At 42.0% G+C, this 56,468-nt stretch carries 32 protein-coding genes (1 of these 32 cut by a window edge); 29 read left to right on the top strand and 3 right to left on the bottom strand.

Translation table 11 applies throughout. The annotated features are described in order from the left end of the window. A partial coding sequence (locus AB5443_RS11715; RefSeq protein WP_368119607.1) for a phosphatase PAP2 family protein occupies positions 1 to 827 on the top strand: 827 nt, incomplete at its 5' end. Positions 828 to 951: 124 nt separating this feature from the next. Here the strand turns inward: AB5443_RS11715 and dusB are convergent. Beyond that, entirely contained in the window at positions 952 to 1,953 is a 1,002-nt protein-coding gene (gene dusB / locus AB5443_RS11710; RefSeq protein WP_368113386.1) for a tRNA dihydrouridine synthase DusB, read from the bottom strand. 124 nt (positions 1,954 to 2,077) lie between these two features. Here dusB and AB5443_RS11705 point away from each other — a divergent pair, with 124 nt between their 5' ends. Genes AB5443_RS11705 through dprA form a run of 3 tightly spaced genes read left to right on the top strand, consistent with a single transcriptional unit; the run spans position 2,078 to position 4,929 of the window. Further along, positions 2,078 to 3,367 carry a peptidase U32 family protein gene (locus AB5443_RS11705; protein ID WP_022138672.1) on the top strand — a complete coding sequence of 430 codons (1,290 nt, stop codon included), beginning with the start codon at positions 2,078 to 2,080 and terminating at the stop codon, positions 3,365 to 3,367. A 39-nt stretch (positions 3,368 to 3,406) separates the two neighbouring features. Next, positions 3,407 to 3,808, top strand: a complete 402-nt coding sequence (locus AB5443_RS11700; protein ID WP_022138673.1) for a thioesterase family protein — start codon at positions 3,407 to 3,409, stop codon at positions 3,806 to 3,808. Further along, on the top strand, positions 3,805 to 4,929 hold the full coding sequence (gene dprA, locus AB5443_RS11695) for a DNA-processing protein DprA (protein WP_073347133.1): 1,125 nt from the start codon (positions 3,805 to 3,807) through the stop codon (positions 4,927 to 4,929). The genes AB5443_RS11700 and dprA overlap by 4 nt, the downstream gene beginning before the upstream one ends. Before the next feature lie 450 nt (positions 4,930 to 5,379). On the opposite strand, the gene AB5443_RS11690 is transcribed toward dprA, so the two are convergent. Beyond that, positions 5,380 to 7,311: a rhamnogalacturonan lyase gene (locus tag AB5443_RS11690; RefSeq protein WP_368113387.1), complete on the bottom strand. Its 1,932-nt coding sequence runs from the start codon at positions 7,309 to 7,311 to the stop codon at positions 5,380 to 5,382. Positions 7,312 to 7,561: 250 nt separating this feature from the next. Between AB5443_RS11690 and AB5443_RS11685 the strand changes: the two genes are divergently transcribed. Together AB5443_RS11685 and AB5443_RS11680 are read left to right on the top strand one after the other, a co-directional pair. Then, positions 7,562 to 8,686 (top strand): glycoside hydrolase family 88 protein, encoded by a 1,125-nt coding sequence (locus tag AB5443_RS11685; protein WP_277130303.1) that lies wholly within the window; start codon positions 7,562 to 7,564, stop codon positions 8,684 to 8,686. 534 nt (positions 8,687 to 9,220) lie between these two features. Next, positions 9,221 to 10,852, top strand: a complete 1,632-nt coding sequence (locus AB5443_RS11680) for a GDSL-type esterase/lipase family protein (protein ID WP_368113388.1) — start codon at positions 9,221 to 9,223, stop codon at positions 10,850 to 10,852. Between the two features lie 131 nt (positions 10,853 to 10,983). On the opposite strand, the gene AB5443_RS11675 is transcribed toward AB5443_RS11680, so the two are convergent. Then, entirely contained in the window at positions 10,984 to 12,567 is a 1,584-nt protein-coding gene (locus tag AB5443_RS11675; RefSeq protein WP_368113463.1) for a glycoside hydrolase family 28 protein, read from the bottom strand. Positions 12,568 to 12,851: 284 nt separating this feature from the next. Between AB5443_RS11675 and AB5443_RS11670 the strand changes: the two genes are divergently transcribed. The 23 genes from AB5443_RS11670 to AB5443_RS11560 form a co-directional block, all read left to right on the top strand. Then, positions 12,852 to 14,069, top strand: coding sequence for a DUF2264 domain-containing protein (locus tag AB5443_RS11670; protein ID WP_368113389.1), 1,218 nt, complete (start codon positions 12,852 to 12,854; stop codon positions 14,067 to 14,069). A gap of 39 nt (positions 14,070 to 14,108) precedes the next feature. After that, complete coding sequence (locus AB5443_RS11665; RefSeq protein WP_368113390.1) at positions 14,109 to 15,332, top strand: glycoside hydrolase family 88 protein; 1,224 nt, start codon at positions 14,109 to 14,111, stop codon at positions 15,330 to 15,332. A 4-nt stretch (positions 15,333 to 15,336) separates the two neighbouring features. Further along, positions 15,337 to 17,397, top strand: a complete 2,061-nt coding sequence (locus tag AB5443_RS11660; RefSeq protein WP_277130311.1) for a glycoside hydrolase family 2 TIM barrel-domain containing protein — start codon at positions 15,337 to 15,339, stop codon at positions 17,395 to 17,397. A 300-nt stretch (positions 17,398 to 17,697) separates the two neighbouring features. Beyond that, complete coding sequence (locus AB5443_RS11655; protein WP_277130313.1) at positions 17,698 to 20,004, top strand: fasciclin domain-containing protein; 2,307 nt, start codon at positions 17,698 to 17,700, stop codon at positions 20,002 to 20,004. Positions 20,005 to 20,024: 20 nt separating this feature from the next. Beyond that, a complete protein-coding gene (locus AB5443_RS11650) occupies positions 20,025 to 23,315 on the top strand; it encodes a SusC/RagA family TonB-linked outer membrane protein (protein ID WP_277130315.1) in 3,291 nt (1,096 codons plus the stop codon). An 11-nt stretch (positions 23,316 to 23,326) separates the two neighbouring features. Next, the gene (locus tag AB5443_RS11645) at positions 23,327 to 24,838 is read left to right on the top strand and encodes a RagB/SusD family nutrient uptake outer membrane protein (RefSeq protein ID WP_307995176.1); all 1,512 of its coding nucleotides are present in this window, start codon (positions 23,327 to 23,329) and stop codon (positions 24,836 to 24,838) included. 7 nt (positions 24,839 to 24,845) lie between these two features. Further along, the gene (locus tag AB5443_RS11640; protein ID WP_368113391.1) at positions 24,846 to 26,573 is read left to right on the top strand and encodes a DUF5108 domain-containing protein; all 1,728 of its coding nucleotides are present in this window, start codon (positions 24,846 to 24,848) and stop codon (positions 26,571 to 26,573) included. A gap of 8 nt (positions 26,574 to 26,581) precedes the next feature. Beyond that, positions 26,582 to 28,279, top strand: a complete 1,698-nt coding sequence (locus AB5443_RS11635; protein ID WP_368113392.1) for a hypothetical protein — start codon at positions 26,582 to 26,584, stop codon at positions 28,277 to 28,279. A 16-nt stretch (positions 28,280 to 28,295) separates the two neighbouring features. Then, a complete protein-coding gene (locus tag AB5443_RS11630) occupies positions 28,296 to 31,448 on the top strand; it encodes a SusC/RagA family TonB-linked outer membrane protein (protein ID WP_368113393.1) in 3,153 nt (1,050 codons plus the stop codon). 5 nt (positions 31,449 to 31,453) lie between these two features. Further along, positions 31,454 to 33,175 (top strand): hypothetical protein, encoded by a 1,722-nt coding sequence (locus AB5443_RS11625; RefSeq protein ID WP_022138689.1) that lies wholly within the window; start codon positions 31,454 to 31,456, stop codon positions 33,173 to 33,175. 41 nt (positions 33,176 to 33,216) lie between these two features. After that, the gene (locus tag AB5443_RS11620; RefSeq protein ID WP_022138690.1) at positions 33,217 to 35,328 is read left to right on the top strand and encodes an FG-GAP repeat protein; all 2,112 of its coding nucleotides are present in this window, start codon (positions 33,217 to 33,219) and stop codon (positions 35,326 to 35,328) included. Between the two features lie 51 nt (positions 35,329 to 35,379). Then, positions 35,380 to 36,267 carry a fimbrillin family protein gene (locus tag AB5443_RS11615; protein ID WP_368113394.1) on the top strand — a complete coding sequence of 296 codons (888 nt, stop codon included), beginning with the start codon at positions 35,380 to 35,382 and terminating at the stop codon, positions 36,265 to 36,267. Between the two features lie 57 nt (positions 36,268 to 36,324). Continuing rightward, positions 36,325 to 37,986 (top strand): fimbrillin family protein, encoded by a 1,662-nt coding sequence (locus tag AB5443_RS11610; RefSeq protein WP_307995179.1) that lies wholly within the window; start codon positions 36,325 to 36,327, stop codon positions 37,984 to 37,986. A 52-nt stretch (positions 37,987 to 38,038) separates the two neighbouring features. Next, a complete protein-coding gene (locus tag AB5443_RS11605; RefSeq protein ID WP_368113464.1) occupies positions 38,039 to 41,290 on the top strand; it encodes a glycosyl hydrolase in 3,252 nt (1,083 codons plus the stop codon). Between the two features lie 131 nt (positions 41,291 to 41,421). Beyond that, positions 41,422 to 41,643: a DUF4248 domain-containing protein gene (locus AB5443_RS11600; RefSeq protein WP_004298513.1), complete on the top strand. Its 222-nt coding sequence runs from the start codon at positions 41,422 to 41,424 to the stop codon at positions 41,641 to 41,643. A gap of 413 nt (positions 41,644 to 42,056) precedes the next feature. After that, positions 42,057 to 43,346: an ATP-binding protein gene (locus AB5443_RS11595; RefSeq protein ID WP_277130333.1), complete on the top strand. Its 1,290-nt coding sequence runs from the start codon at positions 42,057 to 42,059 to the stop codon at positions 43,344 to 43,346. 141 nt (positions 43,347 to 43,487) lie between these two features. After that, positions 43,488 to 47,789 carry a two-component regulator propeller domain-containing protein gene (locus AB5443_RS11590; RefSeq protein WP_307995180.1) on the top strand — a complete coding sequence of 1,434 codons (4,302 nt, stop codon included), beginning with the start codon at positions 43,488 to 43,490 and terminating at the stop codon, positions 47,787 to 47,789. 167 nt (positions 47,790 to 47,956) lie between these two features. After that, the gene (locus AB5443_RS11585; protein ID WP_368113395.1) at positions 47,957 to 49,624 is read left to right on the top strand and encodes a rhamnogalacturonan acetylesterase; all 1,668 of its coding nucleotides are present in this window, start codon (positions 47,957 to 47,959) and stop codon (positions 49,622 to 49,624) included. 64 nt (positions 49,625 to 49,688) lie between these two features. Continuing rightward, a complete protein-coding gene (locus AB5443_RS11580; protein WP_277130339.1) occupies positions 49,689 to 52,574 on the top strand; it encodes a glycoside hydrolase family 2 TIM barrel-domain containing protein in 2,886 nt (961 codons plus the stop codon). A gap of 197 nt (positions 52,575 to 52,771) precedes the next feature. After that, positions 52,772 to 53,269, top strand: coding sequence for an HU family DNA-binding protein (locus tag AB5443_RS11575; RefSeq protein WP_368113396.1), 498 nt, complete (start codon positions 52,772 to 52,774; stop codon positions 53,267 to 53,269). A 251-nt stretch (positions 53,270 to 53,520) separates the two neighbouring features. Then, on the top strand, positions 53,521 to 54,069 hold the full coding sequence (locus AB5443_RS11570; protein ID WP_022138701.1) for a sigma-70 family RNA polymerase sigma factor: 549 nt from the start codon (positions 53,521 to 53,523) through the stop codon (positions 54,067 to 54,069). A gap of 114 nt (positions 54,070 to 54,183) precedes the next feature. Beyond that, complete coding sequence (locus AB5443_RS11565) at positions 54,184 to 55,293, top strand: FecR family protein (RefSeq protein ID WP_277130342.1); 1,110 nt, start codon at positions 54,184 to 54,186, stop codon at positions 55,291 to 55,293. Between the two features lie 2 nt (positions 55,294 to 55,295). Continuing rightward, positions 55,296 to 56,468, top strand: the beginning of a protein-coding gene (locus AB5443_RS11560) for a SusC/RagA family TonB-linked outer membrane protein (RefSeq protein WP_277130344.1). 2,409 nt of this gene lie beyond the right edge of the window; 1,173 of the gene's 3,582 nt are visible here — the first part of the coding sequence; it begins with the start codon at positions 55,296 to 55,298; its stop codon lies off the right edge, out of view.

Raw genomic sequence — 56,468 nt, 5'->3', positions numbered from 1 at the left:
TGCTGGATAGGGCTATGATTGCTGCGATGACTTTCCTGCTGATGTATCTTTATCGTCTCGCTCCTTGTAAGTTTTCGGCGTTTGTACGTATTGTCATTCAGATGAGTCTGCTTTCCTATTGGTATCCGGATACTTTTGAGTTCAACCGCTTCTTTCCCAATTTGGATCATATCTTTGCTACCGCCGAACAGTTTATTTTCAACGGGCAACCTGCCATCTGGTTCTGTCATACATTCCCGCATCTTTTGGTCAGTGAAGCATTTAATATGGGATATTTCTTCTATTATCCGATGATGTTGATTGTGGCGTTGTTCTATTTCATCTATAAGTTCGAGTGGTTTGAAAAGATGTCCTTTGTGCTTGTCACTTCTTTCTTTATATATTATCTGATTTATATCTTTGTTCCCGTTGCAGGCCCTCAATTCTACTTTCCTGCCATTGGATTTGATAATGTATCTAAAGGGATTTTCCCTGCTATCGGTGATTATTTCAATCACCATCAGGAATTGCTTCCCGGGCCGGGATATCAGCACGGGTTCTTTTATAACCTGGTGGAAGGTTCGCAGCAAGTAGGCGAGCGCCCTACAGCGGCATTCCCAAGTTCACATGTCGGCATTTCTACCATTCTGATGATTATGGCCTGGCGTGGAAGTAAGAGGTTATTTATCTGCTTGATTCCTTTCTATATGTTACTTTGTGGAGCTACCGTGTATATTCAGGCGCATTATGTCATTGATGCTATCGTAGGATTCTTCTCCGCATTTCTGTTGTATGTGGTGGCAACTTGGATGTTTAAGAAGTGGTTTGCGCAGCCGATGTTCAAATAGGTGCGGAAATGAATGAGAATTTGTTTTCAATTACTGATTCGCATAAGTAGAACATGAACTGTTGATAGCGGTGAAAACAGTGAACCCCCAAAATGCAACTTATCTGTGTGCATTTAATTATCTGCTAATTATCTGCTATGGTCGAAGAATTCATCCTTTCGGAAATCGTTTCAAATATCCGGAACAGTTCTTCCTTGGTTTCTGCACGGAGCATTGCAATGCGGGTATCCCGGAAGTTTGGTATCCCTTTGAATAAAGGACTTGCAGCCAAGTGGCGGCGCACGTGCAGGATACCTCTACGTTCATCGAGCAAATTTACACTGTCAATCACTTCCTGACGAAGAACATCCATGCACCAATCAAAGCTTAGTGGTGGCAGTTCCTCACCTGTCTCCAAATAATGTTTCATTTCTTTGAATATCCACGGACGACCAAAGCTGGCACGACCAATCATTACAGCATCTACTCCGTAACGGTCAAAACACTCCTTGCAGCGTTGGGGGGTAGTCACATCTCCGTTGCCAATGATGGGAATATGCATTCGCGGATTGTTTTTCACTTCGCCTATCAGTGTCCAGTCTGCTTCTCCGGTGTACATCTGTGCCCGTGTACGACCGTGTATGGTCAAGGCTGCAATACCACAGTCCTGCAACTGTTCCGCCAAATCCACGATAATCTTGTTATTTGCATCCCATCCCAAACGGGTTTTCACTGTCACAGGTATCTTCACAGCATCTGCCACGGCACGGGTAATCTCCAGCATTTTAGGAATATTCTGTAACATTCCTGCTCCTGCCCCTTTTCCGGCTACTCTTTTCACCGGGCATCCGAAATTAATATCTAAAATATCAGGCTGTGCCTCTTCCACGATTTTGGCAGCTTCTACCATTGTTTCCGTATCTTTTCCGTATATCTGGATGGCGACAGGGCGTTCTTCATTACTGATACTCAGTTTCTGCGCAGTCTTGCTGACGGCACGGATGAGCGCATCGCTCGATACGAATTCTGTATATACCATGTCTGCTCCGAACTTTTTACACATCAGGCGGAAAGCCGGATCTGTCACATCTTCCATGGGAGCGAGCAGGATGGGGTGTTCACCCAAGTCTATATGGTTAATCTTCATATATGATTTTGCTATTTACTGTTTATGATTGAAGTAACTTCTTGTTTTCGCTGCAAAAATACGGAAAAAAGCCTACCTTTGTACGCATTCATTTGCTTAACTGATACAAATAAGTATATATTCTATGAGTCTTAGTTTGAAAGATTTTGAAATAATGGCTCCTGTCGGTTCGCGCGAATCCCTTGCCGCGGCCATTCAGGCAGGCGCCGATTCTATCTATTTCGGTATAGAAAATTTGAATATGCGTGCCCGTTCGGCCAACACATTCACGATTGATGATTTGCGGGAAATCGCCCGTACGTGCGATGAACACGGGATGAAAAGTTATCTGACGGTCAACACCATTATCTATGATAAAGATATTCCTTTGATGCACACCATTGTTGATGCAGCTAAGGAAGCGGGGATTTCGGCTGTGATTGCGGCTGATGTAGCGGTGATGAACTATGCCCGTCAGATAGGGCAGGAAGTGCATCTTTCCACCCAGTTGAATATTTCCAATGCGGAAGCCTTGAAATTCTATGCGCAATTTGCCGATGTGGTGGTATTAGCCCGCGAGTTGAACTTGGAGCAGGTATCGGAGATTTACCGCCAGATACAGGAAGAGCATATCTGCGGGCCGAGTGGCGAACAGATTCGTATCGAGATGTTCTGCCACGGGGCATTGTGTATGGCAGTGTCCGGCAAGTGCTATCTTTCCCTGCATGAGATGAACCATTCCGCCAACCGGGGTGCTTGTATGCAGGTATGCCGTCGCTCTTATACTGTCCGTGATAAGGAGACAGACGTAGAACTCGATATTGATAATGAATATATCATGTCGCCGAAAGACCTGAAAACCATCCACTTTATGAACAAGATGCTGGATGCAGGCGTGCGTGTATTCAAGATTGAAGGTCGTGCCCGTGGCCCTGAATATGTGCGTACGGTGGTGGAATGTTATAAAGAAGCCATTAAAGCTTATCTGGAAGGTACATTTACCGATGAAAAGATTGCAGCTTGGGATGAACGTCTGAAAACTGTTTTCAATCGTGGTTTTTGGGATGGATATTATCTGGGGCAACGTTTGGGAGAATGGACCCGCAATTATGGCTCTGCCGCAACGGAACGCAAAATCTATGTGGGTAAAGGCATTAAATACTATTCCAACATCGGTGTCTCTGAATTCCTGGTAGAAGCTGCCGAAGTGAGTGTCGGTGATAAATTGCTGATTACAGGCCCGACTACCGGTGCGGTTTTCATGACTTTGGATGAAGCGCGTGTTGACTTGAAACCGGTGCAGACGGTAAAGAAAGGAGAACACTTCTCTATGAAGTCGGACAAGATACGTCCGAGTGATAAATTGTACAAACTGGTATCCACCGAAGAATTAAAGAGATTCAAAGGGCTTGATATCGAACAGAAAAGAGGATAACCGCTGTTTCTAAATTTCAATTTTTAATTCTCAATTTGAATGGACTATATTTATGAATTGGAAATGAAGGTACGCGATTATGAATGCGACCTTCAGGGCATCGTGAACAATGCCAATTATCAGCATTATCTGGAACATACACGCCATGAATTCCTGACTTCGGTAGGCGTGAGCTTTGCGGCACTTCACGAGCAGGGCGTAGACCCGGTAGTGGCGCGTATCAATATGGCTTTCAAAACTCCGCTGAAGAGTGGGGACGAATTTGTATCCAAGCTATATATGAAGAAAGAAGGTATCAAATACGTGTTCTATCAGGATATCTTCCGCAAAAGTGATAATAAAGTAGTAGTGAAATCCACTGTTGAAACGGTATGTGTAGTAAATGGACGTTTGAGTGACAGCGAATTGTTTGACAACGTCTTTGCTCCTTACTTGAAATGAACAGCTCCGAAGAAGAACAAATTTATAGCATCGCCCTGACAATGGTGCCCGGTATCGGGCATATTGGGGCGAAACACCTTATCGACGGAATGGATAATGCCGTTGATGTTTTCCGGTTGCGCAAAGAACTGCCGGAACGTATTCCTGAAATAAGTAGGCGGGTTGTGGAAGCATTGGACTGTCCACAGGCTATTGCACGTGCTGAACAGGAATACGAATTTGTCCGGAAGAACCGGATTTCATGTCTTACTTTTCATGATGAGGCTTACCCTTCCCGTTTGCGGGAGTGTGAGGACGCTCCTGTCGTTCTTTTCTTTAAAGGAAATACCGATTTAAATTCCCTTCATATCATTAATATGGTAGGAACCCGCAATGCTACGGATTATGGAACTCAACTCTGTGCTTCTTTCTTGCGGGATTTGAAAACGCTTTGTCCTGACGTATTGGTGGTCAGCGGGCTTGCTTATGGGATTGATATCCATGCACACCGTGAAGCATTGGCTAATGAACTCCCTACGGTAGGTGTCCTTGCACATGGCTTGGATCGTATCTATCCTTATGTTCATCGGAAAACGGCTGTCGATATGCTTGAAAGAGGCGGGCTGCTTACCGAGTTTATGTCCGGCACCAATCCCGACCGTCATAATTTTGTAAGCCGTAACCGTATTGTTGCCGGTATGTGTGATGCTACAATTGTCATTGAATCGGCAGAGAAAGGCGGTTCGCTGATTACAGCGGAACTTGCTGAAAGCTATCACCGTGATTGCTTTGCCTTTCCCGGTCGTGTGAATGATGAATATTCAAAAGGATGTAATCTGCTAATCAGGGACAACAGGGCCTCTTTGCTGTTATCTGCCGAAGATTTTGTGCAGGCAATAGGCTGGAATATGCCGGTAACCCCTTCCGAAAAAGTAAATGTACAACGTAGCCTTTTCCTCGAACTGTCTGATGAGGAACAGAAAATAGTTACTATCTTGGAAAAACAGGGAAACCTGCAAATCAACTCTCTCGTGGTAGAAGCGGATATTCCTGTACATAAGCTGAATGCTATTCTTTTTGAACTGGAAATGAAAGGAGTGGTTCGTGTACTGGCAGGGGGAATGTACCAATTACTGGCTTAGCGCGCGTATAGGCATAAAAAAAGGAGCAACGCCTTGCTCCAACCTTTGTTAACCTTAAATCTAATACTATGAAAAAAATCACATGACAAATGTATGTCTTCGTGAATTAATTTCCAAATAATTCTTTTGTATTTGTTTCTCTTTTGATTTCTTTCACTGATTTTCACTGTTATCGGACACGATATGTTTCTGTGGCACTTTTTGTTGATTCTATCCGTATAAATCCGGAAGTAATCTATTACTATCGGACAATAGGCTGTATCTTGGAAAAATATGCTTGAATAAGCACTGAAAAAGCACCACTTCATTGGTTTAAAAGGAACACTCCGTTGGTTTAAAACCAAGGCTGCCTTCCTTTAAAACCAACGAGGTGTTCCTTTTAAAGGAAAAAACGGTTCTGTATTATGTTGAATATTAATTGGTTATGGGTGGATTTTTGTGGGTATTTTTTTATTTCCCGAACCGGCCAGATTTCGGTGTATACATCTCCGGCCACGGAATATTCTCCAATCCGTCTCCGATATAGAACCCCAAATGTGGTGGTTGGTTATATCCGGTATTTTGCCAGGCAATTCCCAAACGATACACAGGGTCGTGCATCAATGTATACAGTCGGTGTTCTGTAGGAATAGTTGTGGTATATATACGTAGTTTACTTGGATCATTAGCATCATAGAAGACAACTTCTTCCCGCCAGTCACCGAATAGGTCGGCACTGACATTAGGAGTTCGTTTTGTACCGTTACAATGCATTGCACCGGGAAACGTATGGATAGTTACAGCTTTATTCCCGTTCCATTTGGAAAGGTTCGTACCGTTCAGTATTTCATCTTGTAAGTCACCGTCCCAATATACACGGAAACTGATGCCGGGTTTATTATCTGAAATCTTTTCCCCTTTGCAATTATATACTCCCGGCACACCGGAACTCCACATTTCAAATCCACGATGATTGGGGTCAATGTCTGCTGCCAAGCCGCGTCCGTTATCTCCTTTGGTTGGACCGCCCCAAAGGATTTCTCCGGTTCGTGCATCATGCATTTCATAACCATAAGTTTGGCAGGCCTCTTTTTCCTCATGTACTTCCCACACCTGATATCCCGGACGGTCAGGGTCAAGATTGGCTACATGCATGGCATCACCATGTCCTAGTCCGGTGCGGTAAAGTAATGTTCCGTCGTTGTTGATAGCACAGGAACCATAAATAATTTCGTCACAACCGTCGCCGTCTACATCGGCTACCGACAGATTATGATTTCCCTGTCCGTATGCTCCTTCACCTTTCATGTCAGAGATATGCTTCCAGCGTTTGACTAGTTTACCATTGATGAAATCATATGCCACTAATGTTGTTTTTGCGTAATAACCGCGACACATGACAACACTTGGGTGCATTCCGTCCAGATAAGCTACACAGGCGAGAAAACGGTCTACACGATTACCATAGCTGTCCCCCCACGAACTGACTTCTCCGCGTTCTACTTCATAAGGTATAGTGTGAAGTTCTTCCCCTGTCTCACCGCTGAAAATGGTAAGATATTCCGGTCCCTCAAGAATATAACCGCAAGTCTTATGGTTCATCTCGAGATTTCTCCAGTCTTTTTCCGGGTCATCCGTACCGAGGAATATTTTTTTTCCTTTTCCGTCCATTGTTCCCGGTGCTGTTTTACAAACCAATTCTGCTTTACCATCACCATCAAAGTCATATACCATAAATTGGGTGTAGTGGGAACCGGCACGGATATTTTTTCCTAAATCAATTCTCCATAATTGTTTTCCGTTTAGTTTATAAGCATCCAGATATACAGGCCCTGTCACACCGGAGAAGGAGTTGTCGGCTTGGTTGGAAGGGTTCCATTTTACAATGATTTCATATTCCCCGTCTCCGTCCAAATCACCTACGCTGCAATCACCCGGAACATACGTATATGCTTGCCCTTCCGGATACTCCTGTATCACAGGCGGGTGCTTGGCCCTGACATAAGTGACACCCGGAGGAGTTGTTCCGCCTTGCGGACGATTCATCCGGATGGTCAAGAATTCTTCTGCCCAAGGTGTCACTTCTTTGGAAGAAGAAGTCTCTTTACCATTCACAATGGTTCTCACCACATATTTATCACTCGGTTTTCCTGAACTGTCAGTTAGGCTGGTCGCTTCTCCGGCAGATAAGGATTTGAACAGTTTCCCGTTTTTGTAGACATTGAAAGCTGCATCTCTTTCATTGCCTGACAAGCGCCAGCTGATAAAGACACCGCCGTCCGTTTTTACTGCTACTAGTTCTCTGTCCAATGCTTCCATCTGGCGTTGCTTTCCCTGCGCGGAAATCATTCCTGAAGTGAGGAATCCTATGATAAGGATGGAATAAAATACTGCGTTTCTCATTTTCCTTTTTATTAATGTTTATGTATGTCCCGATTATAAAAGGACATACAAAGGACGGCATTTATAATTAGCATTAACTAGACAAATATACAAAAACATGGAAAATATTACTTCTTGGGCTGTCTATATTATTGTTTCCGGCATATTTGAATTGTAGTCAATGGATTAGTACTGCTCTCTATTTAGACATGGAAGCTTACCCCTACTTTTGTATCAAAGAATAAATTTATCAATAATTAAACTTATATCCATGAGAAAACAAATACTGGTTGTTTTGTTACTTTTGTCCGGATGGAGTTCACTTCCGGCCCAATCTCTTCCCGACCGGAAAGAGACGTTGAAAACCATTATCAAGGTAAATGATTATTTCATGAAGAAGTATGCGGATTATACCCGTCCCAGTTATGTCGGTAAATTCAGGCCCAGCAATATATGGACACGAGGTGTCTATTATGAGGGTTTGATGGCTCTGCATGCTATCTATCCTCGTTCGGATTATTACGACTATGCCTACGACTGGGCCGATTTTCATAAATGGGGGATGCGTGGTGGTAATATCACCCGTAATGCGGATGACCACTGTTGTGGACAGGCATATATCGAATTATACAAGATTTCTCCCGATCCTGCGAAAATAAAAAATATAAAGGCATCGATGGATATGTTAGTCAACACTCCGCAAGTGAATGATTGGACTTGGATCGATGCCATTCAGATGGGAATGCCTATTTTTGCACAGTTGGGGAAACTGACCGGTGAACAGAAATATTATGATAAGATGTGGCAGATGTATTCCTGTTCGCGGAATAATATCGGTGGTAATGGGTTATTTAATCAAAAAGAGGGATTATGGTGGAGAGATGCTAATTTTGTTCCCCCGTATAAAGAACCCAATGGAAAGAATTGCTTTTGGAGTAGAGGAAACGGATGGGTCTATGCAGCCCTGACAAGGGTATTGAATGAGATTCCTGCTGATGAGTCTCACCAGCAGAATTATTTAACCGATTTTCTGGCAATGAGCAAAGCTTTAAAAGCTTGTCAGCGTGAAGATGGTTTCTGGAATGTGAGCTTGCATGATGAGTCCAATTATGGTGGAAAAGAGACTTCGGGAACTTCCTTGTTTATATATGGTATGGCGTGGGGAATACGGAACGGCATTTTGAATAAACAGGAATATTTGCCTGTGGTCCTCAAAGCTTGGAATGCGATTGTCAAAGAGTGTATACATCCCGATGGCTTCTTGGGATATGTGCAGGGAAGTGGCAAAGAACCTAAAGACAGTCAGCCTGTGACTTATAAGAGCGTGCCCGATTTTGAAGATTATGGGGTAGGGTGCTTTTTGTTGGCGGGTACTGAAGTGTATAAATTAGATTGATAAGAAGCTGAAATCGCCCTAAGAGTTTGATTAGAAACTTTTAGGGCGATTTTATAATAGTATGTTTTCCACTTCTTCTATTTTCTATGTCCAATTTAATGGTATGCAAAAATGGGGCATTTGCCATTACTTTTTCTTCCGATAGCTACCACAATGGATATACGTATCCAACAACTCGAAAGTTAATGTGCTATGTGCCAATCATTAATAACTGCCGTGGCAACTATTAACATCTGTTGTGATAATTATTAATACCTGACAATTAATGGTGTTCATAATGAAAACTGTACTAACTTATTTTTTAAGTATTACTTATTATCAACAGTGATCTTGTGATTTCTATATTAAAATATTTTCGACTGTAAAGTAAGGGACTTATATAGGTTTAAACTTGTTGCCCGGTACAAATACATGTTGTATTGTGTATTTTTCGTTCTTGACGGTATATAATTCTATTCATTTGTATACTATTACATACTTAACCCCTCCAAATATCCTACTTTTACCACATAGAATTCAAAAAATAAAATAACCATGAGAAAGATTGTATTTATATTATTCTTATGCATCAGTTCCTTTGCCTCACTTTTTGCACAAACAGAACCGGCATGGGACAATACCTCGAAACGTCAATGGAATCCGGCATTTGAAAAGGTGGAGATTCCTTCCACAAAAGATGGAGAAGTGCAGAAGGCATTTATGTACAAGTCGACTAGCAAGACATCACAGCCTTTGATTGTAAGTCTGCATACCTGGAGCGGTTATTATAACCAGACAGATCCTTTGACTAAAGAGATACTGGCTCGCGACTGGAACTATATTCATCCTGATTTCAGAGGAGCTAACAGGACACCTTCGTCAATGGGGAGCCCATTGGCTTTGGCAGATATTGAAGATGCCATTCAGTATGCATTGAAGCATACTAATGCTAATCCTGAGGAGGTACATATAATAGGGGTATCAGGAGGTGGCTTTGCTACGTTGGCCGCCTTCATGAATATAGAATATCCTGTGAAATCATTCTCCGCATGGGTTCCAATTTCAGATATTGAAGCCTGGTATTGGGAATGTGTAGGAAGAGGGTCGAGATATGCGGAAGATATTCTAAGTGTTGTATCTTTTGATAAAAAGACTTTTAATAAAGAAACCGCTATCCTTCGCTCGCCTTTGAGACAAGATTTTCCGATAGAGAAGCGAAAGAACTCGAAGCTGTATATATACACAGGTATCCATGACGGTTATAAAGGTTCTGTTCCTATCACTCATTCTCTAAGTATGTATAATAGGCTGGTTGGAGAGTTGAAATATGGCAGTTCGGACATGAAAGAAATTATGAAGAAATCTTTGTCGGATTCCGATCTGATATCCCCTGAAGAAATGCTTGGACTTTTAGGAAAGCGCATGAATCCTGAATATGAGAAGAATCCGATGTTATACGACCGCAAAGTTCATTTACTCCGTAAATATGAAAATATACAATTGACGGTTTTTGAAGGAAGGCATGAGCAGATTCCTCAAGCATTAAGTTTGCTGCCTTATAATCATATTGTGGCAGATTTGAAATATAATATATTGGCTATTGGAGACTCGAATGGTTACAATAAAGGTGGATGGGTAGATCAATTGAAACAGATGATGCCCGAATCCTGTATTGTTAATCTCTCGGAGAGTGGTAGGACGATCGGGTTTGATAATAATGGAAGAGAGCGTCTTAATGCACTCAAAAATATAGACTCATACTTGGATAAGGCGCAGGTTGAGAAGAAGCATTATGATTATATTATCGTATGCTTGGGTACAAATGATTCTAAAAAAATGTTTGATTCAAGACAAGGGGAGGTTTCAGAAAATCTAAAAGTTCTTTTGGCTAAAATTAAGAAGCATAAGTTGTGTAGGAGTGGCAAGACCAAATTTATTTATGTGACTCCGCCACCTTTGAGAGATGAAAATGTTAGCCCCAAATATCAGGATTCAGGCAAGAGATTGGCACGTTTGGTACCGGAACTTGAGACTGTGGCTTTAAAGCAAGGTTTTGATGTTGTTGATATTCATCAGCCCCTGCTGGGAGTACTTGATTACTATGCCAAAGATGGTGTGCACATGGCGGAACCCGGACAGGAGATTGTAGCATCAAAAATACTTTCTAAGATCTTATATCAAAAATAGATATTAAAATTAATAGGTTTGGATTATCCGGGACTTTAATAAAATCATAAAAGATAAGGCTGTCTCAAAAAGACAGCCTTATCTTAAACTAACTAATCAAAACTTTTATATTGCTATTATACCTATTGAATCTATTTCTTGGATTTTGGCAAGACTTGGCTAAGTTTTTCCACTTTAATCGGTTTCTCCATAGAACATTCTGTCCGGGATTCTCCGTTTTGAATAATGATATTTTGTGATTTGTCTCCTTTGATGTTTGTGAGTATTTCCCCGTGTGGAACAGCAAAGGTTACGTCATCGAATAAAATATTCCGGCCGTCCAATATATTGATTTTATTATCTTCCGCGTAAATGTTCAGATTCCTGAAAGTAAATCCGTCTACATCGTTTAAAGCACCAATTAGTTTTTTACTATTAATTTTTCCGTTTTCTATAAGTACGTTGCTACATGGAATTTCAGGAATCCCGTTTACGCTTAGAATTTTCTCGGCTGATTCAACAATGAAGTTCTTGATGTGAATATCCTTAATAGTCGGAGTCAGTTTATTGATAGCTCTTGGCGGATAGCGTTCGGCAAGTTCTCCTACATAACGTTTGCTGCCCAGTAAATCCCATTTGAATGCTTCTCCTACATTAATCATGCGGATTTTCTCATATAAAGCATCATTAACTCCACCTGCGCGGTTACGGCGTGTTTTAAAGCGTATACCGATTTGAGTACCTTCAAAAACACAATCGTGGACATATACATTTTTAACACCACCGGCAGTCTCGCTTCCGCAAGTAACACCACCATGACCTTGTTGAGCCAAAGAGTAGCGGATTACGACATTTTCTGTAGGTTTCCCGACCCGTAATCCGTCCTCTGCACGTCCTGCTTTCAATGTGAAGCAATCGTCTCCGCAGTTCAACGTGCAATACTCTATAAGAACATTCTTGCAGGATTCAATGTCTATGCCGTCACCACTGGGGATTCCTATTGAATTTACAGTAATTCCCCGTATAATTACATTCTCACAATAAATCGGGCAAACATTCCAGAAAGTACTGCGTTCCATCGTGATTCCTTCGATCAAAACATTGGTGCAGTTAATCGGAGATATAGTTTTAGGCTTATAGAAGCCTCTTCCGTCCATACCATCGAATACTCTTTTTTCTACCGGAGCATTATCCAGAATATCTTTTTCTACCACTGTATTACCATTAGGGCGCTGTCTGATTTCGGCGTCCAGTGAGGGACCGTAAATAACTCCTTTTCCTGTAATGGCTATATTATCTTCACCGTTGGCATAGATGAATGAACCGGAGCCCATGATCTCGATTCCTTCGTGCCGGGTGAACACGGCAGGCAAATAATCTTCCGCATTCCCCGGAAATTCAATTTCCGAACCTTCTGCAAGATGCAGGTTGACATTACTTTTTAGAACGATGCGTCCGGATTTCCATTTTCCTTTAGGTATGATAACGGTTCCGCCACCTTTTTGGGAAACTTCTTCAATTGTTTGATTTACAATAGAAGTAATAGGAACATCTGTTTTTGCTCCTTTCTCTCCTATATTAATAGTAAAATCCGGGAAAATAGGTCTTTTCAGTTGTGGAATCTCAAAAGGTGCTCCTTCAATGGGTATGATCCTATCCGGTGTGGCTGCTGCTCCGACCTGTTCAACTGTGATTATAGTTTCTAATTCTGCATGTGATTTGCAAGATAGAAACATAAAGCTGAATATCAGAGTAGGAAGTAAATACGGTTTATACGAAATTCTCATGATATTAAAATTAAAAATATTTCTGGTTACAAAGAAAGAGGTTTATATAGACTCAAATTTGTAGCTCTGTACAAATACCTATTTTCTTGTACGCTTTTGCCGTATATAGAATTTAATTCCATTTATTTGTATTGTATTACAAGGTTTGAATGTCCGGGTTCGCTACTTTTGTCGATGTAAAAACGAGAAGATAAAGCTATAAGTTAACCAGGAAAATATTAATAGAAATGACCATGAATAGAACAGCTCTTTTTTTATGTTTACTATTGTTTCCGATTTTTGCTTTCTCCAAATCGGATGGAGATCGTGAATATTGGGTGAAAACAATGATTAAAATGGTGGAACCCATTTACACGAATTTAAGCCGGAATACATTAAGGAAAAATATGCCGGTAGAAACGCGCGATGGATTGAATACAGGTAATGACAGAAAAGAAGTAACCCACTTGGAAGCATTAGGACGTTCGTTTGCCGGAATTGCGCCGTGGCTGAATTTGCCGGTTGATGAAACGGAAGAAGGAAAGTTACGTGCTGAATATATAGATCTGGTGGTAAAGTCACTAACTAATGCCGTCGATCCGGAATCTCCCGATTATATGCCTTTCGACAGGCCTTACAATCAGAAACTTGTTGATGCTGCTTATGTGGCTGAAGGATTACTCCGGTCAAAAGATCAGATATGGCCCCGTCTGGATACTATAACCCAGCAAAGATTGGTTAAGGAATTCAAAGCTTCCCGACGTTTTAAGGCTCCCGACAAAAATTGGCTGATGTTTTCTGCTACGATTGAGGCTGCTTTGCTGGAATTTACAGGAGAATGTAATATGAAGCCCATCAATTATGCTTTGCAGAAACATAAAGAATGGTATAAGGGAGATGGCTGGTATGGTGACGGACGCCGTCTGCATATGGACTATTATAATAGTTTTGTTATTCAGCCAATGATAATGGATGTATTGGATGTCATGAGACGACGTGGAGTGGAAGGAGCTGATTTTTATGATGCCCAATTGAAACGTTTTGTCCGTTTTGCGGAACAATTGGAAAGGATGATCGGGCCGGATGGTACATACCCCCCTGTCGGACGTTCCATCGCCTATCGTCTGGGTGCTTTTCAGGCACTGGCTCAAGTTTCTTTAATGAAGAAGTTACCAAAGAATATTAAACCGGCTCAAGTGCGTTGTGCTTTGACGCAGGTGATGAAACGTCAGTTAGTGAAGGGAACATTTGATAAGGACGGTTGGCTCACATTAGGTTTCTGTGGTCATCAACCGCGACTGGCAGAGAAATATGTATCGACAGGAAGTTTGTATATGTGTACTTTGGCTTTTTTACCTTTGGGACTTGAACCGACGGATGAGTTTTGGAGCGGAAAGCCCGAAAAATGGACATCACTCAAAATTTGGGGAGGTGATACAATTGTTGATGTAGACCATGCATTGCGTGATTAAGCACTTTTTTTTAGTATATGAAAAATAATAAATCGAGTTATGAAAATAAATTTTTTAATCGTTGCTTCTCTCTTTCTTACATTTGGCAGTTTTGCATCAGGCAAAAATGATGTGAAAGAAATGCGTGCTGTTATAGATAAAGGGCTTGATGCGGCTACCGTGCAGTCAAAGAAGATGGCAGAGAGTTTAATAGACCAGAATGACAAACTTCCACGTACGATTGGTAAGAGGAATGTATTTACTACGTCAAATGCAGGTGCCTGGACAAGTGGCTTTTTTCCGGGAGTATTATGGTATTTGTATGAAGCGAGTGGGGATGACTCTTTGAAACAGTATGCCGAGAATTACACGAAACGCGTAGAGAAAGAACAGTTTACGACTAATAACCATGATGTTGGTTTTATTCTTTATTGTAGCTTTGGCAATGGTTGGCGTTTGACGGGGAATGATGATTATAAGAAAGTACTTTTGCAAGGCGCGCAGTCTCTGAGCACCCGTTTCAATCCGACAGTGGGTTGCATTAAGTCCTGGAATAGAAAACCTTGGCAATATCCGGTGATTATTGACAATATGATGAATCTGGAGTTATTGTTGTGGGCATCTCAAAATTCGGAACAAACCAAATTCGGAGAGATGGCACGTTCTCATGCAGACGTGACAATGAAGCATCATTTCCGTCCCGATTATAGTTGCTACCATGTTGTTTCGTATGATACCATTACAGGACAGCCGGAAGCAAAATGTACGTATCAGGGATATGCGGATGATTCGGACTGGTCGCGCGGACAGGCTTGGGCATTGTATGGCTATACAATGATGTATCGTGAAACAAAGCAAAAGAAATATCTGGGTCAGGCTATTCATGTTGCACGTTTTATTATGGCACATCCGCAGTTGCCGGAAGATAAGATTCCTTATTGGGATTTTGATGATCCGGATATACCCGCTACACCGCGCGATGCATCTGCCGGTGCTGTGATAGCTTCTGCTTTGATTGAATTGAGCCGGTATACAAAAGGACGTTTCTCAAAGGAATGTCTGGCGGTGGCAGAAACCCAGCTCAAGACATTGACTTCGCCTGAATATTTGGCTGAACCTGGAACGAATTGTAATTTTATCCTAAAACATTCAGTTGGCAATAAACCGAAAAATAGAGAAGTTGATGTGCCTTTGACTTATGCGGATTATTATTATGTAGAAGCTTTGCTTCGATATAAAAAGGATATATTGAAAGAAAAAGTAGGTGTTGAAATAAGAAAATAATAATATGAAGAAGAGATTACTGATTTTGTGCTTGGCCTGTCTGGGGATGATTAATAACGGGTTATTTGCACAAGAAACCTCTCCTCGTAAGGTGTTTACGCTGGATGAAGGATGGGAGTGCAGACCGATTACGACTGTGAACCGGAAGGCTCCGTTCACCCCGGTGACTATTCCTCATACATGGAATACGAGTTATATCGAGGGAACTACTTTATACGAACGCAAGACGGTGGTATACCAACGCCCGCTGGAGGTGACGGAGGAGATGGATGGCAAACGTCTTTTTCTTTATTTTGAAGGAGTGAATTCTGCTGCTCAAGTGTTTTTGAACCGCCGGACGATTGGTGAACATTTAGGCGGATATACCGCTTTCTGTTTGGAAATAACCGATCAGGTGAAAAAAGGTGAGAATTTGCTGGAAGTTTGGGCAAGTAATGCTTATCGTACGGATGTTTTGCCTATTAGCGGTGACTTCAATGTAAATGGTGGTATTCATCGTCCCTGTCATTTGATTATAACCGGACAGGATTGTATAACTCCCTTGTTTTATGCTTCTCCCGGTGTGTTTATTCATCAAGAGAATATTTCCAGAGAAACAGCCGGCATAAATGTGGAAACTCATCTTTCGCTGAAGAATAAAAAGCAGGGCTTGAAACTTAAAACAACCATTGCAGATGCAAATAATAAAATCGTTGCCAGCAATGAAACCGGTATTTCCGGTGATATTGTAAGACAGCCTATACAGGTGGAACGTCCTGTACTTTGGGAGGGCAAAAAGAATCCTTATCTATATACCGTGACTGTAGAACTATATGATGGTAATCAATTGGTGGATAGAATGGTACAACGTACGGGATTCCGCTATTTTTCTGTTGATCATGAGAAAGGTTTCTTTTTGAACGGTAATTATCTGAATCTTTATGGTTTTTGCCGCCATGAGGATGCGGTTGGGAGAGCTAGTGCCTTGTTGCCGGAAGATTATAAAATGGATATGGAACTAATCAAGGAATCCGGAGCGACAGCTATGCGCCTTGCTCATTATCCACATGCTGAGCCAATGTATGATTTGTCGGATGAAAATGGAATTATTCTTTGGACGGAGATACCTATGTGTGGTCCTGGGGGACAGGCATTTACCGGTTTGGTGGATACGGAAGGATTTAAAGATAATGCCCGTCTGGCGGTAAAAGAGTTGGTTTATCAGAAATTCAACCACCCTTCTATTTGTTTTTGGGGTATATGTAATGAGATATTGGTAAGTGATGGAAAAAGATTTGTGGAGTATGATAATCCGATTCCTTTTATCAAGGAGTTGAATGGGCTGTATAAGTCCATTGACACTTCCCGCCTTACCGCTTTGGCTACTTGTGTGGATCAGTCTTATTATTTAGGATGTTCGGATTTAATTGCATGGAACAAATATTTTGGATGGTATAAAGATGCAGCCCCTTCCGCTTCCAAGTTTTTTGATGATTGCAAAAATAGTTCTCAAGGAATACCGGTAGGCGTTTCTGAATATGGTGGTGGAGCAAGTATTAATCATCATCAATGGCCGCTTTCTATGGAAGATCGTGCAGACAGTCATTTTCATCCCGAAGAAGCACAGACATTCTGCCATGAAGGTAACTGGGAGTCATTTATGAAACGTCCTTATCTATGGGCGAAGTTTATTTGGGTTTTTGCCGATTTTCCGTCTTACATGCGTCAGGAAGGTGAAGAAGATGGATATAATGACAAGGGACTGATAACACAAGACCGGAAAGTTAAAAAGGATGCTTTCTATTTTTATAAAGCCAACTGGAATCCGGAACCTATGGTTTATATTACAAGTCGTCGTTTTGTCAAGCGTAATAATCCGCAGACAGATATTAAGGTGTTTACTAATTTAAAGGAGGTCACTCTTTATATTAATGGTAAAAAGATAGGGACGATGAAACCGGATGAGATGCATCGTGTGATATGGAAAGATATAAAGCTGGATGAGGGACGCAATACGGTTCGTGTAGAAGGAAAGAACGGAAAGGAAAACCTTTCGGATTCTTGTGAATGGTATTACATTAAATAGATTCATTGACTGGCAATAAAAAAACTACGGGAACTTTTCCGTAGTTTTTTTATTGCCGGTCAATGATGGTTATGATATGTATTAATGTATTGGCATTTTGTCTTGTAGTACGGAAAAAGGGCTTGTATATAGTTGGCTGTGCATTTTGAATTAGAATACATGTAAATGTACAGTAATTAAGGTTCTTTATATGCAAATCTCCTACATTTGTTCCAGAGAAATTAATAATAGGTCTATTGTGCTAATTAAAATTCTGTTATTTTAGTTCTGCCGATAGGTTAATTTAATATATTTAATATTATGAGAAATGTGATGAATAGTATGCAGCATTTGCTGTTGTTATTGTTCCTTTCGTCTTTTCTGTTTTCATGTGAGAACAAGATGGATGAGCATTATGAAAAGCCGGCATGGTTGAAAGGAAGCGCATGGGAAGTTCTTGCCAATGAGTATGAGGGAAGATACTCTATTTTCCTTGAAGCAGCCGAATTGGCGGGATTTCGGCCTGTTTTGGAAGGTAAGGGGCTTGCTACGGTTATGGCACCGGATAATGATGCCTTTACCGTTTATTTGGAAAAGGAGGGTTATGCCTCTGTGAGAGATATACCGGTAGATGACCTTGAAAAGTTGATAGGTTTCCATTTGGTTTATTACTCTTATAATAAAAGTGATTTGGAAAATTATCGTCCGACAAGTGATATTGTGGACGAAGAGGAAGATACCGGTTTGCAACCAGGTATGTATTATAAATTTAGAACTCGCAGTTCCAGTCCTGCTTCATTAGGAGTTGATCCTGCTACTAATGAATTAGTGACGGTATATCATTTGGAACGTTTTGTTCCGGTCTTCTCTCATCACATGTTTGCATCCAAAGGGATTGATGCCAAAAAGAATTATGAGTATTTCTATCCGGCTTCCGTTTGGACAGGTGATGCAGGATTCAATGTTTCCAATGCAAGTGTAAACGATTACCAGATTATCGCTAATAATGGATATATTTATGCGATCAATCAGGTATTGGAGCCTTTGGAAACCATTTATACTATAATGAAGGACAAGAAGGAGTATTCGAAATTCCTGGATTTCTATAATTCCTTCAGTACTTTTACATATGATGAGCAACTGACGGCTGATTTTGCCAAAGGAATGGGAGTGGATAAACTGTATCTTTTCAAGCACGAAGCCAGCGGTCTGCCTAATATTGCTTTGGAGTGGCCTGTTTCTAATTATCGGTTAATTCCTACACTGGCTTCTGAGTCTTATAGTGTATTTGCGCCGACTAATAAGGCGTTAGAGGAATTCTTCACCCGTTTCTGGAAGCAAAATGGCTACAATTATTTAGAAGATGTAGATCCTTTGATTATAAAAATTCTGATTCTTCAGTATATATATAGCGGAGCTATTGTTTTTCCGGATGAAGTTCAAAAGATTACGAACGATTACGGTACTTCTTATAATTTTGACCCGTATAATGTGAAGGATAAAAGTATTTGTGTGAATGGAAGTTTTTATGGCTTGGACGAAATTGATACGCCGCCGATATTTAACTCTGTAATCGGACCAGCTTTTTCTCACAAAGATTATCGTTGTTTCCTGTATGCTTTGGATGGTGCTGAAGGACTATTGAAGACCTATAGTTCTTTAGCCACTAAATATACAATGTTAATTCCTGATGACGCGACTTTCAAAGCGAATGAAATGGAAGTGTTGAAAACAACTTCCGGAACATATGCATTGATGGAACCGGCAGAAACAGAATCGGGTATGGGGCCAGTCGGAACTGCTAAATTGCAACGTTTAATCAATGTTCATACTGTTAGTGGTGAAGTTGCAATTCCTGCTCATGGAACTAAAGTTTATACCAGCCAAAACGCATCTACTTATTGGTTTATCAAAGATGGAGAGATAACAACAAATGCTATTTTCAACGGAGTATTGGGAATGTCCGGCAATGATTTCTCTTCCCTTTTCTCGCCATTGGAGGAAATAACTAATAATGGCGAACCTTGGAGTAATGGCAAATCATATGTATATAAATCAAATAGAGGATTATTTGATATTGATGGTGCGGATGCCGGAGAAAATTATAGAGGAATGAAAGCAGCGCTGGCTACTTGTGTTGAATCTAAATATCCATATTTCGTATTTGCTCAGTTGTTGAAACAGGCAGGAATGGTTAATGGTACGGACCTACCGGATTTTCAAGGTAGAGCTATTGCTTTCATTCCGACTAATGAAGTATTGGTGCAGGCAATGGCTGAAGGTAAAATTCCGGGTGTGAAAAACGCTTCTGTTGATCTTTCTCAAGCAGAACCAGTATTGGAAGGGACGTTTGAACCGCAAGTGTTAAAGAAATATCTGAAAAATTACTTCTTGATTACGAGATATGCTCCGGAAGTAACCAGTTGTCCGTATATCGGTTCTACTACGTGGAAAACAGGTACTTATCGTAATGCCAATGATAATAATATAATTTATATAGATAATGGAGAAACCTTGTCCGTTCAATTGGATGGAACAAGTCGTGCATGTTCCGTGGTTCCGACTTATTACTATTTCCCGTTTGCGTATAATGATGGAGGTTTCCACTTAATAGACTCTGTTTTTTAATAAACTGAATATCTAAAATTATGAAACAATTTAAATTAATATGTGTATCAATGACCTTGCTTCTATGTTGTGTAGGGGAGGTCGTAGCTCAGGCACAGAAAGTAATGTCGGGTACGGTCACAGAGTTGATAGGAAAGACGGCTGATCCGTTAGTTGGAGTTAATGTGAATATTGTCAATGCACAAAACCGTTCTCTGGGTGGATCTATTACTAATCTGAACGGTCAATATAACGTGAAGATTCCGGAAGGGGAAAATAACTTGACCATTGTTTTCTCTTATATCGGGATGAAAACCCAAAGGGTTAAATACACAGGTCAGACCAACTTGAATATCCGCATGGAATCAGAGTCAAAAACTGTGGATGAGGTAGTCGTTTCAGCAAAACGTATAGAAAGAAATGATTTGGGTATTACCAATAAAGAGATGATTTCAGCTACTCAGAAGGTAAATATGGATGATCTGGTAGCTACAGCACCGGTTGTTTCTGTCGAGGAGGCACTGCAAGGGCAATTGGGGGGTGTGGATATTACTTTAGGAGGTGATCCGGGTACCCGCAGTTCTATTCGAATCCGTGGTACAGGAACCTTGAATGCGTCTGCCGATCCTTTGATTGTAATTGATGGTGTACCTTATCCGACAGATATCAGTGATGATTTTGACTTCTCTACTGCTAATGAAGAAGATTTGGGTGCTCTTTTGAATCTTTCTCCCAACGATATAGCGACAGTTGAAGTGTTGAAGGATGCTTCTGCTACGGCTATTTGGGGAACACAGGGAGCAAATGGAGTTTTAGTGATTACCACCAAGAAGGGTACAGTAGGAAAAACTCGTTTTTCTTTCTCTTCCAAATGGACCACTAAGATAGAGCCTAAGAATATTCCTATGTTGAATGGAGATGAGTATACAGCTTTAATGCAGGAAGGTATCTGGAATTCAGCTAAATATACCGGACTGGATAATGCATCGAATCCTTATTTGAATTTGCTTTTTAATACACCGGTAATAGGATATACTCCGGGCTTTCAGTATTTTAATGAATATAATCAGGATACTAACTGGCTGGACTATGTATGTCAGACAGCCTTGACTTCTGATAATAACTTCTCTATGAGTGGTGGTGGTGAAAAGGCGACTTATCGTTTTTCATTAGGATATATGAGTGACGACGGAACTACAATTGGTACATCGTTGAAGCGTTTGAATACCTCGTTGAATGTTGATTATCAGTTTTCTAACAAATTAAAGTTTGGTGCAAATTTTTCTTATTCACAATCCGATCAAGATGCAAACTGGGCTAAGAATGTCCGGGCAGAGGCGTTGAGTAAGATGCCGAATAAATCTCCTTTTACAATAGATAGAAGGACCGGATTGATGACTGGGGATTATTTTACTTATCATGACCCTGATTTTGAAGGCTCTTTTAAAGGAGGCGCCGGTAAGAATTCGCAAAACTTTAATCCGGTAGCTATGGTAAATGAGGCGGTTAATAACACTATGCAGCGGGAGGCTAAAATTAGGTTTGATGCAGATTATAGGATTTTACCGGGATTTACGTATAAAGGTTGGGCTTCTATCAATATGCGTACGACTAAAACACGTCGTTTTTTGCCTCAGGTAGTAACCGGAGTGGCTCAGAATAGCGAATATGCTAATCAAAGTGTAGATTCTTATTCGGATCAATTGGTACTTCAAACCGAAAATAAACTGATGTATATCAAAAATTGGAATGAGAAACATAATTTGATAGCCAATGCTTTGGTACGTACTTCCCAAAAGGTGAGTACTAGTTATCTGAGTTCTACCTATGGTAATGCCTCTTCCGGCTTGTCAGATCCTACTACAGGTACGGCTGTTTTGGAGGGAAGTGCTGGTATGAACTCCAGTGAAGCGGAAACTCGCAGTGTATCGTTTATCGGGTTGTTGAACTATACGTTGTTGGATCGTTATGTAATGCATGCTTCTCTTAATGCCGAAGGGAACTCGGCCATGGGACGCAATAAAAGAATGGGTTATTTCCCGGCAGCAGGTATTGCCTGGAATCTTCAAAATGAACCTTTCTTGGAAGCAGCTAGAGATCGTTGGTTAGATGAAGCTAAGATACGTATCAGTGTCGGGCAGAGTGGGCGTGCTCCGAGTGGTACTTCTGTTTATTTGGGAGCTTATATCAAAGGTGATAACTATATGAATATGGCAGGGACGAAGCCTGAACGCATGCAATTGGACGATTTACATTGGGAAACTTCTACTGAATATAATTATGGGGCGGATGTTATGTTATTTGGCGGACGTTTGAGGTTTACATTTGATTATTATCAGAGATATGTTAAAGACCTGTTACAGTCTAATTATGGGCTACCTTCTTCTACCGGTTTTGGTTCAATGAGATATTATAATTCCGGAAAAATGCAGAATAAAGGGTGGGAGTTTCGTGCAGATGCTGTTCTTTGGAAAAATAAAGACTGGCAGGTTAGTGGTTATGTAAACTTCAGCCGTAATGAGAACAAGATTACTGAATTGCCTGGCAATATGGCACAGGAGACCTATGCTCCGAATAATGGTGAATATGCTGCGCGTGTAGAGGCAGGTCAACCGGTTGGTGCTTTTTATGGTTATCGCTATTTGGGAGTGTATAAAGATAAGGATGCGACTTACGCGCGTGATGCATCGGGCAATATTATGAATGATGTACACGGCAAGCCTATTGTCATGAAAAACCTGACCAAGGCTTGTCAGCCAGGAGATGCCATATATGAAGATATCAATCATGACGGTGTGATCAATCAGTATGATATTGTATATCTGGGAAATTACAACCCGGTGTTGACGGGTGGTGCCGGATTGACTATCAAATATAAACAAGTATCTTTGAACGCATTTTTCCACGGACGTTTCGGACAATCAATTGTAAATATTGCCCGTATGAATAACGAAGCCATGTATAATGATGATAATCAGAGTACGGCAGTTCTGAGACGTTGGAGAAATGAGGGGGATGTGACAGATATTCCACGTGCTTTGTATAAAGAAGGATACAACTATTTAGGGTCAGACCGTTTTGTGGAAGATGCTTCGTTTGTCCGTCTGAAAACCCTGACATTGAATTATGCATTTCCTAAAAAAATATGCAATAGATTGGGAATAAATACATTAAGTTGCTTTGCCACAGGTTATAACTTGTTTACGTGGACAAACTATACGGGGCAAGATCCGGAAGTGAGTATTCCAACCAAACCTACGGATTTGGCGGAAGATACGGCTACGACACCTGTTTCTATAAGATTTTCTTTTGGTATTAATCTGAATTTCTAATACAAGGTAATATGAAAAAGATATTGATATGTTTGGCTATTGCCGGAGTCGGTTTGTTAAATACCGGCTGTAATGACTGGTTGGATGTACTGCCGAAGAATGAGCAGGTGGCACCCGACTATTGGAAAACGAAAGAACAAGTTGCAGAAGTGCTTGCGCAAGGATACTCGTATATGCGTAATACTGTTCCTTCTTTGATTTATTGGGGAGAACTGCGTGGAGGTTCCGTTTACGCATACAGTGGTTCAGACCAGCAGAAATTGCAGAATTTCCAGCTGGTTGCTTCATCGAAGTTGTGCAGATGGGCTACTTTTTATCAAGTATTGAATATTGCGAATTCCATACTGAAATATGCGCCCGAAGTACATGCACAAGATGAAACTTATACGGAAGCAGCAATGAATTCGCACATGGCAGAGGCATATTTTATGCGTGCATGGGTCAATTTTACATTGGTACGTAATTACAAGGAGGCCCCGCTGATATTGGAACCTTATGTTACGGACTCTTATCCGTTCAATGTAGCCAAATCTTCGGAAGAAGCAATTGTTGCTCAAATCAAGGAAGATATAAAAAAGGCATTGGATTCAGGAGCAGCCAAGGAATTCTATGATGATGATACATGGGCGGGAGCAACCAAAGGACGTGTCACCAAATGGGCGTTGTATGCGTTAATGGCAGATGTATGCCTTTGGAGTGAGGATTATGCGGGATGTGTTGAATATGCCGATTTGTTGATCAATTCTACTTCAGCTCATCGTCCGGCATTTATGGCAGATTCTGAACAATGGTTCACTATCTTTAATCCGGGAAATAGTAACGAATCGATTTTTGAATTGAATTTTGATGTGCGTACTTACAATCAGCCTGTGGATAATAGTCCGTCTGCATATTTTACTTATTCTACATCGGCTCCACTTCAATATTCAGTAAACATGTGGGGGCGTTTATGGAGTGAAAACTATGTGAGCAACGGTGCTTCTGTTCGCGCATATATGGGTGCCTATCGGGATTTCTGTATATGGAAATATCAGGGAGCCGGCTATCAGATGACAGGTACCAGAGACCAACAAGATGCCAACTGGATTCTTTACCGGATGGCAGATATATTGTTGATGAAAGCCGAGGCATTGGCATGGCAGGGAGGTGCTGCTAACTTTCAGGCTGCCATAGATTTGATTAATAAGGTTCGTAGTCGTGCCAATATAGCAGAATTGAATGTGAACCCCAATGACCTGACGGAGATTTCTGTATTGCATTATGTATTACAGGAACGTGATATAGAACTGGCCGCCGAAGGTAAACGCTGGTATGATTTGCTTCGTTTGGGTAAATCGAAAGATTATAAATATCAGAGTGAGTTTATAGAGCTGATTGTTGCCAACAATGCCTCTACAAGTTCAAAATGGCTGCGTTCGGTGTTAAAGAATACATGGTCATGGTATTTACCGGTTCCGCAAGATGATATTGAACGAAACTCATTATTGGTGCAAAACCCTTATTATGATATAACATCAAATTGATACTACTATGAAGAATATTATAAAATATTGTCTGTTGTTACTGGTGATTTGCTATTCTTGTGATGATCCTTATAAAGATAAGACATTTCAGATCTATAATGTACAACCTGCGGCATCTTATCTGGAGAATCGTTCTGCGGATTTCTCCGAGTGGGTCAAGGTGTTGAAGTATGCCGATTTGTTTAATGCGGTAAATCAGGCTGAAGATGCATTTACTGTATTGGCGCCGACTAATGATGCCATGTTCCGGTTTTATACTCAAAGAGGGGTTTCTTCTATTGAAGAACTGGGACAGACTTATGCACGCGGCCTGGCAGAGTATCATATTATGAATGATACTATTCAAAGAGATGATTTCCTGGCAGGAGGAGAATTACCGGTCAAGACCCTTTCGGGAGATGTATTGGAAGTTACTTTTGATGAAAGTGGAGAAGGTGGATTTAATTCGGTTTATATCAATAAGGAAGCACGTATAAAGGAGTTTGCTATTTCTACGGCTAACGGGCTTGTTTATGTATTGGATGATGTTTTGAGTCCTGCCATTGAGACGATTTACGAGCGCTTGTGCGGTCATGAAGAATTCCGTATATTCCGTGAGGCTGTTGAACGTACGGGTTGGAAAGAGGAATTGAGCATTGTATCTGAAACGAACACTTCCGTTTCAGGGGGGCAGTTGGAAGTGCGACGGTATTTCACGTTATTGGCAGTGTCCGATGCTGTTTATAAAGAAGATGGGATTTCTTCTGTAGAAGAACTGGCTTCTCATTTGGGTGCGGGAAGTGACTATACCGACAAGAATAATGCATTAAACAGATATATAGCATACCATATTCTGAACGGCAGTTATAAAGTTGCGGCTTTTAAAGCTTTCGATAATGAAGAAATGCCTAAGAAATTATGGAATACAAGAGCCTTGAGTGCACTATTGATGACTTCCAGTGAGAATGGAGACTATTATCTGAATTTTGATGGTGGTGATGATAAGGCTTGGTTTATAGAAGATAAATCCGATGAACAGGCAAAGAATGGCTATATACATCAGATTGACGGTTACCTGCCTGTCTGCGAGACATTAAAGCCGATACCTTATTATTTCGATTTTTGTGATTTCCCCGAAGTGGCTTCCTATATCGCTTCTCATGGAGCAGATGGACAATTATATCAGCAAAAGTCCGGAGATAATGAACTTGCTACAGCATTGGCCAGTTCTTCGGAGTCGTATGTTTCTTGTTATAAAATGGAAATGGGACCTTCCGGAACTATCAGCTCCGGTTGGAAAAACTTAGAATATCGTACGGCAAATGACAAGGCAGAGTATAATTGGTGGAATTTGCTGAACTATGACCTGTTAGGCATAAATTTGGGATATAACGGGACACTGACAATGGAAACTCCTGCTATTTTGCAAGGCAAGTATAAAGTGACTTTGGGATTTGCCTATGCGAGCTCTATGAATTTTATGCGATTGGCTGGTGATGTTTCGTCTGAGGGAAGTAACGGTGGAAGTACATCGTTTACCTTCGATGATGATCCGGGTAAATCCGTAAGTAAGGCAATATATGCCTCTGTTCCCGAGGATGTTTTGAATTGCTATACAGTGGAATTGTTTGGCGAACTTGAATTTGCAGATACCCGGTCGCATAAATTACAATTGGTCGTTTTGGATCCGGCAGCAAGTACACATAAAAACTTCCGTTTGCAATTGGATTATCTATTATTCGAACCTATTAATTAAGTAAAACGATGAAAGCATTAAATTATATATTAATCTCCGCATGTCTGTTGGCAGGAACATCTTCTTGTACAGACGAATGGGACTCTCATTATACTCAGAAAGAGCCTGTAATCAACAACGTGGATGTTGAAATCGTGGATGAGCCAACATCAGTTTATCTGCAGAATGAGGCTTCTTATACAACTATGTACGGGTTATTTGAGAAAGCCGGTATTTTTCAGACTTTGGATGAGAAAAAGACTTTGTATACCATGATGGTGGTGAAAAACGAGAATGCTACCCGCTCTCTTACCAAAGAGGGGGAGGAAGAAGATGCTGAAGATATTTTTTTGGCTAAGGCTCATATTACAGATGCTGCTATCTCACCCAGCAACTTGAAAGAAGGACAGCTTTTATTGATGTGGAACGGGAAATATGTGGAGGTCACGACACAGGATGCATTGACCGGGCAGGAAAGAATAGCTTTCAATGGTGCTGTTGTTAAAAAGGTGATTAAAACTTCTGATGCTTATATTTATGAGTTGGAGGATTATATCAATACTCCCAAATCTTTAATGGAAGTGTTGGAAGGGTTAGGTGATGATTATTCGATCTTTAAGGAAATGGTGATGGCAAGAGTTGACAGGGTTTTTGATAAGAGTGCCAGTACACCGATAGGAATAGACCCTACAGGAAATACAGTCTATGATTCGGTATTTACTTTTAAGAGCTCCTATTTCGAAGCCAAGAAGATGAACCTATATACCGAGAACATGAAAGCAACCATGTTTATTCCTTCCAATACACTGGTTGAAAACGCTTTGGCAGATGCTAAAAAGAGGTTAAGAGATTGGAACTTGGAACGTGCGGACTCTATTTTGAATAATTGGATATTTCAAAGTGCGTTTTATAAGGAAGAATATAAAAAAGAGGATTTTGGTAATCCTGCTAAGCCGGATTTGATTTCTATCTTCAATCAACAATGGAGAACAACCATTAATAAGGTAGATCTTGACAACCCGATTAAGATGAGCAACGGGACAGCTTATTATGTTACTTCTCTGAAGATTCCCACCAATGCCGTGTTGTTGTGGAGAATTAAAGAGTTTTTCGCTCCTTCGTGGGATGCTCCTATGACAGACAGTGAAAAGGCCGCTTATTATAATATTTATCCGCATCCGGAAACACCGGGACAATATCTGAATGATAACAATGTTCTTTGTACCGGGACTAAATTATATTTGACGGATCCTAATCAACCGAATTCAAACTGGCCGGCGATATATTATAGTGCATTAAGGTTTCAGCTAATTGATACCACCCAGAAAGGAGTGCTGGAATTCAAATGTTTCAAAATGGAAGAACATGTGGATGGTAGCCACACTCTAACACCGTATACACTTCCTCCGGGTGAATATTACTTCCATTGGGGTTCCTATGGTAAATATAGTAGAGTAAATGCTACTTTTTATGTGAATGACATGAAGATTAGAGATGTGTCTGCTACGGAGTTATATAGTATCAATTGGGATCGTGGAGGCGGTGGTTATAATGAGATTTATAATACAGTCTCAAATTATGACCGTGATGGAGCAGAGATAGGAGTTGTAACTATTGGAGGTGATAAACCTGTGGAATTGACTATTAAAATAGAATTTACGATGGGAGTAAATCAGAATCTTTCTCCATTCCATTGGTGCTTCCGTCCGACAGAAAATTGTTATTAACCTTGATTAATAGGATATGAAAAAGATAAAAACTATTCTTAGTATGTCTGTATTGCTCTTCGGAGCAACAAGTTTATGGGGACAAGGCTCCGGTAAATTGACAGGTAAGATTCTTTCAATAAAGAATCAACCGGTCAGTGGAGCTATTGTAACAGTATTGGATACGGTTAATGTGACTACCTCGAAAGATGGTACATTCAAGTTTGAACTGAAAGATCCGGCTAAAGCAAAAGAAATTTCCGTGTGGGCTGCCGGCTATTATCCGGTACAACAGAAGTTGAATAACCGTTCGGAGGTCGTTATTATGATGATGCCGGAAGATCAGTATAAATACAACGAGTCGGTAGTGCTTCCTTTTCGCGAAGAAGGAGACAACAAGGTTTCAAGTTATACATCGGCTATTAACATAGCGAAGAAGGACTTTCTCTTGGGCGTGAACAAGGTAGACCGTGCTTTAGCCGGGCAAATAGCCGGATTGGAAGTGAAGCGCAGTAGTGGTATGCCGGGTGAAGGAAGTTACTATAATTTGCGTGGAATCCGTTCATTGACCGGTGACAATGCACCTTTGATTGTGATTAACGGGGTACCTTATATGCCTGATAAGACGCCGTCGACAGTGATCGGAGGTTTTACACGGGATATTTTCCAAGCCTACAATTTGCAGGATATTCAGAATATAACGGTTTTGAAAGGAGCGGAGGCCGCTATGTATGGTTCGATGGGTTCAAATGGAGTTATTCTGATTCAGACTGATGGCGCCACATCCAATGACTTGGAAACGAAGATCAGCTATTACGGTTCATTTGGAGTGAACTGGAATGATAAACGGATGCCGTTGCTGGGTTTGGACGATTATAAGTCTTATTTGTCGGATGTAGGTCTGACCATTTATGAAAATCCGAATGATTTCTATTCGAACTTTCCGTTTATGAGAGACCCGAATGACAAGAGATATGCATATTTATATAACAATAATACGGACTGGCAGGATTTGATCTACAAAAACAGTACTTCTACCGATCATTTATTTCGTGTGGAAGGTGGTGACAATATTGCCAAATATGATCTTTCATTAGGATATAGCCGTGAAAATGGGCTGATAGATAATACAAGTATGGAGCGTTTTCACACCCAGCTCAATACAAATATTCTGGTAAGTCAGAAAGTGAATATCTTTGCAAACTTGGGACTGGCTTATATGAACGGGCATTTCCAGGAACAAGGCATGAGTATGGCGACCAATCCTATTCTTGCTGCGTATTTCCGTTCTCCTTTGTTGAGCCCTTATAATAAAGACCGGGATGGCAATATCCTTTCCACTTATTCCTCTTATCGCTATGGTAACAGTAGGACTGCTGCTTATGGAGTCAGCAACCCGTTGGCATTAATTAATACTTTGGATGCCCACAATCGCCAGTATGATTTGAATATGAAGGCCGGTATCTCTTATAAGCCTTTTCTGGGATTGACCGTAAGTGGTATTGTCGGCTTATATTATAACTTTAATAATGAGCATCTTTTCATTCCCGGACAGAGCGAAAAGACAATCTTGCCCGTGGTCGATATGTATGACACAAGGAATAATGCAGTGAAAGAAGGAGAGGCCGAGACCACGAACTTTTTTCTAAACCTGAACGGAAATTATCAAAAGACTTTCAATTATATCCATAAACTGAATGCAATTGCCGGTTGGCAGATGTTGATGACAAAAAATGAATATGATGCAGGTGAAGGACGTAACACAGGTAATGACTTCTACCAGACTTTGGGAAGTGTTCAGGCTATGGGACGTCGTTTTCTGGGATATACGAATAACTGGAACTGGATGAACTTTTATGCACATGCGGATTATACCTATAATGATATGGTGCAGGCGTCTGTAAACATGGCAGTGGATGGTGCTTCGTCTACCGGTACGGATGTGAACCGTTTTTACATGTATCCTTCAGTCGGATTGACGTGGTTGGGTAAAGGCTGGAAGTTCTTGCAGAATACTACCTGGATTAACAAATTGAATGTACGTGCAGAATATGGACTGACCGGTAATAGTCGTTTTGCTTCTACTTTGGGAAGTTTCAATTATTCAACAGTTCCTTATCAGCACCTGTCTACAATCGTACGTACCAATGTACCGAATACTACATTGAAACCGGAAACGAACGCGTCTTTGAATCTGGGTATTGATTTGTCTGTTTTGCGTAATCGTCTGAATATTTCTTTCGACTATTACAATAATCAGATTAGCGATATGATTAGTGCCATGCCGCTTTCTTCCATTTATGGCTCTTCTGCTCATTATGCTAATATCGGTAAAATGGAAAATCAGGGAATCGAGCTTTCTGTACAGGCCTCTTTGGTGCGTACCCGTGATTTTGAGTGGATTGTGGGTGGTAATATAGCCCATGCTACCAGTAAAATAAAATCTCTGGGTGGCGAAGAACAAGTTATATTGAATTATGACGATGAAGTGCAAATGGTACATCGCGTGGGAGAGTCTCCTTATCAATATTATGGTTATCAGGCCGACGGGGTATTTGCCACGCAGGTTGAAGCCGATGAGGCCAATCTCAGCAATCGTACCGGAGTACGGTACAATGCCGGTGACGTCCGTTTTGTAGATCAAAATGGAGACAACAGAATTGATGATAAGGATCGTGTATTGTTGGGAAGTGCCGCTCCATCCTATTTTGGCGGATTTTATACACAGTTTAAGTACAAGGGATTTGCGCTTTCGGCAGAATTCAGTTATTCAAAGGATAATATGGCTTATAATGCTGTAAGGCAGCAACTGGAATCTGTGTCTACTATCCATAACCAGAGTCTTGCAGTCGTAAATCGTTGGAGTCTGGACGGAGAAGTGACAGATATTCCGCGTGCCGTATGGAATGATCCGGTAGGGAACAGCTATTTTTCTTCCCGTTGGATTGAGGATGCTTCTTATCTCAGACTGAAGAATGTAACTTTAAGTTATACGTTCACAAAGAAACTCTGGAATTTCTTCCGTGCAGGGACAATCTATGTGACCGGAGAGAACTTGTTTACTGCCACCAAATATTTGGGAATGGAACCGGAATTTTCTTATTCGTATACTGAGAATATACAAGGTTTTGATAATGCAAAACTGATGCAGCCGAAAACGGTGAAAGTGGGTGTTAATTTAAAATTCTAAAGGACATGAAAAGAATAAATATACTGAGAAATTTAATGCTTGGTCTGATGGTGGCGGCATGTGCTTCTTGTTCTGATTTCTTTGAACCGGAAAATGATGCTACGCTGCGGGGAAAAGATTATATGGGCGAAAGCAGTGAACTCTATTCCGGCTTTTTGGGGATAGTGACAAAGGTGCAGGCTATTGGTGATAAAGCTATCTATTTGACAGATACGCGTGGGGAACTACTGGAGCCGACCGACAATACTCCGGGAGAATTGTATAGTCTCTATAATTATGATGATGATTTAAGTGGAAACTCGTATGCTGACCCGGCTAAGTATTATGATGTCATCATTTCTTGTAATGATTTCATGCAGAAGGCAAAGTCTTATAAGGATGCTCATGAAACGAGTATAGATATGGAACATTATAAGGGGTTGATTAGTAGTGCCTTGAGGATAAAGACTTGGGTTTACCTGACATTAGGTAAAATCTATGGTCAAGCTGCCTGGATTGATGAACCGATGCAGAGTTTTATTGATTTCTCCAATTTTGAGATAAAAGACTTGGACGGGATATTGGATGCCTGCCAGAATTTGCTTTCTACCGGATTTGATGGTGTAAACGGAACTTATAATATGGACTGGAGAGCTTGGCTGGATCCAACAGGAACAGACAGTGAAGTTACCAGTGTTTATGAATATTGGAATATGATGGTACCTCAACATTTTGTGTTGCAGGCTGAAATTTCTTTGTGGAAAGGCGACTATCAGAATACGGTAAATGTGCTCTTAAAGGAGATGAATCGGGTGTTTGCTTTGAATAGGGGAAGTCTTTCTGCAACTAAATACATGCGTGCCGGTAGTTACGGTGGAAGTTACGGCAACTGGTTTACTTCTGCTAATCCGGAGTCATGGATAACAGAATCCGTAATTACATATAATTATCAGTATAATCAGAAGAATTCGTTGCTGAAGCATTTTGATACTACGGGAGAATATATGTTACGTGCCTCTTTGGCAGGAGTAAACCGTTTCAGGGATCCGGTTTATAACCCGTCGATAAAAGCGGATGATGAATTCACGTCGGAAAAGCGTTTCACTACATTTAAAGAAGTCGTGAAAGATAAAGAATATGCAGTCCAGAAATATCTTGGCATGGGGAATAAAGCTGGTCATACAGTGGCACATGATGATGTACAGATCTATATTTACCATACGTCCGATCTTTATTTCATGCTGGTGGAGGCTTTAAATAATTTAGGAAAATATGAAATTGCTGATGTTTTGATGAATAAAGGATTTGCGGCTGCTTATGGTTTGACGGCAAAAGTAACAGCCAATTCGTTATGGAAAAATGCCGGATTTACCAACGACTGGGGAAAGGATCTGACAGAAGAGGGAAGTTACCGTACATATCAGGATCTTGGAATCCGTGGTGTTTTTGAGAAACAGCTTGGTGGACGTGAAATGTGGCGTGCGGGTAATGGAAAAACTGATTTGGAAATAAAAAAACACAATGATTTGGAAATTCTAAAAGAAGCTTTATTGGAATTTCCTTGTGAGGGAAAGACTTATCCGATTATGCTTCGTATAGCAAGACGATGGAATGATTATAGCATGATTTCCCGATTTGTGAGTGAGAAATATGCAGATCCGGCTAAAGCTGCCGAAGTGGCGGGCAAGATAGAAGCCGGGGCTTATTTCGTTCCCTGGGATTTAAGCAAGACTGCTTCTTCCCATTAATGAGTATGTTTTAAAAGTTTAACGAGATAAAAAATATATATATGAGAAGAATATTAATTCTTGTTTGTGGAGCAATGTTGTTCTGGACTTCGTGTTCAGATGACGAAGTTGTATCATCAGGGCCGGTTATTCCTGAAACTCCGGAGGAAGAATACCCTTCTGTCATTACGACGGATAATAGAGGGATGATGGTCAGTTATGATCCGGTCAAAGGGCAGAAACTGGGAGCGTTGATTAGTTGGAAATGGATGAAAGATGATCCGGATAATGCAGCCTATGATATTTATCGTAGTGTGGATGGAGGTGAATTTGTGAAACTGAATTCTAAACCGATAGATAAAAGTACGAATTATAAAGATGCTTCAGTCGATATATCCCGGAAGAATGTTTATGAACTGCGTTTTGCCGGTTCCGGTGAGGCACTTGGCTCTTATACATTTACTCCTGAAATGGCTGCGACTTTTTATAAATCCATTTTCTTGAATATGAATGATTTACCGGATCTCACCGGTACAGTAAATCCGGGTGAGAACGAAGAAGATGGTGATGAGGGAGAAGGTGCCAGCGTAGGCTATAAGGTTTCTGATGCTGCTATTGGAGATCTGGATGGAGACGGACAATATGAAATTGTGGTGAAAAGACAAACCTATTCGTGGGATCCGGCCAATGCGGGGTATCTGCCGGGAACCTGTTTGCTGGAAGCATACCGGCTCGATAACGGTGCGTTTATGTGGAGAGTGGACTTGGGCCCTAATATTCGTCAGGGCACTCATTACAATCCGTTTATCGTGTACGATCTGGATGGTGACGGCAAGGCCGAACTGGCAGTCCGTACATCCGAACTGACTAAGTTTGGGGACGGAACTATTATCGGTGATGTGGATGGTGACGGAAAGACTCACTACATGAATATGAATCCGTCATCCGGAGCTTATGGAAAGGTTGTAGACGGTCCGGAATTCTTATCGATAATAGATGGTGTTACCGGGGCCGAAGTGGCACGTACGGATTATATTCCGAGAGGGGATAAATTGCTATGGGTAGGCTATTGGGGAGATGGCTATGATTATGCTAACCGTATCGATCGTTTTTTGATGGCAGTAGGGCATTTCAATTCTCAGAACAGTGCTCCTAGTATTGTGATGTGCCGTGGATACTATAAGAACTTTCAGATCGTTGCGCTTGATTATGCAAATGGAAAGTTGACCAAGCGTTGGCATTTTGATACTTATCCGGATTATCAGGATTATGTGGAGCAGGGAAATCATAACCTTGCAGTGGGGGATGTAGACGGTGATGGCAAGGATGAAATTATTTATGGTGCATGTGCCATAGATCATAATGGAAAAGGACTTTATAGTACGGGACTGGGACATGGTGATGCTTTGCATTTAGGAAAATTTGATCCGACTCGTGAAGGGTTGCAGGTAGTAACTTGTCACGAGAGTCCGAGTAAGTATGGTAGTAATGGTCTTGAAATGCACGATGCGGCTACAGGAGAGATTATCTTCGGGGTCTCCGGTGATGGGGATGATATAGGACGGTGTATGGTAGCTGATGTCGACCCGGAAACACCCGGATGCGAAGTTTGGGCTTCCGGAACAACGTTGGACGGGAAATTATATTCTTGTAGAGGAGAATTACTATCTAAAAAGGCGCCTGTTTATAAATTTGCGGGTAGTTGGACATTTAATATGGGTATTTGGTGGAATGGAACTTTGAATCGCCAGATGTTGGATCGCGGATATGTGACGGAATACATCGCAGATAACGGTGGAAGCGGAAACCGGATATTCTTTAAGGAGGATTATGGAGTTACAACAGCCCAAGGAACGAAGAACAATCCCGTGTTTTATGGTGATTTCTGGGGAGACTGGCGTGAAGAAATGATTTATGTGACTCCTGATTATACAGAGTTACGTATTTTTACGACTAATATCGAAACCAAATATCGTTTCCGTCCTTTGATGTACGATCATGTTTATCGTTTGAGTGCTACTCATGAGAATGTAGGATACAACCAGCCTACTCATCCGGGATTTTATATTGGTTCGGACTTGCTGAAGGACGAGAATATGGAGATAGGGCCCGGTGGTATTGGTGACTGGAAACCGGAAGAGGGCGAACACAATGGTTCTGCTTATGAGGATTGAGGAATGTATTAATAATCACTAAGGGAAAAATATATGAATACGAGATATATTATGAAGAAACAAGGATTTGGGTTATTATGCCTGTTGGGGATAATGGGTCTTTCTTCTTGTACGAATGAGAGTGAAGAACAGACTCTTGGCGGTGATCTTTTAATGGAACTGACAGCTCAGGTGAATCAGGTGAAAACACGTGCCAGTTCTGAAAATTCATGGGTAGGTGACGGCACGGAACAGATTTCTCTGAATGTAGGGGAAAAGAAGGTGACTTTCAAAGTTACGGAGGCAGACGGCACATTGGAACCGATAAATGAAGAGAACCAATTATTTTGGCCTGTGCCTTTGAAACCACAGACTGTAACGGCGTGGTATCCTGCAACGGAAGGAAATAATCTGCCCACGTCGTGGAGTGTACAGGAGGATCAGTCGGGAGCCGGATTCCAACAATCGGATTTGCTGTATACTGTGGCAGAAGTTACTTTCCAAGGTAATAAGATATTGCCGTTCGAACATTTGACGGCTAAAGTGATTGTAAACCTGAAAGGAAACGGTAAGAATGAGGCTGAATTGGCAAAGGCTATTGTAACCATTGAAAATTCGGTTCTTTCGGGCAATGTATTCGAAGGTGTTTTGTCAGTATCTCAAGGGGAAGTCAAAACAATAACTCCCCAAAAAGTTTCTTCATCTGATGGTTATGTCTATTCTTGTCATGCTTTGATGATTCCTCAGGATATGAAGGAGAAGAAATTTATCAAGATTCAGATGGGGGCAAGAACATTTTATTATGTTCCGGAAGAAGGCGACGCAAATTTGGCCGGAGGATTTAAGTCTGTCTATAACATTACAGTGGGCGATCAGAAGATTGTTGTCTCTATAGAGAAAAACTCTTCTCAATGGGGTGGTGAAGAAGATGAAATTGTCGGTTTAGAACCAATTTCATGATGCACTCCTGATGTGAAAAGATAATATATGAAAATAATTGTGATAAAGGAATGAATTATGATACACTATAAATTTTTATCAACTGCTTTGTTATTGGGCACAGTAATGTTGTGGAGTAGTTGCTCGGATATAGAAGAAGATTTTTCGGGAACGTCCGGTGACAGGGAGTTTATTATAAACGTGCATGATATGGGCATGGAGAATGGAGAGTCTTCCGTCTCTCGTGCTGTAACGGATATGAATTATAACACAACTTTTGAGATAGGAGATTGCATCGGACTTTTTGCCGTGAAAGATAATTCTATCTTGAGTGAGGTGAATAATCTGAAAGTAGAGCTTACACGGGAAGGCTGGTTGCCGGTTACGGAGTTACAGTATGACGGTACATTGAAAGAGGCTACTTATTATGCTTATTTCCCATATAGGGAGGATTTGAGTATAAATTCTGTTGAAACCGATGATTTTTTTGCTTCAACGGTTGCAGGATGGAATATTGGCAAGGATCAGTCGACTAGGAAGAACTTTGCGGATTCTGATTTGATGACTTCTTCTGGAAGTCACATATACAAAGGTGATAAGGGTGAGTTTCTTATTCAGTTTAATATGGCACATCGGATGTCATTGGCAGTAATCTCTTTGCCCGGGACAGAGTACAAATTTACTAATCCGGAATTGCAAGGAACTACTTATGCTATCAAACCGAGCGGAGACGTGGCGTTCTATACAGAAGAAATTGCGAATGACAAGGAAATAAAACCTTACCGGGCGGACGATGGATCATATCGAATGTTGGTGAAACCGGTTGAGAAGCCTGATATTGTCGGAGTGTTGGGGGATAATAAATATGAAGTAAACTCTTCCATTGCTGCCGGAAAGTATAAGAGATTCATGGTTGACGGTGGAAATGTAGTGAAAGATTATGAATTGAAAGTAGGAGATTATTTTTGTGCAGACGGAAATTTAGTGAGCCGGGATTGTAAACCCGAAGAGGTGCCGGACAATTGTATCGGTATTGTCTATTATGTGGGAAATCCGCAGCCGTCTGTGATGTATAAGGATATTGAAGAAGTAGCTGAACAGCCGTTGACAACAAAGATAAAAGATGGAGCAAGAGATGTTTTGAAACGCGATTATCCGAACTGTGTACATGGATTAGTTTTTGCTTTATCTTCCGCTAATGCCACTGCGGCTGCTCGTTTTGGCTCAAGTTCTAGTTTCGCTTATTATCAGACTTTTGTGAATAAGGGATTAGATGAAACATATCTCTGGTGGCATACAGATCAACCTAAAAATGCAGTAAATTTTAATGTTGAAACAGACCTTTTCTGTAACGGTTTATTGGGGTATAATAATACGGAAGTACTTTATATAATAAACGATATGGCAACAACTCCGCTAGGGGGATGCCAGGATATGTTTAATGTTCAGTTGATTCCTTACAGGACTCAAGTTTCTACTCCTGATAACTTAAGTACGGAATGGTATTTACCTTCTTTGGGAGAGTTGCGAATTATATCTGACAATAAAGAGGTAATCAATAGCTCTTTAGAGAAAATAGCCGGAGCGGAACAATTGTGGGCTGTTGGTGGCAAATACTGGAGTTCTACTTACAATGCTAATGGATATATGTGGGTTGGAGGTAATACTGGAGTTTTTGCTGCGTCTGGTGGCCATGTGAAAAATGGTAAGGAATATTTCCGCTTCTCTTTAGCATTCTAAAATAAAAAGGTAAAGGTATATGGTGAAAAAGATCGTTATAGGAATATTGGGGATGGGAATGTTATTCTCCCAACAGAGTTGTATAGGAAATACTCCCGATAAAACGACAAAAGAGCAGGCATGGAAAGAATTTGCCAATCCTCAAGACTCTACCCGCACGAAAGTGTGGTGGTTTCACGGTGAAACGGAAACCACCAGAGAGGGAATTACCGCCGATTTGGAAGCGTATAAACGTGGTGGAGTAGGCGGAGTGGTCTATTATGACCAGGCACACGGAAAGGGAGAAAATGCCATTCCCGCCATGTCACAGGAATGGTGGGACATGCTCCGGTTTGCGGCTTCGGAAGCGAAGAGAGTCGGCTTGTCCTTTGAGGCCAACATAGCCAACGGCTATGTGGCAGGCGGCCCGTGGATCACTCCCGAATTGGGGATGCAAAGACTTACAGCTACTGAAACAATCATAAAAGGGAAGTCTTCGTTTAAAGGAGTATTACCTAAACCGGACAGCAAGTCCTTTTCGGACGTAGCGGTGCTGGCTTTTCCTATTCATAAAGGATTTTATGAAACAAACCAGACCCGTAACCCGAAGCTGTCGACCAACCTGGCAGGACTGCCCGTTGAATCCCTGTTTGGTAAAAGCAGGAAATTGACGACAATCCCCCCACAGGAACCGGGGCATTCCGTGTTCGTGAATCTTGACTTCGGAGATGATTTCATAGCACGTAGTATTACCTATCGCGTAGGTACACGGGGTAAAAGCCGTGGTGGCGCCATGAATGTACCGGGAAAACCGACGGAGAAATTTGTTGCTCAAGGATTCATCGAACAACCGGATTTGGGACAACTGGAAGTTTCGGAAGATGGAATAAATTATCAGAAAGTATGTGACTTGAAGCCGGTTTATTCGGCTGCGTCCGGCAACTGGAATCAGAAAACCGTTTCTTTCCCAGCTGTGAAGGGCAGATATTTCCGTCTTAACCTGCATGACTGGTGTCATCCGAAAGATAAGAAACCGCAGATGTATCTGGGGGATGTGGTGCTTTCTTCGCGGGCGAAAGCCGATAAATGGGAAGAAAAGGCCGGACTTTACTCCGAGTATGTTTTGCCGGACGAGACACCCGAATATTCCGGTGAGGAAGTGATAAATCCGGAGCAGGTAATCGATTTGAGTGCCCGGATGAGTAAGGATGGAGAGTTGCAATGGGATGTGCCCGAGGGCGAATGGATGGTTTTGAGATTCGGACATGTGCCGACAGGAGGAGTCACCAAACATTCGCGTGCCAATATGAAAGGACTGGAATGTGACAAACTTTCTGCCGTGGCAGCCAAAGCACAGTTTGACAATTATTTCAAATTGATTCTGGATACTTTGAATGCGGCAGGATGTCCGCTGAAAGGCTTGACTATGGATAGCCAGGAAGCCGGTTCGCAGAACTGGACTGCCGGTTATGAGAAAGAATTCCTTCAGAGAAGAGGATATGACATACATCGCTATCTTCCGGCTCTGATGGGGTATATTGTCGGTTCTCCCGAAGAGACGGACGGTTTCTTCTATGATATGCGTCGCACGATAGCCGATCTGGTTTCAGAGAAATATTACGGTACGCTGGATAGCTTGTGCCGGCAGGCGGGAGTTGATTTTACAGCGCAGGCTTCCGGTAACGGATTGAATCTGGTGGCTGACAACTTTCAGGCTAAAGGACGGGTGCAGAAACCGCAGGGCGAGTTTTGGGGGCATCATGTACATGGAAGCTATGATATAAAGGAAGCTGCATCTGCTGCACATATCTATGGAAAGCGGATTGCTTCGGCAGAGGCTTTCACGGATGTGAGATATGACGAGTCATTTGCTGAAATGAAGAACCTGGCTGATTATGCCTATGCTTTCGGAGTGAATGAGTTTGTGGTGTGTGCATCCGCTTATCAGCCATGGCTGGATAAGATTCCGGGAAGTACGGGAGGTGGCAGACACTATTGCCTGAACCGTAATAATACGTTTTGGGAATATAGCCGCCCGTTCTGGGATTATCAGGCGCGGTGCGCGGGATTGATGAGAAAGGGAATACCTGTTGTGGACTTGTGTATCTTCGCAGGTGATAACGCTCCGGTGAAACTGCTCACTTACCGTTTGCCGGAAATACCGGAAGGATATGACTTTGATGTCTGTACGGCAGACGCGTTGATAAAACGCATGAAGGCGCGTGACGGACGTATTGTATTGCCGGACGGAATGAGTTATCAGATGCTTGTAGTACAGCGCAACGGAGATGTCACTCTGGAAGCGTTGCGACATATTGCTTCACTGGTGGAACAGGGAGTGCCGCTATATGGCCCGAAACCTCTTCGTTCCGGTTCGCTGAAAGATGCCGGAAATGCGGAAGAATATGCAAAACTGGCAGATCGCTTGTGGGGCGGGGAGATGGCTGCTTCCGGTTCTCATGCTTATGGTAAAGGAACGGTTTATTGGGGTATGTCCCTTGAAGAAGCTTTGGCGCAGGCGGGAATCCGTCCGGATATAGCGTTGAAGAGCGGCAATACTCCTAAGGACAAAGTGTATTTCGCTCACCGGCAGTTGGCTGACGCGGAAGTTTACTTCCTGAATAATCATAGTAAGAATGTATTTAACAGTACAGTGACTTTACGTACTGATGCCCGATATGTCGAATTCTGGGATCCTGCTACCGGAAAGCGTTTCAGCCTGCCTGCGACTCCGGGAAAAGATGGCTTGGTGGTAACGATTACTTTGCAAGCCAATGAATCCAGTTTCATCGTAGCGTCCGACCAGTTGACGGAAGGTATCTCCCGACGGATGATTGGAAGCCCTGAAGCGGTTGTTCCTGTCGAAGGAAGTTGGAATGTATATTTTGATCCCAAATGGGGAGGCCCGGGGGAAGTTGTGTTTGAGGAGCTGACGGATTGGGCGCGTAATGCGGACGACCGGATCCGCTATTATTCGGGAACGGCTGTCTATAAAAAGACAATCACACTAGACAAGTTGGATAAAGATGAAGAGCTCGTGCTTCGTATTCCCCGGTTGGGAGCCATAGCACAAGTCTTTATCAACGGCAAGGAAGTTTCGACTATCTGGTGTTCGCCTTGGGAGGCTGATCTGACTCCTTACGTGCAGGAAGGTGATAATGCACTGGAATTGCGTGTTGTCAATTCGTTGACGAACCGTATGATCGGTGATGCTTCCCTACCACAAGAGGAACGTTACACGTATGCTTATCCCGAAATAGTGAAAGCGGGAGACAGGCTGATTCCTTCGGGCATCATAGGCGAAATTTTATTGGTAAGGAGATAATACACAGGAGTTTATACGTGGAATCATTCATTTATTCGCGTTCATAGTCTTTCAGGACTTGACAAAGGCTTTTTTATGTTGTATATTTGTAGACGTGAAACATAAAACAACGAATAAAAAACTAAAAACGAATGAAACGATTCTTATCTTTTGCCGTACTCGCTGTGATGTACTTCCCCGGATGTGCAACCAGTAAAAATGCAGTGCGTTGTCTGAGCCGATGGATTAAAGACTGCAACCCGTTGGTCAAAGAACTTATACCAACAGGGTACTTGCCGTATAATCATCGGTATCTGACTGCAAAACAGTATAAGATCATAACAAAACATCTAGGTGATCCTTATGAGGATTAGGGTATAACTGACCCGCCAATGAGCTTGAGGCTGCAAACTTTTAAGAGGTTTGCAGCCTTTTTTGTTGCATATATTTGATTATTTTCTACGAAAAGAGGAAGATAGAGTTTATAATAAACTTAGATACCGTTTATTATAAACGATGCAAGAATTTATTAGAAACGTTGACGGAGATTTAGAATAAAAGATAAGTTATTTTCGGTGTCACAGGATGTGCCGAATCGAAATTTCGTTATATTATATATGCGGGATGGTAAAATAATAATATAAGATGGTGCAAAATAATGTGTGCTGTACCTCAAAAACACAAAATACTTTTTCTCAAAAATACAAAGTAATTTTTCTCAAAAACACAAAGTGCCTTTTGTGATATAGAAAAAAAAGCTATCTTTGTCTTTAAAAGAACTTATCTTATGAAATATCTAAAACGAATAGCTGACGACCAACTTAGATTACGTCTTGAAGCTTTTGGTGCTGTTCAGATAAAAGGTCCTAAGTGGTGTGGCAAAACAACCACTGCAGAAATGCAGGCAAAGAGTGTGATAAAAATGCAGGACCCGGATACCAGGGAGGGTTACTTGGCTGCCGCACGTACCAAGCCTTCTCTTTTGTTAAAGGGTGAAACTCCAAGATTAATTGATGAATGGCAAGTAGCGCCGGTTTTATGGGATGCTGTTCGTAATGCTGTAGATGAAAGACGTTTGAAAGGACAGTTTATTTTGACAGGTTCAACAGTAATAGACAATGATGAAATTATGCATACAGGGACTGGTAGAATCTCTAAAATGTCGATGTATCCTATGAGCCTTTATGAATCCAAAGAGTCTAATGGGGAGATTTCTTTAAGAGAACTCTTTAATAAAAAGGATCTGGATATTGATGGTATTATATCAAATTTGTCTATTGAAGAACTTATTTTTGCCGCCTGTAGAGGTGGGTGGCCTGCGTCATTGGATGAAATGAGTGATGCGGCCAAGTTGTTGATAGCGAGGGATTATGTTGATGTGATTTGTAATGAGGATATTTCCAAAGTAGATAAGGTTCAGCGTAATCCGGCTTTAGCAAAACTGATTATGCGTTCTTATGCCAGGAATCTGTGCACATTAGCTAAAAAAACAAGTATGCTGGCTGATGTATCGGTAGAAAATGAAGGAATTTCAATGGTTACTTTTGATAATTATGTAGGAGCATTGGAAAGGTTGTTTGTTATTGAAGATATAGAAGCCTGGTGCCCTGCCATTCGTTCGGCTACTGTTATCAGAACGGGAAAGAAACGTTGTCTCATTGACCCTTCAATTGCTGTTGCGGCTATGGGGACATCTCCTCAAAGCCTTGAACTTGATTTGAAAACTTTCGGATTTATTTATGAATGTATGTGCATGCGCGATTTGAGAATTTATTCACAAGCGTTGGGAGGTACTTTATCATACTATCATGATAGATATGGTTTGGAAGCGGATGCTGTGCTCCATTTGGATGATGGAAGGTATGCGCTTATTGAGTGCAAACTTGGTAGTCGGGAAATAGAGGAAGGTGCAAAACATTTAATAGAGCTGAAGAATCTTATTAAAGAGAGAAACGAAAAAGAATCCCAAATGCCGTTGAGGCTTCCTGATCTGTTGATCGTATTGACTGGCGGCAAACTCGCTTATACGAGGGAAGATGGTGTGAAAATTATCCCATTAGGGTGCCTGAAAGACTAGAACAGTAGCAGCATGTGAAAGCGACCTTGACGCTGGTACAGATGCATGTCTGCCAGTTCAAGATAGCTATATTCTTGTGGGCTATGGCAGGATTTTTAGAATTAATCTTTTATATTTGTGGCATCTTTAAATCGAAAACACATGCGGCAGATATATCCAGTTTTATGTTTCTTATTGTTTTGTAGCAAAGCATTTGCTTTTGATATATTGAATATCAGTACGATAACCGATCGTAATGGTTTGTCACAGAATACCATCCGGTGTATGATGCAGGACAGCCGCGGATTTATGTGGATGGGAACTATCAACGGGCTGAACCGATATAACGGGAAAGAGTTTGTGGTGGTACATCCCGAGTTGCCGGGATCATCGTTGTTGCCCGACAGCAGGATACGTTATATGGTTGAGGACAAGAACGGATTTATCTGGATACGTACTTTCTCGAATACCTTGTTTTGCTATGATCCGGGAACTGAAAAGATGATTGACTATGACCCGCAGAATAAGGCGAAGATATTCACGCAGATTGAAGTCTTCTCCAATGGTGACGTGTGGATGTGGGGAAACAGGGGATGCTGCCGTGTCCGGTATGTCAACGGAAAAATGGAAGTATGGAAGCCGGAAGATGAAAAATTGCGCAGCCAGAAAATATCCTTTGTATTTGAGGATTCGGAGCATAAGGTATGGATAGGTGCTCATGAAGAACTGTTCAGGATTGCTGACGGCAAAGTGGACTCGATGCTGAAAGGGGTGACTTTTCTCAATGCGCAGGAGGGAAGTGACTTATACTTTATAGGTGGAGGAGGAATTGTAATATTCGACCGTGCCCGCCTTTCTTTCTCACCGGTCATTTATTACGATAAAGAAAATCCCTCGGCTCATTCCCGCTCATATATGCTGAATGAAGGGATTCTGATGATTGCCACCAATGAGAAAACATATACTTTTGACACGAATAAGCGGGTCTGGATTCCGTCGGCAAAGTTCTTTCAAGGGAACGATTTGCGTAATGCTAATTTTAGTGTCGACAACAAAGGGGATGTATGGGTGTACAATATGTCCGGTACGTTATGGCGGCATCGTCCCGGCAATACTTTCGAACCGTTGCATTTGATACCTTCCGATATACTTTCCCTGATTAGTCAGGAACGTTATCAGATTTATCATGATTCGCGGAATATCATCTGGATTACTACTTTCGGTAACGGGCTGTTTGCCATTGACGAGCATAACGGAAAGACTTTTCATTATACGGCTGATAAAGACCTGACGACCAATTATCTGCTTTGTGTAACGGAAGACAGGTCGGGCGAAATATGGGTGGGAACCGAATTAGGGGGGATCAGTAAAATATCGCTGACTAATTATCCGTTTGATATCTTCTATCCCTCTCCGGGAGGAAATGCGGACAGGGACAATGCGGTGCGGCTTATTTATGAAGATGAAGACGGACGGTACTGGTTTGGGACGCGGGATGGAAACCTGCATGTATGCGATTCTACATTGCGTCAGATTTATGATCTCCGGATTGAGGGTGGTTTGCCGTTTTCGATTGCAGAGGATACTCTTGGATATAAGTGGCTGGGAACGAAAGGGGGAGGATTGGTGCTTCTTTCTCCCAAAGGAGATGCCATAGTGGAAAAACACACCTTGGATGACTGGGTGTGGCAGTCTTCATCAAGCAACAATATATTTACTATTATGCGTGATAATAAAGATCGCATGTGGATAGCCACTTTTGGGGGAGGATTGCATTTGGGAGAAAGACATCAGGGGAAACTGACTTTCCGACAGTTTGTGACGGAAAACAGGCATCAATGCATGATGCGGGCGATGATTCAGGATCGGACAGGATTGATATGGGTGGGAACTAACGATGGAGTCATTGTTTTTCATCCGGATGAATTGATTCAGGATAAGAATAAATATATCTCCCTGCATCTTCACAAAGAGGATCAGCAATCGTTGAGCCATAATGAGGTAAAGGTTGTATTTGAGGATAGCAAGGGAAATATCTGGCTGGGCACCACCGGTGGTGGATTGAATCTGCTGGTCAGAGAGAAGCAACTGGAAAAATCATGGTTCAAGCACTATAATGCAGATAATGGTCTGGCTAACGAGACTGTACAGGCCATACTGGAGGATAATGAAGGATATATATGGGTAAGTACGGAGAGCGGTATCTCCAAATTCAACTTGCAGACGGAACGTTTTGAGAATTTTATTTTCTCGAATAACCGTCATGCCGCTATTTTCAACGAATTATCGTGCTGGAAGAAGAAAAACGGAGAATTGATGTTCGGCAGTTACAATGGTGTCTATATTTTCAATCCTTCAGGGATTAAATTTGATACGTATGCTCCCCGCGTACTTGTAACGGGTTTGTGGATTAACGGAAATCCGATGCGCCCGCAAGGACAGGACTCTCCTTTGATGGAAAGTATTACGAGTACGGAGAAGATTGTTTTGGAGCATAATCAGAACTCTTTTAACCTTGAATGTACGATGCTGAACTTTCATGCCGCGGAACTCAACCAATATGCGTATTATTTGGAAGGATTTGAAAAAGACTGGAATCTCGGTTCGCGCAATAACATGGCGACTTACCGGAATGTTCCCCCGGGAAGGTATATATTCAAAGTAAAAGGTTGTAATAGCTTCGGTGTGTGGAGCAGTGAGGAGACTACCCTGGAAGTCATTATTCTTCCACCTTGGTGGAAATCGTGGATAGCGGTACTTTTATATATTTTGGTGGGAGGAATACTTATTTATTTTGCAGTCAGGCTTGCCTTGAAGATGCACCGGTTGAATATGGCTGTTGAGGTTGAGAAACAACTGACAGAATATAAGCTGCGTTTCTTTACCAATATATCTCATGAGTTCCGTACTCCATTGACTATTATCCGTGGCGCGATAGAGGACTTGTCTAACCAGAAGGATTTGCCGCCTGCTGCCAATAAACAATTGGGATTACTGACAAAAAGTTCTAACCGGCTGTTGCGTCTGATTGACCAGTTGCTGGAATTCCGCCGTTTGCAGAACAACAAGATGGAGTTGAAATTGGAAGAGACGGCGGCCGAACGTTTCTTTTATGACATTTATCTTACTTTCAAAGACATGGCGGCCAAGAAACGGATAGAATATCTTTTTGAATCGAACGATTCTACGGGAAGGATGCTGCTCGACCGGAGCAAGATGGACAAGATTGCATATAATCTTTTGTCCAATGCTTTTAAGAATACTCCGGCAGGCGGAAAGATTGTGATGAAGCTTGACTCTTCTGCCGAAAATGATACGTTTACATTAAGTGTATCAGACAGTGGCCCCGGAGTTCCCGCAGAGAAGCGTAAGATGTTGTTTGTCAGATTCGAACAGATAAACTATGCTTCCGACGGTACGGGTGTCGGATTGCACCTGACTGCCGAACTTGCCAAGGTTCATAAAGGTAATGTAGCTTATTCGGATTCTTCTTTGGGGGGAGCTTGTTTTTCACTGACCATACCATTGTCGGATAAGAATTATGATCCGGCAGATATCGTACAGTCTTCAGCATCCGAACCGGATGTTGCGGTTAAGGAAATAACAACCGGAGCGACTTTGCCTGATGAAAAGGCGGTGGAAATCCTGGGCACTTCTGTCAACAAACCATTCAAGGAATATAAGGTGATGGTGATTGATGACGATGATGATGTCCGCACGCTTATAGAAAGCCAGTTAGGGAAATATTTCACGGTTTCTACGGCTTCCAATGGAGCGGAAGGACTGGAAAAGTTGGCGGAAGACCAGCCGGATATTGTTGTCTGCGATGTGATGATGCCCGAAATGGATGGGTTCGAGTTTACGAAACGGTTGAAAAATGATTTCAATATCAGCCATATTCCTGTCATTCTGTTGACTGCTTATTCTTCGGAAGAACACCAGTTGAAGGGCATCCAGTTGGGGGCTGATTCCTATATCACCAAGCCTTTCAGTGTGCAATATCTCTTGGCTCGTGTAGTAAAGCTTATCGAGCAGCGGGAGAAGTTGCAACGGAAGTTTGCAACGGAACCGGGTAACTTGCAACCGTTGATTAGTACTACCGACAGGGATAAAATATTCCTGGATAAGATACACGCCATTATTGAAAGAAATATGGGAGATGCGGAGTTCAAACTGGACACTTACGCTCCGGCATTGGGATTGGGACGTACTACTTTTTACAGTAAATTGAAGAGTATTGTCGGCTGCTCTCCCAATGAGTATGTGAGGCTGCTCCGTATGAAGAGGGCGGCGGAACTGTTGATTACTTCCGATATAAATATATCTGAAGCCGGTTATCAGGTCGGTATCAATGATCCTTTCTATTTTAGCAAATGTTTTAAGAATACATTCGGGAAATCTCCTTCGCAATACAGAAAGAGTGCGGGAAAATCCGATACGGAAGAAAGTGCGGGGGAAGAGTAAAAAATCGGTATCGGTGACGCGGGAGAATTGATGTTAATTTGCATTGGTGGGGCTTTATCACTTGATTTTGTATAGTTTTACAGTTATACGAACGGGGTTACATGTCTTTTTAACTGAAAGTGGGTTCATTTGTAGCATGATTGACAAACTATTAATTATGTTAGATAATGAAAGATGTATATTGTTTTAAAAAAGTATTCGTAAATGGCTGTATAAGTCTGCTCTGTTTATTTGTATTTGTTGGAAATAGCAGTGCACAGAATCAGGTTCCGCCTCCGGTGGAAGATGTATTTCATACCATTGATAATACGTTGGATAGTATGAAAATTGTTCGCATGGCACGTCCGGTTCCGGGAAAAAGCCGGAAGGGGGATAATCCCGTACTGTTTTTGGTAGGAAACTCTACGATGCGTACCGGAACCAAAGGAAATGGCGGCAATGGTCAGTGGGGATGGGGATATTTTGCCCCTGAATATTTTGATGAGAATAAAATTACAGTCGAGAATCATGCTTTAGGTGGTACGAGTAGCCGTACCTTTTATAATCGTTTTTGGCCGGATGTATTGAAAGGGATACGCAAGGGCGATTGGGTGATTGTTGAGCTTGGGCATAATGATAACGGCCCTTATGACAGTATTCGTGCGCGTGCTTCTATACCCGGTATAGGGTATGACAGTTTGAAAGTCACTATCAAGGAAACAGGTGTAAAAGAAACAGTTTATACTTATGGTGAATATATGCGCCGTTTTATTCGTGAAACGAGAGCGAAAGGAGCTCATCCCATCCTTTGTTCTCTGACTCCCCGTAATTCATGGAAAGAAAACGGTACCAAAGTCGGACGTGTAAACAAAACTTTCGGTTTATGGGCGAAACAGGTGGCAGAAGCCGAGAAGGTTCATTTTATAGACTTGAATGATATAACGGCAGGTAAATATGAGAAGTTCGGGAGGGATAAGGTGAATTATCTGTTCTATCCCCCGCTGAAGGAACGTACTCACACGGGAGCATTGGGAGCCCGCATTAATGCTGAATCTGCTGTGGAAGGCATCCGGAATTGTCCGGGTTTGGAGTTGGCGGAGTATTTGAAGCCTGTCCGGAAAGATGTGAAAACGGGTGCCACACGTAAGGAAGGAAGACCGGTAGTTTTTGTGGTAGGAGATAGTACGGTAAAGAATCAGGATAAAGATGAGGATGGTTTGTGGGGATGGGGAAGTGTTATTGCTAAGTTCTTTGACCCGAAGAAAGTATCAGTGGAGAATTGGGGGAAACCGGGAAGCAGTGCCCGGAGTTTTATGAATACCGGACGTTGGGACAGGATATATAATGCTTTGCAGCCGGGTGACTTTGTGTTGATTCAATTTGGACATAATGACGGCGGGGATATACAAAAAGGAAAGGCGCGTGGTGAACTGAAAGGAACGGGTGACGAAAGCAAAGTTGTCATGGTGGAAAAGACTGGGATTTATGAGGCTGTGTATACTTATGGCTGGTATTTGAAGAAATTTATTATGGATGTACAGGAGAAGGGGGCTGTTCCGGTTATTTTAAGTCCTACTCCACGTAATATCTGGAAGGAAGGGAAGATAGAAAGAAGAACTGATACTTATGCAGGATGGGCGCGTGAAGCGGCTGAAGCAAAGGGGGCCTGTTTTATCGACTTGAATAAATTATCAGCTGATAAAATGGAGAAGGAAGGTAGAAAGAAAGTGAACGGACTCTTCAAAAATGATCATACCCATACTTCTCTGAAAGGTGCGCGCCTGAATGCGGAAAGTATTATTGAGGGATTGAAAGATACGGATTGCCCGTTGAAGGATTGTTTGACGGGGATATAATATAGGTTGTGTATAAAGTTTCTAAAATGAATTGAGTTCTAATTGTTTCTACAAAAATTATATTATGAATCCGCGTATCATCATTTTATTTATTTTACTGTTATCAGGCTTCTGTGTAAATGCTCAAGAGTATATTAGCTTGAACGGTGAATGGCAATTTGCCTTGGCAAAGACTGAACAGGAGGCTAAACGTCTGGAGAATTTCAGCTCTCCGGGATTCAGTAGTCAGAAATTCACAAAGATCCCTGTACCGTCCAATTGGGCTGTTCTGGGATATGAGGAACCTGTATATAGAGGGTTCAAGGAAAACAAGGCTAGTGAGGGCTTTTACTTGCATAAATTCGATACTCCTGAAGGTTGGGATGGGAAGCGTGTATTGCTTCATTTCGGCGGGGTGTGGTCATCGGCAGAGGTCTGGCTGAACGGGAAGTTTCTGGGCAGGCATGACAGCGGTTATACGTCGTTTGCGTTTGATGTCAGCGGCAAGCTGAAAACAGACGGGGCGAATCTGTTGGCAGTCCGTGTAAGGCAGATAACTAAAGAGTATAAATTTGATGTTTTTGACGACTGGACATTGGGCGGAATTTACAGGGATGTCACTTTGGAAGCTATGCCACGTAAACGTTGGATAGACAATGTGGTTGCACAGACCTTTTTCGATAATCGGTTTGAAGATGCGGATTTGAAACTGCGTGTTATGGTTGGTGACAAACAGAAAAGTACAGTGCCGGGTAATTATCCAAGTCCGGGTGCATCATACGATCTTAGATTTACCCTTACAGATAAAGAAGGGAAGGAAGTGGCCCAGCGGCAGCTGACAGTACCCGCTCATATTTCTACGGATCGGGAAATCGGTCTGACATTCCGTATTCAGTCACCTCATCATTGGAATGCGGAGAATCCTTATCTTTATAATCTGCGTGTTGAGCTTGTTGAAGAAGGGCAAGTGACACATACACGTACGCAACGAATCGGGTTCCGGCAGATTTCAACGGTAGGTGGTGTTTTTAGAATCAACGGGCAGGCCGTCAAATTGCGTGGCGTAAACCGCCATGATGAACATCCGGATGTCGGTCGTGCCACTACCCGTGAACATTGGTTGCAGGATCTGACTCTTATGAAAGCGGCGAATATTAATTATATTCGTCTTTCTCACTATACTCCGGCGAAAGGGTTTATTGAATTGTGTGATGAGATGGGAATGTATGTAGGTAATGAAGTTTCATTAGGAGGCGCCGGAAATTTGATGTATGATCCTTCTTGTTCCGGAGCTGCTCTGCAACGTTCGTATGAAACGGTTGTCCGGGACATTAATCATCCGTCGATTATTTATTGGTCAGTCGGCAATGAGGATCCGTTGACCTCATTACATCTGGCATCTGTGAAGCTGGTGAAAGCGCTTGATCCCACTCGTCCTGTCCTGTTACCTTGGAGAGCGGAGGAATGGTTGCCGAAAGAAATTGATATTCTTGCTCCTCATTATTGGAAGCCGCAGGAATATGACCGGTTGGCAGCTCATTCTGACCGTCCTATAATTTCCACGGAATATACTCATGCTTATGGTAATACTGGATTTGGCGGATTGGAAGCCCGTTGGAAAGCATTGACTAAACATCCGTCAGGAACGGGGGCGGCAATCTGGATGTGGGCGGATCAGGGTATAAGGACTCCGGTGCGTAATCTTCAGAAAAAGAATAAAGATGTACATGCAGGAGATGATTATCTGCGGATTGATTATGCGGGATGGGACGGTATTGTGGATTCCTATCGTAATTTTACCCGTGATTATTGGGAAACGAAGGCTGTGTATGCACAGGTTTATCCTGCTGTAGAGAAGATTTCATTTACTCCCGGTCAGGATTCCTTGCGAATTCCTATTCAGAATGATTTTGATTTTACGGATCTTACTACTGTAAAGATCGACTGGTCTATCAGGGAAGATGAAAGGGTTTTGGCATCCGGTACTAACTCTATCACTGGGCAACCTCACGCCGAATCTACATTCAAACTGCCGGTGGAAGCTTTGAAAACAGTCCGTGCAGGGAAGACTTACTATGCTTGGTTTATCTTTACGAATGTCAATGGCGAAGAGATTACGCGGGATGCTGTGGAACTTTGCCCGTCGGTAGAACAGATTGGAACAGTGTTGCCTTGCGGGAAAATATCAGTAAACCAAACTGAAACAGTAACGATAGAGACAGGCAATATACGTTATGTTTTTAGTCCTCAAACCGGTCAATTGGTTTCGGCAGAGGCACGGGGCAAACAGTTGATTACAGATTTATGCCCTATAATATGGTCTCCGCTTGATCCGTGTGAGAAATCTGCATTTGGAAAAGAGAATGTCCGTAAGGCTGTTGACTTGAATCAGTATGCAACATCTGTCAAGGAATGGAGCGTAGAAGATAGACCGGATGAAGTTATTATTCGGGCAAAAGTGGATTGTCATGTGGATTCTGCTAATCATTTTACCACTATCTATCGTTATTCAATAGGTGTGGATGGGCGTTTGGATGTAAATTATGAGATTCTGACTGATGTAGCTATTCCTCAAATACCTATAGTTGGAATGACAATTAAAACTGTCCCGGAGCTTAAAGAGCTGCATTGGTTAGGTCTTGGCCCTTACGATGCCTATCCTAATAAAAAAGCAGCCCCGATACTTGGCGTTTGGGGAGGGGAGGCAGGAAGTGCGGACGTAACCGGAATGAAGGCAACCCGTTGGATTGAACGTGGTAACTCTAAATGTGGATTCCGGATAATGAGTAATGGTTATATGAAACATGATGCTTCTCATCCTGAAATTATGCATATTCTGTCATACGTTTTTGGACGCCCTGAAAAAGGACGTCAGGCGGACGAATCTGTTCCGCAGATGCGGACTGATACAGGGGTACCGTTTGTTGGTGGGTTCAGTATCTTGTTGAACGCTGATTTGCAGAAAAAATAATTAATTCATATAATACGCTTTGTAATAGTGATTTATATTTAAGTAATTGTAAAGCTCTGGTTATTAAAAGGAGACGTAAAGGAGACAAAAGGGGACTGGACGGTTTGTGCCTTGTTATATCTTTGCAGAGTCATTCAAACAAAGAGAATGGCAAACAGATAACCTTTATTTTTTTAACCATTTAAACTTTAACAATTATGGCTTTAGAGTATGTAGTAACAAAAAGAGTGTTCGGTTTTGACAAGGACAAAAACGAAAAGTATGTAGCAAAATCGGTTCGTTCCGGTAAGGTGAATTTTGCAAAGATGTGTCGCAAGGTGAGTCAGCTTTGTGGTGTCCATCGTAAGGTGGTGGATTTGGTGGTCAGCGGTCTGGTAGATAAGATGGCTGAGGACATTGACGACGGAAAGAGTGTTCAGTTGGGTGAGTTCGGTATTTTCAGCCCTACTATCCGTGCCAAGAGCGCGGATGAAGAGAAGGATGTTTCGTCCAAGTCAATCGTCCAAAGAAAGATTATTTTTTATCCGGGAAAAATCTTCAAGGATACGTTGGAAGATATGAGTATCACCCGTCGTGTGGAGATTGAAACGGATTATACGGACGGAAGCAGTAACGGCGGTAATAATGGCGGCAATCCTGATTCCGGTGATGATGGGAAAGGTGATAACGGGGAAACACCGGATTCGGCAGCATAATTAGGTTCGTTTTGTCTTAAACGTGGCTTTTGAGTAGTGGATACACAGGGAATCGATGAGAATTCGATGACTTGTGCATCTTTTAATTTTTCGGAATCATATGGAGAAAGATTCAATCTATATCTGATGCCGATAGAAATCAAGCACCTTCCAAATAAAACTGTTCATATTTGCTTTTCTTTTAATTTCTTTCATAGTTTTTTGCCGTTAAATAGCAAAATGTTATTTTTGCATGAGTTATTCATGCAAAGATGAAGATAGATAAGGCGATAAATATAAAAAATGTAGATGATTTCCAACGATATTATATCGGTATGTTTCCGCAGTTGAAGTATTTCACGCGACGATATATAGACGATATGGGAGTTGTTGATGACCTGATACAGGATGCATGGCTCAAGTTGTGGGAGCAGCAGACGGTCTTTCCCAACGAAAACGCACTGAAAGTCTATCTTTATCGCGCTATCCGTAATGCGGCGTTAAACCATCTGCGTACGCAAATGCACGAACAGGAACGATATCAGGCGCTTTACAAGCAAAGGATGGAGGATGAAGAGCCGACAATACTGAATGAAATTATAGAGGCCGAAATATATGCAATGTTGAATGAAGCATTTTCCGAACTTTCCGAATCGTGTAAAAGAGTCTATATGGAAAGTCTGCGTGGAAAATCGCAGAAAGAAATAGCCGAATCGTTGAATATTTCTGTCAATACGGTGAAAAAACACATCAATAATGCTAACCACTATCTGAAAAAGCGTCTGGATAAACTCTTTCTGTTGCTCTCATTATTACATTAAACTCTTTCTTTTTGATTGCTATTTGCTGATGAAATAAATAATTTGAAAAAAAATCTCTTTTTTTGATTACACCAAACCAAAGTTGCTGTGTTCTTATATGAAAATAGGACGCAAATGGATAAGGATCATATTAAGAAACTACTATATAAGCAACTGGTAGGAACGCTGTCTCAGGAAGAAGAAAGGCAGCTGAAGGCATGGAGGACACTGCATGTTGAAAATGAAAAACTCTATCATCAAATCACCTCTTTTGATTTTCTCGACCGGGCAGTGACGGAACCGGCCCATAGGGAAGCTGTACGCAGTTGGGAGAGGATGAAGCATCGTATCGGTTACCGTGCTTTTCTGACGGGTAGCAGGAGGCATCTTCGTATAGTGGCCGCCGCCTGTCTCCTGTTGCTTTTGGGGAGTCTCTACTGGTGGTGGGATGCGTCGCGCACCTATGTTTTGCCTGCCGGTACGGAGAAGGCAACCATTTATTTTGCCGATGGTGAAGTATTTGAAATAAACGACCGGATGCAAAGTGAATTCTATAGTTTAAAGGAACATGAGAAAGCTGCGACTCCCGAGTTGTCGCCCGATTTGCACCATACGGTCTGCGTTCCTCGCGGGGGGGAGTATACATTGACGCTGGCAGACCAGACTACCATACACCTGAATGCCCAGTCATCCTTGACAATCCCTGTTGATTTTTCCGGCAGCAACCGTTCGGTCAATCTTTCCGGTGAAGCTTATTTTGAGGTGAAGAGCGACAAGGCACATCCGTTCCTTGTGGAGACGGACAAGGGAATAGTCACAGTGACGGGGACGCAATTCAATGTGAAGAATTATAAGGATGAGGAATGTATGATTGTCACCTTGGAAGAAGGCGAAGTGGAGGTTAATTCCGCTTGCCACAGCATGAAACTGGTTCCCGGTGAACAAGCAGTTATCGACGGGAAAGGCGGGATCCGGAAGCAGAAAGTGGACACTTCTCTCTCTTGCGCTTGGCATCGCGCCAGAATAGCCTATGAGGATGAACCGTTGATTAACATTCTCACGGATTTAGGACGTTGGTATGATTTCGAAGCGGCATATGCCAATGACTACTTGCGTAATTTACGCTTTTCTATGGAAATAGATAAAACGGCAGATTTTAATGAGGTAGCGGAAATGCTGGAACGGTTGGACAAAATACAAATACAAGTCAGGAAAAACAACAGATGTATAATTACAAACAAATGATTATGAAAAGAATGCTGACAAGGCTCCTGCTGTTTGCTTGGGTGGTGATAGTGTCTTTGGGCACTGTGTTCGCTCAGTCAGGCACGCCGGTAACTATCGTGTTGAAAAAGGCATCCGTGCGAGATGTCTTTACGGAGATTAAAAAGCAGGTGAGGGTGAATTTCATGTACAGTAACGAAGATGTGAATACGTTGCCTGAAAAGGATTACGACCTGAAACAGGTGACGATTGCACACGTCATGGAATATGCGCTGGCAGGTTCCGAACTTACTTTCGAGGTAGTGAACAGTACCGTTATTATCAAGCGGAAGTCACCAAAGAAGAACGTTACGGGAACCGTTGTCGACGTGACAGGTATGCCGCTTCCGGGTGTTTCGATTGTGATAAGAGGGACAAACAGGGGAACTACTACCGATATAAACGGTAGCTTTGCGTTGTCGTCCGATAAACAGGAGAATGTTCATCTCTCCATATCTTACCTGGGAATGCGCCGTCAGGAACTTGCATGGAAAGGACGCAAGCTACATATCGTGATGGAAGAAGATGCAAGTGAAATAGACGAAGTGGTTATCACCGGTTATCAGGTGATTAACAAAAGGGCGTTGACGAGTGCCGTCACTACAGTGAAGGCGGAGGATATCTTGCGTCCGGATGCCTTGTCTATCGACCAGATGCTGGAAGGGCATATTCCGGACATGATGTTTATGAGCAACTCCGGTGAAGCGGGCGTGGTTCCTAAAATACGTATACGTGGTACGTCTTCTTTAATCGGTAACCGTGAACCGTTGTGGGTGGTCGACGGAATTGTGGTGACCGATCCGGTACAGATTTCTGCAGAAGAGTTGAACGATCCCGATTATGTGAACCGTATCGGTAATGCGATTGCCGGATTGAATCCGCGTGATATTGAGCGGCTGGATGTTTTGAAGGATGCATCGGCAACGGCACTTTACGGGACAAGGGCTGCTAACGGAGTGATTGTCATCACTACGAAGCGTGGACGGGAAGGAAAGCCGCAGATTAGATATGATAACAACTTTACGTTCAAGATCCGCCCTCATTATACAGACCGTTCGGTAGATGTACTCAACTCCAGAGAACGTATGCAGCTCTCACGCGAATTATTTGCCGACCACTATGAGTATCCTTCAAACTCTCCGATGGTAGGTTATGAA

This window comes from Bacteroides sp. RTP21281st1_H5_RTP21281_210402, assembly GCF_040918965.1.
GTDB lineage: Bacteria > Bacteroidota > Bacteroidia > Bacteroidales > Bacteroidaceae > Bacteroides > Bacteroides congonensis.
Note: the sequence above shows the minus strand (reverse complement) of the source record. Positions and strands in the feature narration are given on the sequence as shown.

What these genes read in the sequence shown, in the direction of transcription:
- AB5443_RS11655 (WP_277130313.1), top strand. Translation starts at nt 17,698, where the DNA reads ATGAGAAATGTGATGAATAGTATGCAGCATTTGCTGTTGTTATTGTTC.
- AB5443_RS11600 (WP_004298513.1), top strand. Translation starts at nt 41,422, where the DNA reads ATGAAACGATTCTTATCTTTTGCCGTACTCGCTGTGATGTACTTCCCC.
- dprA (WP_073347133.1), top strand. Translation starts at nt 3,805, where the DNA reads ATGAACAGCTCCGAAGAAGAACAAATTTATAGCATCGCCCTGACAATG.
- AB5443_RS11700 (WP_022138673.1), top strand. Translation starts at nt 3,407, where the DNA reads ATGGACTATATTTATGAATTGGAAATGAAGGTACGCGATTATGAATGC.
- AB5443_RS11570 (WP_022138701.1), top strand. Translation starts at nt 53,521, where the DNA reads ATGAAGATAGATAAGGCGATAAATATAAAAAATGTAGATGATTTCCAA.
- AB5443_RS11665 (WP_368113390.1), top strand. Translation starts at nt 14,109, where the DNA reads ATGAAAATAAATTTTTTAATCGTTGCTTCTCTCTTTCTTACATTTGGC.
- AB5443_RS11675 (WP_368113463.1), bottom strand. Translation starts at nt 12,567, where the DNA reads ATGTTTCTATCTTGCAAATCACATGCAGAATTAGAAACTATAATCACA.
- AB5443_RS11680 (WP_368113388.1), top strand. Translation starts at nt 9,221, where the DNA reads ATGAGAAAGATTGTATTTATATTATTCTTATGCATCAGTTCCTTTGCC.
- AB5443_RS11620 (WP_022138690.1), top strand. Translation starts at nt 33,217, where the DNA reads ATGAGAAGAATATTAATTCTTGTTTGTGGAGCAATGTTGTTCTGGACT.
- AB5443_RS11590 (WP_307995180.1), top strand. Translation starts at nt 43,488, where the DNA reads ATGCGGCAGATATATCCAGTTTTATGTTTCTTATTGTTTTGTAGCAAA.
- dusB (WP_368113386.1), bottom strand. Translation starts at nt 1,953, where the DNA reads ATGAAGATTAACCATATAGACTTGGGTGAACACCCCATCCTGCTCGCT.
- AB5443_RS11645 (WP_307995176.1), top strand. Translation starts at nt 23,327, where the DNA reads ATGAAAAAGATATTGATATGTTTGGCTATTGCCGGAGTCGGTTTGTTA.
- AB5443_RS11650 (WP_277130315.1), top strand. Translation starts at nt 20,025, where the DNA reads ATGAAACAATTTAAATTAATATGTGTATCAATGACCTTGCTTCTATGT.
- AB5443_RS11615 (WP_368113394.1), top strand. Translation starts at nt 35,380, where the DNA reads ATGAAGAAACAAGGATTTGGGTTATTATGCCTGTTGGGGATAATGGGT.
- AB5443_RS11640 (WP_368113391.1), top strand. Translation starts at nt 24,846, where the DNA reads ATGAAGAATATTATAAAATATTGTCTGTTGTTACTGGTGATTTGCTAT.
- AB5443_RS11660 (WP_277130311.1), top strand. Translation starts at nt 15,337, where the DNA reads ATGAAGAAGAGATTACTGATTTTGTGCTTGGCCTGTCTGGGGATGATT.
- AB5443_RS11685 (WP_277130303.1), top strand. Translation starts at nt 7,562, where the DNA reads ATGAGAAAACAAATACTGGTTGTTTTGTTACTTTTGTCCGGATGGAGT.
- AB5443_RS11630 (WP_368113393.1), top strand. Translation starts at nt 28,296, where the DNA reads ATGAAAAAGATAAAAACTATTCTTAGTATGTCTGTATTGCTCTTCGGA.
- AB5443_RS11580 (WP_277130339.1), top strand. Translation starts at nt 49,689, where the DNA reads ATGAATCCGCGTATCATCATTTTATTTATTTTACTGTTATCAGGCTTC.
- AB5443_RS11585 (WP_368113395.1), top strand. Translation starts at nt 47,957, where the DNA reads ATGAAAGATGTATATTGTTTTAAAAAAGTATTCGTAAATGGCTGTATA.
- AB5443_RS11575 (WP_368113396.1), top strand. Translation starts at nt 52,772, where the DNA reads ATGGCTTTAGAGTATGTAGTAACAAAAAGAGTGTTCGGTTTTGACAAG.
- AB5443_RS11605 (WP_368113464.1), top strand. Translation starts at nt 38,039, where the DNA reads ATGGGAATGTTATTCTCCCAACAGAGTTGTATAGGAAATACTCCCGAT.
- AB5443_RS11690 (WP_368113387.1), bottom strand. Translation starts at nt 7,311, where the DNA reads ATGAGAAACGCAGTATTTTATTCCATCCTTATCATAGGATTCCTCACT.
- AB5443_RS11670 (WP_368113389.1), top strand. Translation starts at nt 12,852, where the DNA reads ATGAATAGAACAGCTCTTTTTTTATGTTTACTATTGTTTCCGATTTTT.
- AB5443_RS11625 (WP_022138689.1), top strand. Translation starts at nt 31,454, where the DNA reads ATGAAAAGAATAAATATACTGAGAAATTTAATGCTTGGTCTGATGGTG.
- AB5443_RS11705 (WP_022138672.1), top strand. Translation starts at nt 2,078, where the DNA reads ATGAGTCTTAGTTTGAAAGATTTTGAAATAATGGCTCCTGTCGGTTCG.
- AB5443_RS11610 (WP_307995179.1), top strand. Translation starts at nt 36,325, where the DNA reads ATGATACACTATAAATTTTTATCAACTGCTTTGTTATTGGGCACAGTA.
- AB5443_RS11635 (WP_368113392.1), top strand. Translation starts at nt 26,582, where the DNA reads ATGAAAGCATTAAATTATATATTAATCTCCGCATGTCTGTTGGCAGGA.
- AB5443_RS11565 (WP_277130342.1), top strand. Translation starts at nt 54,184, where the DNA reads ATGGATAAGGATCATATTAAGAAACTACTATATAAGCAACTGGTAGGA.
- AB5443_RS11595 (WP_277130333.1), top strand. Translation starts at nt 42,057, where the DNA reads ATGAAATATCTAAAACGAATAGCTGACGACCAACTTAGATTACGTCTT.